General features: G+C 63.3%; 48 protein-coding genes, 2 pseudogenes, 2 riboswitches and 1 other annotated feature (1 of these 53 cut by a window edge). Of the genes and pseudogenes, 18 read left to right on the top strand and 32 right to left on the bottom strand.

Annotation, left to right across the window (positions count from 1 at the left end; translation table 11 throughout):
* The 3 genes and pseudogenes from HNQ66_RS21670 to HNQ66_RS21660 all read left to right on the top strand — a co-directional run.
* On the top strand, positions 1-945 hold the 3' portion of the coding sequence (locus tag HNQ66_RS21670) for a helix-turn-helix domain-containing protein (RefSeq protein ID WP_184146705.1). Its footprint begins 15 nt before the window's first position; only the last 945 of its 960 coding nucleotides appear in the window; its start codon lies off the left edge, out of view; it ends in the stop codon at positions 943-945.
* 150 nt (positions 946-1,095) lie between these two features.
* Complete coding sequence (gene adh, locus HNQ66_RS21665; protein WP_184146673.1) at positions 1,096-2,604, top strand: aldehyde dehydrogenase; 1,509 nt, start codon at positions 1,096-1,098, stop codon at positions 2,602-2,604.
* 109 nt (positions 2,605-2,713) lie between these two features.
* Positions 2,714-3,087: pseudogene (locus tag HNQ66_RS21660) on the top strand (DUF779 domain-containing protein).
* Between the two features lie 981 nt (positions 3,088-4,068).
* Here HNQ66_RS21660 and HNQ66_RS21655 read toward each other — a convergent pair.
* A complete protein-coding gene (locus HNQ66_RS21655; RefSeq protein ID WP_184146671.1) occupies positions 4,069-5,556 on the bottom strand; it encodes a SulP family inorganic anion transporter in 1,488 nt (495 codons plus the stop codon).
* A gap of 69 nt (positions 5,557-5,625) precedes the next feature.
* Positions 5,626-5,681: a sequence feature (sul1 is cis-regulatory element that is thought to sense ions involved in sulfur or methionine metabolism; They are found in Alphaproteobacteria), on the bottom strand.
* A gap of 584 nt (positions 5,682-6,265) precedes the next feature.
* Here HNQ66_RS21655 and nhaA point away from each other — a divergent pair.
* Positions 6,266-7,471: a Na+/H+ antiporter NhaA gene (gene nhaA / locus HNQ66_RS21650; RefSeq protein ID WP_184146669.1), complete on the top strand. Its 1,206-nt coding sequence runs from the start codon at positions 6,266-6,268 to the stop codon at positions 7,469-7,471.
* 500 nt (positions 7,472-7,971) lie between these two features.
* Here the strand turns inward: nhaA and HNQ66_RS21645 are convergent, their stop codons facing one another.
* Positions 7,972-8,859 carry a PfkB family carbohydrate kinase gene (locus HNQ66_RS21645; RefSeq protein WP_184146667.1) on the bottom strand — a complete coding sequence of 296 codons (888 nt, stop codon included), beginning with the start codon at positions 8,857-8,859 and terminating at the stop codon, positions 7,972-7,974.
* A gap of 202 nt (positions 8,860-9,061) precedes the next feature.
* On the bottom strand, positions 9,062-10,150 hold the full coding sequence (locus HNQ66_RS21640) for a LacI family DNA-binding transcriptional regulator (RefSeq protein ID WP_184146665.1): 1,089 nt from the start codon (positions 10,148-10,150) through the stop codon (positions 9,062-9,064).
* A 260-nt stretch (positions 10,151-10,410) separates the two neighbouring features.
* Here HNQ66_RS21640 and HNQ66_RS21635 point away from each other — a divergent pair, with 260 nt between their 5' ends.
* The 3 genes from HNQ66_RS21635 to HNQ66_RS21625 all read left to right on the top strand — a co-directional run bounded on the left by HNQ66_RS21635 (position 10,411) and on the right by HNQ66_RS21625 (position 13,034).
* Complete coding sequence (locus HNQ66_RS21635) at positions 10,411-11,256, top strand: ABC transporter substrate-binding protein (protein ID WP_184146663.1); 846 nt, start codon at positions 10,411-10,413, stop codon at positions 11,254-11,256.
* A 66-nt stretch (positions 11,257-11,322) separates the two neighbouring features.
* Positions 11,323-12,246, top strand: coding sequence for an amino acid ABC transporter permease (locus HNQ66_RS21630; RefSeq protein ID WP_184146661.1), 924 nt, complete (start codon positions 11,323-11,325; stop codon positions 12,244-12,246).
* Positions 12,246-13,034: an amino acid ABC transporter ATP-binding protein gene (locus HNQ66_RS21625; protein ID WP_281396995.1), complete on the top strand. Its 789-nt coding sequence runs from the start codon at positions 12,246-12,248 to the stop codon at positions 13,032-13,034. The genes HNQ66_RS21630 and HNQ66_RS21625 overlap by 1 nt, the downstream gene beginning before the upstream one ends.
* Before the next feature lie 4 nt (positions 13,035-13,038).
* Here the strand turns inward: HNQ66_RS21625 and HNQ66_RS21620 are convergent, their stop codons facing one another.
* Genes HNQ66_RS21620 through HNQ66_RS21610 form a run of 3 tightly spaced genes read right to left on the bottom strand, consistent with a single transcriptional unit; the run spans position 13,039 to position 15,718 of the window.
* Positions 13,039-13,977, bottom strand: coding sequence for an ornithine cyclodeaminase (locus tag HNQ66_RS21620; RefSeq protein ID WP_184146659.1), 939 nt, complete (start codon positions 13,975-13,977; stop codon positions 13,039-13,041).
* Positions 13,978-13,987: 10 nt separating this feature from the next.
* Entirely contained in the window at positions 13,988-14,698 is a 711-nt protein-coding gene (locus HNQ66_RS21615) for a GntR family transcriptional regulator (RefSeq protein ID WP_184146657.1), read from the bottom strand.
* An 18-nt stretch (positions 14,699-14,716) separates the two neighbouring features.
* Positions 14,717-15,718: an SIS domain-containing protein gene (locus tag HNQ66_RS21610; RefSeq protein ID WP_184146655.1), complete on the bottom strand. Its 1,002-nt coding sequence runs from the start codon at positions 15,716-15,718 to the stop codon at positions 14,717-14,719.
* 139 nt (positions 15,719-15,857) lie between these two features.
* On the opposite strand from HNQ66_RS21610, the gene HNQ66_RS21605 reads away from it, so the two are divergent.
* The 3 genes from HNQ66_RS21605 (at position 15,858) to HNQ66_RS21595 (ending at position 20,369) form a co-directional block, all read left to right on the top strand.
* Positions 15,858-17,339 carry an FAD-dependent oxidoreductase gene (locus HNQ66_RS21605; protein WP_184146653.1) on the top strand — a complete coding sequence of 494 codons (1,482 nt, stop codon included), beginning with the start codon at positions 15,858-15,860 and terminating at the stop codon, positions 17,337-17,339.
* Positions 17,340-17,456: 117 nt separating this feature from the next.
* Positions 17,457-18,296, top strand: coding sequence for a sugar phosphate isomerase/epimerase family protein (locus HNQ66_RS21600; RefSeq protein ID WP_184146651.1), 840 nt, complete (start codon positions 17,457-17,459; stop codon positions 18,294-18,296).
* 9 nt (positions 18,297-18,305) lie between these two features.
* Positions 18,306-20,369 carry an oxidoreductase gene (locus HNQ66_RS21595; RefSeq protein WP_184146649.1) on the top strand — a complete coding sequence of 688 codons (2,064 nt, stop codon included), beginning with the start codon at positions 18,306-18,308 and terminating at the stop codon, positions 20,367-20,369.
* A gap of 26 nt (positions 20,370-20,395) precedes the next feature.
* Here the strand turns inward: HNQ66_RS21595 and HNQ66_RS21590 are convergent, their stop codons facing one another.
* The 11 genes from HNQ66_RS21590 to HNQ66_RS21540 form a co-directional block, all read right to left on the bottom strand.
* Complete coding sequence (locus tag HNQ66_RS21590; RefSeq protein WP_184146647.1) at positions 20,396-21,460, bottom strand: c-type cytochrome; 1,065 nt, start codon at positions 21,458-21,460, stop codon at positions 20,396-20,398.
* The gene (locus tag HNQ66_RS21585; RefSeq protein ID WP_184146645.1) at positions 21,424-22,065 is read right to left on the bottom strand and encodes a cytochrome c oxidase assembly protein; all 642 of its coding nucleotides are present in this window, start codon (positions 22,063-22,065) and stop codon (positions 21,424-21,426) included. The genes HNQ66_RS21590 and HNQ66_RS21585 overlap by 37 nt, the downstream gene beginning before the upstream one ends.
* Positions 22,062-22,442, bottom strand: a complete 381-nt coding sequence (locus HNQ66_RS21580) for a hypothetical protein (protein WP_184146643.1) — start codon at positions 22,440-22,442, stop codon at positions 22,062-22,064. The genes HNQ66_RS21585 and HNQ66_RS21580 overlap by 4 nt, the downstream gene beginning before the upstream one ends.
* A gap of 3 nt (positions 22,443-22,445) precedes the next feature.
* Positions 22,446-24,965 (bottom strand): cytochrome c oxidase subunit I, encoded by a 2,520-nt coding sequence (gene ctaD, locus HNQ66_RS21575; protein WP_184146641.1) that lies wholly within the window; start codon positions 24,963-24,965, stop codon positions 22,446-22,448.
* On the bottom strand, positions 24,962-25,996 hold the full coding sequence (coxB, locus tag HNQ66_RS21570; RefSeq protein ID WP_246434373.1) for a cytochrome c oxidase subunit II: 1,035 nt from the start codon (positions 25,994-25,996) through the stop codon (positions 24,962-24,964). Before coxB ends, ctaD begins: the two co-directional genes overlap by 4 nt.
* A gap of 82 nt (positions 25,997-26,078) precedes the next feature.
* Positions 26,079-27,302 (bottom strand): four-carbon acid sugar kinase family protein, encoded by a 1,224-nt coding sequence (locus tag HNQ66_RS21565; RefSeq protein WP_184146639.1) that lies wholly within the window; start codon positions 27,300-27,302, stop codon positions 26,079-26,081.
* Between the two features lies 1 nt (position 27,303).
* Positions 27,304-28,578, bottom strand: a complete 1,275-nt coding sequence (locus HNQ66_RS21560) for a ribulose-bisphosphate carboxylase large subunit family protein (RefSeq protein WP_184146637.1) — start codon at positions 28,576-28,578, stop codon at positions 27,304-27,306.
* A gap of 2 nt (positions 28,579-28,580) precedes the next feature.
* The gene (locus HNQ66_RS21555) at positions 28,581-29,120 is read right to left on the bottom strand and encodes a VOC family protein (RefSeq protein ID WP_184146635.1); all 540 of its coding nucleotides are present in this window, start codon (positions 29,118-29,120) and stop codon (positions 28,581-28,583) included.
* 9 nt (positions 29,121-29,129) lie between these two features.
* Positions 29,130-30,407 (bottom strand): TRAP transporter large permease, encoded by a 1,278-nt coding sequence (locus tag HNQ66_RS21550; protein WP_184146632.1) that lies wholly within the window; start codon positions 30,405-30,407, stop codon positions 29,130-29,132.
* The gene (locus tag HNQ66_RS21545; protein ID WP_184146630.1) at positions 30,404-30,931 is read right to left on the bottom strand and encodes a TRAP transporter small permease; all 528 of its coding nucleotides are present in this window, start codon (positions 30,929-30,931) and stop codon (positions 30,404-30,406) included. The genes HNQ66_RS21550 and HNQ66_RS21545 overlap by 4 nt, the downstream gene beginning before the upstream one ends.
* Positions 30,932-30,959: 28 nt before the next feature.
* On the bottom strand, positions 30,960-31,979 hold the full coding sequence (locus tag HNQ66_RS21540; RefSeq protein ID WP_210308854.1) for a TRAP transporter substrate-binding protein: 1,020 nt from the start codon (positions 31,977-31,979) through the stop codon (positions 30,960-30,962).
* A 136-nt stretch (positions 31,980-32,115) separates the two neighbouring features.
* Here HNQ66_RS21540 and HNQ66_RS21535 point away from each other — a divergent pair, with 136 nt between their 5' ends.
* Positions 32,116-33,168, top strand: coding sequence for a LacI family DNA-binding transcriptional regulator (locus HNQ66_RS21535; RefSeq protein ID WP_343059599.1), 1,053 nt, complete (start codon positions 32,116-32,118; stop codon positions 33,166-33,168).
* Between the two features lie 23 nt (positions 33,169-33,191).
* On the opposite strand, the gene HNQ66_RS21530 is transcribed toward HNQ66_RS21535, so the two are convergent.
* From HNQ66_RS21530 to HNQ66_RS21480, 11 genes and pseudogenes are all read right to left on the bottom strand, one after another.
* Positions 33,192-34,556, bottom strand: coding sequence for a sigma-54-dependent transcriptional regulator (locus HNQ66_RS21530; protein WP_184146628.1), 1,365 nt, complete (start codon positions 34,554-34,556; stop codon positions 33,192-33,194).
* A complete protein-coding gene (locus HNQ66_RS21525) occupies positions 34,553-36,367 on the bottom strand; it encodes a sensor histidine kinase (RefSeq protein ID WP_184146626.1) in 1,815 nt (604 codons plus the stop codon). The genes HNQ66_RS21530 and HNQ66_RS21525 overlap by 4 nt, the downstream gene beginning before the upstream one ends.
* Positions 36,368-36,472: 105 nt before the next feature.
* Entirely contained in the window at positions 36,473-36,865 is a 393-nt protein-coding gene (locus tag HNQ66_RS21520) for a DUF1850 domain-containing protein (protein ID WP_184146624.1), read from the bottom strand.
* Positions 36,862-38,979, bottom strand: a complete 2,118-nt coding sequence (locus tag HNQ66_RS21515) for a TRAP transporter permease (protein WP_184146622.1) — start codon at positions 38,977-38,979, stop codon at positions 36,862-36,864. The genes HNQ66_RS21520 and HNQ66_RS21515 overlap by 4 nt, the downstream gene beginning before the upstream one ends.
* Before the next feature lie 77 nt (positions 38,980-39,056).
* Positions 39,057-40,001, bottom strand: a complete 945-nt coding sequence (locus HNQ66_RS21510; RefSeq protein WP_184146695.1) for a TAXI family TRAP transporter solute-binding subunit — start codon at positions 39,999-40,001, stop codon at positions 39,057-39,059.
* A 258-nt stretch (positions 40,002-40,259) separates the two neighbouring features.
* On the bottom strand, positions 40,260-42,323 hold the full coding sequence (locus HNQ66_RS21505; RefSeq protein ID WP_184146621.1) for a TRAP transporter permease: 2,064 nt from the start codon (positions 42,321-42,323) through the stop codon (positions 40,260-40,262).
* Positions 42,324-42,405: 82 nt separating this feature from the next.
* A complete protein-coding gene (locus tag HNQ66_RS21500; protein WP_184146619.1) occupies positions 42,406-43,395 on the bottom strand; it encodes a TAXI family TRAP transporter solute-binding subunit in 990 nt (329 codons plus the stop codon).
* 88 nt (positions 43,396-43,483) lie between these two features.
* Entirely contained in the window at positions 43,484-44,503 is a 1,020-nt protein-coding gene (locus tag HNQ66_RS21495; protein WP_184146617.1) for a zinc-dependent alcohol dehydrogenase family protein, read from the bottom strand.
* Positions 44,504-44,525: 22 nt separating this feature from the next.
* Positions 44,526-44,921, bottom strand: coding sequence for a (R)-mandelonitrile lyase (locus tag HNQ66_RS21490; protein WP_184146615.1), 396 nt, complete (start codon positions 44,919-44,921; stop codon positions 44,526-44,528).
* A gap of 32 nt (positions 44,922-44,953) precedes the next feature.
* Positions 44,954-45,352: pseudogene (locus HNQ66_RS21485) on the bottom strand (cyclophilin-like fold protein); the annotation flags it as partial.
* A gap of 47 nt (positions 45,353-45,399) precedes the next feature.
* Positions 45,400-46,590 (bottom strand): MFS transporter, encoded by a 1,191-nt coding sequence (locus HNQ66_RS21480; protein ID WP_184146613.1) that lies wholly within the window; start codon positions 46,588-46,590, stop codon positions 45,400-45,402.
* 164 nt (positions 46,591-46,754) lie between these two features.
* Between HNQ66_RS21480 and HNQ66_RS21475 the strand changes: the two genes are divergently transcribed.
* Complete coding sequence (locus HNQ66_RS21475) at positions 46,755-47,663, top strand: LysR family transcriptional regulator (protein WP_184146611.1); 909 nt, start codon at positions 46,755-46,757, stop codon at positions 47,661-47,663.
* A gap of 696 nt (positions 47,664-48,359) precedes the next feature.
* On the opposite strand, the gene HNQ66_RS21470 is transcribed toward HNQ66_RS21475, so the two are convergent.
* Positions 48,360-49,247 (bottom strand): LysR family transcriptional regulator, encoded by an 888-nt coding sequence (locus HNQ66_RS21470; protein ID WP_184146609.1) that lies wholly within the window; start codon positions 49,245-49,247, stop codon positions 48,360-48,362.
* Positions 49,248-49,249: 2 nt separating this feature from the next.
* Entirely contained in the window at positions 49,250-50,086 is an 837-nt protein-coding gene (locus tag HNQ66_RS21465; RefSeq protein ID WP_184146607.1) for an acyl-CoA thioesterase, read from the bottom strand.
* 98 nt (positions 50,087-50,184) lie between these two features.
* Positions 50,185-50,394: riboswitch (cobalamin riboswitch) on the bottom strand.
* 380 nt (positions 50,395-50,774) lie between these two features.
* Here HNQ66_RS21465 and HNQ66_RS21460 point away from each other — a divergent pair.
* From HNQ66_RS21460 to HNQ66_RS23730, 6 genes are all read left to right on the top strand, one after another.
* Complete coding sequence (locus tag HNQ66_RS21460) at positions 50,775-51,758, top strand: DUF1852 domain-containing protein (protein ID WP_184146605.1); 984 nt, start codon at positions 50,775-50,777, stop codon at positions 51,756-51,758.
* A 27-nt stretch (positions 51,759-51,785) separates the two neighbouring features.
* Positions 51,786-52,814: a methionine synthase gene (locus HNQ66_RS21455; protein WP_184146603.1), complete on the top strand. Its 1,029-nt coding sequence runs from the start codon at positions 51,786-51,788 to the stop codon at positions 52,812-52,814.
* 26 nt (positions 52,815-52,840) lie between these two features.
* A complete protein-coding gene (locus HNQ66_RS21450; protein WP_184146601.1) occupies positions 52,841-53,341 on the top strand; it encodes a flavin reductase in 501 nt (166 codons plus the stop codon).
* Positions 53,342-53,869: 528 nt separating this feature from the next.
* Positions 53,870-54,087: riboswitch (cobalamin riboswitch) on the top strand.
* 243 nt (positions 54,088-54,330) lie between these two features.
* On the top strand, positions 54,331-54,552 hold the full coding sequence (nrdH, locus tag HNQ66_RS21445) for a glutaredoxin-like protein NrdH (protein WP_184146693.1): 222 nt from the start codon (positions 54,331-54,333) through the stop codon (positions 54,550-54,552).
* Between the two features lie 9 nt (positions 54,553-54,561).
* Positions 54,562-54,960 (top strand): class Ib ribonucleoside-diphosphate reductase assembly flavoprotein NrdI, encoded by a 399-nt coding sequence (nrdI, locus tag HNQ66_RS21440; protein WP_184146599.1) that lies wholly within the window; start codon positions 54,562-54,564, stop codon positions 54,958-54,960.
* Entirely contained in the window at positions 54,957-56,057 is a 1,101-nt protein-coding gene (locus HNQ66_RS23730) for a ribonucleotide reductase N-terminal alpha domain-containing protein (protein ID WP_281396994.1), read from the top strand. The genes nrdI and HNQ66_RS23730 overlap by 4 nt, the downstream gene beginning before the upstream one ends.
* Before the next feature lie 3 nt (positions 56,058-56,060).
* On the opposite strand, the gene HNQ66_RS21430 is transcribed toward HNQ66_RS23730, so the two are convergent.
* Together HNQ66_RS21430 and HNQ66_RS21425 are read right to left on the bottom strand one after the other, a co-directional pair.
* Positions 56,061-56,258, bottom strand: coding sequence for a hypothetical protein (locus tag HNQ66_RS21430; RefSeq protein ID WP_184146597.1), 198 nt, complete (start codon positions 56,256-56,258; stop codon positions 56,061-56,063).
* A 97-nt stretch (positions 56,259-56,355) separates the two neighbouring features.
* Entirely contained in the window at positions 56,356-56,565 is a 210-nt protein-coding gene (locus tag HNQ66_RS21425) for a sunset domain-containing protein (RefSeq protein WP_246434374.1), read from the bottom strand.
* Positions 56,566-56,884: the final 319 nt, after the last annotated feature.

Below are 56,884 nucleotides of genomic sequence, written 5' to 3'. Positions count from 1 at the left end.
GATCACGCAGATCATGTGCATACCGTTGCGGCCCATTCCTCGGCTGCGGCAAGTTCCTTAGTCGCAGCCTCCTGGCGCCGCTGCCTCACCCTTCACGGTCTCTCCCCTGAGGAAGACCGCACGCCCTGGCGGCTCAGCGACGCCGAGTTCCGGCAGGCCCGATACCGTTCCAACGCGCTGATCGAAGAGGCGCGTGGCGAGATCGACCGGCTGTTCGCGACCGTCGGGAAGGCCGGCTGCTGCCTGCTTTTGACGGATGAGAACGGCATTGCGCTTGAACGCCGCGGCGCGGCGGGCGACGACCGTGACTTCCGCGGCGTCGGCCTCTGGTCCGGCACGGTCTGGAGCGAAGCCAGCGTCGGTACCAACGGAATCGGCACGGCGCTTGCCGATGAGCGAGCCGTGCTGATCCTGCGCGACCAGCATTTCCTGTCGTGCAACACTGGTCTTTCCTGCACGACGGCGCCGATCCGTGACCATGCCGGCCGCGTTGCGGCGGCCATCGACATCTCCAGCTGCCGCAACGACGCCAACGAGATGATCATGTCGATCCTCTCCCAGGCCGTGCGCGATGCCGCCGCACGGATCGAGGCAGGTCTCTTCCGCCGTGCCTTTTCGGCGGCTCGCATCCTTCTCGTGCCCATTGACGGCAAAGCGGCACCGGCCTTGCTCGCGATTGACCGCGACGATCTCGTCCTTGGCGCCACCCGAGCGGCAAGGCAGGCCCTCGGCCTTGATGACCGGCGCATCGCGACAGGAATCGCGGCCTCCGATCTCCTGCGCGAGGATCGGGTAGAGGAAGGGCGTGAGCTCGACCACGCCGAACGTGCTGCCCTTCGCCGCGTGCTCACCCGTGCCGGCGGCAATGTCAGCCAGGCGGCGGACATGCTCGGCATCAGCCGCGCGACGCTGTACCGGAAGATGAAGAAGCTCTCGGTCAATTGATGTTGCGCCGCAGCGCAGGCCGTTGCTCTGTCCTGTCTCAAATCTGAAACAGTTGTGCCGGCCATCGCCGGTCTGCGTCTACCGCATGCCGGCAAAGCGCTGCACCATCCTGTCGACGGCCCAATCCGGGTCTTTGATGGGAGGAATGACATGCTGCACCAGAAGATCGTCGAAAACCCGTATAAGGCAAAATACGGTAATTTCATCGGTGGCCAATGGCGGGAGCCGGTCGCGGGCCGCTATTTCGACAACATCACGCCGATCACCGGCGGTAAGCTCTGCGAAATCGCCCGTTCCGACGCCGCCGACATCGAGCGTGCCCTGGATGCGGCGCATGCCGCCAAGGACAGGTGGAGCCGCACCGCCGCGACCGAGCGCTCCAACATCCTCATGAAGGTCGCCCAACGCATGGAGGACAATCTCGAACTGCTCGCCAGGGCCGAGACTTGGGACAACGGCAAGCCGCTACGGGAGACCATGGCTGCCGACATTCCGCTCGCCATCGACCATTTCCGCTACTTCGCCTCCTGCGTGCGCGCACAGGAGGGCACGATCGGCGAGGTCGATCACGAGACGATCGCCTATCATTTCCACGAGCCGCTCGGCGTGGTCGGCCAGATCATCCCCTGGAACTTCCCGATCCTGATGGCCGCCTGGAAGCTGGCGCCCGCGCTTGCCGCCGGCAATTGCGTGGTGCTGAAGCCCGCCGAGCAGACGCCGTCCTCGATCCTCGTCTGGGCCGAACTCGTCGGCGACCTCCTGCCGCCCGGCGTGCTCAACATCGTCAACGGCTTCGGGCTCGAAGCCGGCAAGCCGCTCGCCTCGAACCCGCGCATCGCCAAGATCGCCTTCACCGGCGAGACGACGACCGGCCGCCTCATCATGCAATATGCCAGCCAGAACCTCATTCCGGTGACGCTGGAACTGGGCGGCAAGTCACCGAACATCTTCTTCGCCGACGTCATGAACGAGGACGACGACTACCTCGACAAGGCGCTGGAAGGCTTTGCGATGTTCGCGCTGAACCAGGGCGAGGTCTGCACCTGCCCGAGCCGCGCGCTGGTGCATGAGAAAATCTACGAACGCTTCATGGAAAAGGCGATCAAGCGCGTCGAGAAGATCGTGCAGGGCAATCCGCTCGACACGGCGACGATGATCGGCGCGCAGGCCTCGTCCGAGCAACTGGAGAAGATCCTCTCCTATATCGACATCGGAAAGCAGGAAGGCGCCGAAGTGCTGACCGGCGGCGGCCGCAACAATCTCGGCGGCGAGCTTGCGGAGGGCTACTACGTCAAGCCGACCGTCTTCCGAGGCCACAACAAGATGCGCATCTTCCAGGAGGAAATCTTCGGGCCGGTCGTCTCGGTCACCACCTTCAAGGACGATGCCGATGCGCTTGCCATCGCCAACGACACGCTCTATGGCCTCGGGGCGGGCGTCTGGAGCCGCGACGCCAACCGCTGCTACCATTTCGGCCGGGACATCCAGGCCGGCCGCGTGTGGACCAACTGCTACCATGCCTATCCGGCACATGCTGCTTTCGGCGGCTACAAGCAGTCGGGCATCGGTCGCGAAAACCATAAGATGATGCTCGACCACTACCAGCAGACCAAGAACATGCTGGTCAGCTACTCTCCCAAGGCGCTCGGTTTCTTCTGAGCGCCCTCCCGCCTTCTCCGCCTCGCTGATGGAGGAGGTTTCCCGGGCGCGGTGCGGCACGCTCCCTTCCCTCGCTTGCGGGGAGGGATTTTGCTCAAGGAGGACCATCATGTCCGAAGTCGTGACCGAGCCGCGCGTGGTAGCGACCGAAGCGGCTCTAGACCTTATTCGAGAAATCCAGGTTGATCATCCGGAAATCCTGTTTCACCAGTCGGGGGCTGTTGCGACGGTTCCGCGCCCATGTGCTACCCGGCCGACGACTATATCGTCGGCGACCGGGATGTGAAGCTTGGCGAGATCGGCGGCGTGCCGGTTTATATCAGTGAAAGCCAGTTCAATGTCTGGCGGCACACGCAATTGATCATCGACGTCGTGCCGGGCCGGAGCGGCATGTTCTCGCTCGACAACGGACGGGAAAAACGCTCCCTCACCCGCTCGCGCCTCTTCGGCGGCGGCGAAGCCTGCCCGCTGCCGGGGTGCTGACCGGCAGGTGTACCGGTGGTATCAAGCGACCTTCCGGATTGTGATAGCCGTTGCGATATCCACTTACAAGAAGTCGAACGCCCGCTCGACATGTCAGGAGGGCAACAAGGACAATAAATATCACCAAAGAAACGTGGTCGCTCCGTTCTGAATTAATTCCAAGCCCGAGACGATGACGAAGGAACCTTCTTCGATACAGATATCGCAATCTTCGCGGCGGTGGCGGAGAGCGACAGCTTCACGCGTGGCGCCTTGCAATTTGCGACCAGCAAGTCGACGTGGGTAAGGCCGTTCAACGAATTGAAGCACAGCTTGGCGTGAAAATCTTCCAGTGCACGACCCATCCCGTCCGTCGTGCCGATCGGCTTATGTGCTGAATAGCCTGTCGGGGGGAGGACAGACCGGCGGTTTTGAGCGGACATGCCGGAAACTTGCCGCTTGCCTGACGATAGAGGAGGCTTCTATGCACCGTTGAGCGGAGCGATACGGAATCCACGAACGGATTGCGCCGGCACCCGCCACCTTCCGCTCGGCTTCGATGAAAAGCGTAGTCATCGTTCCCGAGGTTGCCTGCCAGTCCACCTATCTCACCCGCGCGGAATTTTCGTGGCCTGAACCTTCCCCGATGCGACACGGCGAGACCTGGGATGGCGGCGGCCAATCAGGCAGAAGCATCTCTACCGAGAGACCGTCGAGGCTATCTCGAGGATGAAATAGTCTGCGCGCGGCAGTATTTGCAAATACGACTACGCGGGCAGCATCGAGAACAAACGCTGCCGTCGGACAAGCCTCAAGAGATATGACCATCTCAGTGCTAAGCATCATCGCTCCAAAGATCGCGGCCTTAACTAAAAGGCTGCGATCTCGAAACAATATCCTTTGGTAGTAAAGAAGATGTTCGAATCCTCTGCCACTACATGGCTCCGGTTGCGCGGAACACTCCCACCATGGATGCCCGCAGTGTTTTCGGATGTAAGTCTATCAATGTCCGCCGACCCCTGAAAATGCCGCATGCTCCTTGTCGTGCAGGGCGAAGCGGTCGAGCATATGCGCACTTGCCTCGTTGACGCCTATGACGGCGACATCCACGCCTTGGCGGCGGTATTTAAGGACGATCTTGTCGAGCGCGCCAATCGCGGTGATGTCCCAGAGGTGCGCTTCCGTGACATCGATCGTCACCTTGTGCAGCGTCTCCGTGAAATCGAAGGCCGCGATGAAACTCTCCGCTGAGGCAAAGAAAATCTGGCCGTCGACATGATAGGTGCGCTCGTTGCCTGCGTTATCTAGCGTGGAACAGACGCGGAAGAGCCTTGCCACCTTGCCGGCGAAAAACACGCCAGAAAGGAGAACACCGACGAGAACACCCTTGGCAAGGTCATGCGTGCCGACCACGGTCACGACCGTCGCCAGCATGACAATGGAAGAAGACGGCGGGTTGCGGCGCAGATCGAGGATCGAACGCCAGGAAAAGGTCCCGATCGACACCATGATCATAACGGCAACCAGCGCGGCCATCGGGACGATGCGCACAAGATCGTCCAGAACAAGAATGAGGAACAGCAGGACGCTGCCTGCCACGAAAGTGGAGAGGCGGCCGCGACCGCCAGAGGTGACGTTGATTACCGATTGTCCGATCATGGCGCAACCGCCCATGCCGCCGATCAGGCTCGAGGCGATGTTGCTCGCGCCCTGGCCGATGCATTCCTGGCTTTTCGAACTTGGCGTGTCCGTCATGTCGTCGACGATCTGTGCCGTCAGCAGCGATTCCAGCAGGCCGACTGCGGCAAGCGCGATCGAGTAAGGGAAAATGATCTGGAGCGTCTCGAAAGTCAGCGGCACCTGTGGCAGCGCGAAGATCGGCAGCGACGAGGGCAATTCACCGAGATCGCCGACGGTGCGCAGGTCCAGGCCGCCCCACCACGCAACGGCGGTCAGGACGAGGATGGCGACCAGCGGCGACGGAATCGCCTTGGTAACATAGGGGAAGAGGTAAATGATCGCGAGGCCGGCTGCGATCATGGCGTAAGTCAGCCCCGGCACGCCGATGAGTTCCGAAAGTTGCGCCATGAAGATCAGGATCGCCAGCGCGTTGACAAAGCCGGTGATGACCGAGCGCGAGACGAAGCGCATCACACGGCCGAGCTTCAGGAGGCCGGCGCATAACTGGATAAGGCCCATCAGTAACGTCGCGGCGAAGAGATATTCGAGGCCTTGTTCCTTTACGAGCGTGATCATGAGCACGGCCGTCGCAGCAGTCGCGGCGGAGATCATGCCCGGCCGGCCGCCGACGAAGGCGGACACGCAGGCGATGGCGAAGGAGGCAAAGAGCCCGACCTTCGGGTCGACGCCGGCAATGACGGAGAAGCCGATGGCTTCGGGGATGAGGGCAAGCGCGACGACGATGCCGGAGAGAATGTCGGCGCGAATGTTCGAGAACCACTCGCGCTTGTAGGCTGTCAGATTGAACATGGAAAAGTCCGCAAGAGTAGTGCATCCAGGCCGGGCATGTCCGACATGTAAACTGGTTTGATGCTTTTGCGTTGTCTGGCGGATCGGCGGCCAGAAGAGCCACCCGGAGTTTCACCGGGTCCAGGGTGAATGGCCCCGTTATAGAAAATGTTACGCAGCGGTCAACGGCGATTTCTTCCAAGGTGTATCTCAATGGGTGGAGGAGAGGCGAACTAGGGGCGCCTGTTCTGTCGCGCGCTCTTGGTCACCGCTTCGGGATGAACCGGCAAAGGTTTCCGTGGCGAAATTCGGGAGGAAAAATGGTCTTACTTCAGCGTGATTGGTGAGTTGCTGCTTCAGGCTCCTTTCTTGCCCTTTCTGCTACCTACTCGCCCATGCTGACCTGGACGATGTTCGAGATGGGACCTTCCAGTTGATGAGAAGAGCCTAAGTTGCAGCAAGGAGAAGCCCATGAAACCATAGGAAGGAAAAGCAGACCGTGCCGCGGTCTGGACAGCAAACATGACTTATAGGATTCCGTCATCCGTCCGGACGTCGACTTCGTTTGACTGTTTGCCCGGTGGACTTTAAAGGTGCCTTCGGTTCGATCATGACTGGATTCAGACAGATATAGCCACTAAGTGTGAACGCGGCGTGTGCTGCGTGCGCTGCGGGTTCCCCGAAATCGACGGAGACTTCGATCAACCTTCCAGCGGAGGAGCGCGAACCCATGTCTTCACCGGTTCTCAAAGGCCGCATCCAGTCGACTCTTCGTCAGTTTCTCGATGCCGAGGCCTCAGGCGGCATCGTCTTGATGGCAGTTGCAGTTCTTGCCATTGTCACCGCGAACTCAGCCTTCGCGGAGGAATATTTCCATCTGCTCCACGCCTATATCGGGCCACTTAGCCTGCGGCACTGGATCAACGACGCCTTGATGGCCGTCTTCTTTCTGCTAGTGGGTCTTGAGATCAAACGCGAGATGCTTGACGGTCAACTGTCAACTTGGAGCCGACGTGTTCTTCCGGGCGCGGCGGCGGCGGGTGGTATGGCCGTGCCAGCGCTGTTCTTCCTCTATTTCAACTGGAGCGATCCGGCGGCGGTGCGAGGATGGGCTATTCCGACGGCGACGGACATCGCCTTTGCTCTCGGCGTGATCTCCCTGTTCGGCTCGCGCGTCCCGGCATCGCTGAAAATCTTCCTAACGGCGCTCGCCATTCTCGATGATCTCGGGGCGGTGGTTGTCATTGCTATTTTCTATACCGCAGATGTGAATATCATGGCGCTTTGTGCAGCCGCAGCGATTCTGGCCGCGCTTTATGGTCTCAACCGCATGAGAGTCACTACGCTCTGGCCCTATCTGGCGCTTGGTGTGTTGCTCTGGTTCCTTGTATTCGCTTCGGGTATTCATGCGACGCTCGCGGGCGTGATGTTGGCTTTGACGATCCCTCTGAAGGCGACGCCGGGCATGCCCGAGGCAACGCCTGCGCAATCGCCGTTACATAAGCTCGAACATACGCTTCATAAGCCGGTCGCATTCCTCATCGTGCCGATCTTCGGCTTCGCGAATGCCGGTGTCTCCTTTACCGGCGTGACCATGGACGTGCTGGGCGAACCGATCACGTTGGGCATTGCCGCCGGGTTGCTGTTCGGCAAGCTTATCGGTGTCCTCGGCACGGTCGCCCTTCTGGTCAAGCTCGATCTCGCGGACCTGCCGGCACAGGCGAGTTGGGGCCAGTTAATCGGGGTTGCCCTTCTTTGCGGGATCGGCTTCACGATGAGCCTGTTCATCGGCCTCCTCGCCTTCAGTGATCCAATCGTCCAGGACCATGTAAAGATCGGAATCCTGACGGGATCCGTGGCTGCTGGTGCACTGGGAGCTATTTTCCTCGGTCTGTTCGGCAGGCGAACGAAACGTGTTGATCTTCACGTACAGTAGATCTGTGCCCTATAGCCCAACTGCGGCGGTGCGCTTGAAAAGCGCACCTGCGCGCTGGACAACGTTAAGATTTCTTTCCAATGTACCTTCGTTGGGGAAGGATCACGCGATGGACGTCAGTAAGAACCTTGATGTTGCCACACGTTTCGGCACGGCGATCGGGATCGCGCTAAGCGCGGTTATCTATGGACTGGCGATCGGGCCACTGATCTATCACTACATGCGTTGAGACGATCGAACTGACGTGCCGTGCTGCGGCTTGATGCCGGTCCCAAGCCTGCTGGACAGCGGGAATCCATGGTGAAATGCTCCGTCGTGTGCACCGCACTGAATGCAGTGGCACATGGCGGAGCAGCTTCCCCAAAAGCGTGGTGCCAGGGCCAGGACGTCTGCGCGGTTTCCGAGGAAAACGCCTACGCGGCAGCATTGCATCCACAAGGTTGGCCCAAACAGAACGTTGCCCCACGAGGCCCGGTTCCAAGCCACTTGCGCTGCCGTTTTCAAACCGCCTCGGGCGCTTCCGCAGGGCGGGTAAAGCGGTAGACCTCCTCCAGGCTCATCATGTTCGACAGATCGATGGTCATGGTTGCCTGATGCCCAAAGGCGCCACGCATCAGACAGGTTTGCGCGGCAGCTTCCGTGGCCCTCTTCAAGACGGTCTCGGGCTGCAGATCGTTCAGCAGGCCGACGAGGACGTTGGCGATGTAGGTATCACCGGCGCCCAACGTGTCGACGGCGTCGACCGGTCGGGCCGGCATTTCAAAGACGCCGGTTTCGCCGACCAGAAGAGCGCCTTCGATGCCGCGGGTGACGAGGCTCCAACGGGCGCCGGCCGACCGGGCAAGCTGGGCGAGCGAGAGCGCTTCCGCGCGCGAGACGCCGCCCGCGGAGAAGGCAAGAAGGAAACAGTGCGGCGCCACAAGGGCGATGCGTCGGGGATCGTGCACAGTCGCGAGATCGTAGGAGACTTTCGTCACCTCAGCAAAGCGCGGCAGCCATGCATCGACATGGCTCGATCTGCCAGTGTGGACCGCATCGACTTCCTGAAGCCGCGCCAAATCCTTGTTTGTGGGCGCGATGATTGACACGCCGAGATTGGCCCCGACGAACACCCGATCACCGCCCTGCGTCTCGATCACGCAATAGGCGGTCTGTCCCGGTTCCATCCGCAATAGCGAGACGTCGACGCCTTCCTTGATCAGCGCCCGGCGGATAAGGCGGCCCGCCTCGTCTTCGCAGACTGCGCCGGCATAGGCCGCCTCGGCGCCCGCCCGGCGGGCGAAGACCGCATGATTCACGCAGTTCCCACCAGGAAACATCAGGTTCTGGTCGCGGTAGCAATCGACCACGTTGTCACCGAAGGCGAGGATTCTGACGGGGCGGGGCATCTGGCAGGCTCTCCTGAGACGAGGCTGAGAACGTTCTCTCACCTACAAGGCCGCGTCGCGAAAGGCAAATGATTTCGGCGGAAAAGGGCATTCGATTTGCTCGCGGGGCCAATCGAAGGGGCGGTTCCGGTGCCGCAGGTGATCGTTCGCGCATGAATATGCGCGGGAAAAGCGGAAAAGAATGGGCCGCGGCTTCGAGTAGTCAGAGCCGTGCGACGGAACCCCGTTCGATGAGTTCTGCAGGCATCAGCACGGTGCGCGGCGGATAGTCTTCGCCGCGAATGCGCTCCAGCAGCATCCGCGCGGCGGCCTCGCCCATAGCAAGGCGCGGCTGGGCGACGGTGGTGATGCCGGGCCGGTGGAAGCTCATCCAGTCGAGGTCGTCGAAGCAGATGATCGAGAGATCCTGCGGAATGGAACGCTTCAGTTCCACAAGCGCCCGCATGGTGCCTTCGGACATGGTGCCGTCGGTGGTGAAGAGTGCCGTCGGCGCATCGGGCGCCGTTATCAGCTGCGGGACGACCGCCTGCGCGGCGAGGGCCGAATAGCTGCCGGCCCTGAGCGTGAGCCGCGGATCGACGGGCAGGCCCTCGATCCTGTGCGCCCGGATATAGCCAAGAAGGCGCTGCCAGCTCGGATAGAGTGTTTCGCTTTCGATCGGATCGCCGGCAACGGCGCGCGCCAGGAACGCATCCAACCCGCCGCGCTCCTCGTCGACGAGTTCCGCCACGATGCCGATCCGGCGGTGCCCTGCCGCGATAAGATGGCGCACGGCCTGTTCGGCGGCGGCGATGTTGTCGGTCGCCACACGGTCCACCATCAGGCCGGCGACCGCGCGGTCGATCAGCACGAGCGGCACGCCCATCGCCCTGAGGCTGTGCAAGTGCCGCGCCCTGCGCGTGTCGCTGGGCGTGACGATCAGTCCGTCCACCTGCTTTTGCGCCAGAAGCTCGACCGAATGGACCTCCTTCGGCTGCGCTTCGTCGCTATTGGTGATCAGAAGGCCGAAGCCGTTGGCCTCGGCGACATTGGAAACGCCGCGCAGGACCGAGGCATAGAAGGGATTCTGGATATCGCCGGCCACGACGCCGAGCGTGCGCGTTTTGCCGGTGATGAGACTGCGGGCAAGCGCGTTAGGCCGATAGCCGAGATTCTGGGCGGCCTTGAGGACCTGCTCCTTCTTCTCCTCACTGGTATAGCCGTAGCCGCCGAGCACGCGCCCCGCCGTCGCCGTGGAAACGCCTGCTGCGCGTGCAACATCTGCGATCGTCGCCTTGCTTTTTGGAGCCATCAGCATTTCCCTCTCACATTCCGGGCCTGCCGAATGAGAATTTCATCATGCGGATCTCGCAAAAAATCGACAGTCTTTTTACAGGCATTACCAGATCGATGGCCGTTTTCAACGCCCTTTCCGAATCATTCCGCGCAAAACGGCGCTTGACGAGCGGGCGATGACTGTGTCTCATATGTGAGAACGTTCTCGCCATCATTAGCAAGGGAACCAGAGAACGAATCGCGGTCCCGCCGGGTCCGCACGACAAGGAGGATGTCATGTTCAAGTCTATTCTGGCCGGTTGTGTTCTAAGCGCGGTGCTGGCGATGCCGGCGCTTGCCGATGTCATCCCGGCCCTGCACGATGCCTTGCCGCAGGAATACAAGGACAACGGCATCAAGGCCGCGGTCTTCAACGACTGGGCGCCCGACGAATTCCTTGATTCCGACGGTCAGCTCAAGGGCTGGAGCGTGGATATCGCGAAAGAGATGGAGGATCGCCTGGGCGTGCCCTTCACCTTCGAGGGGACGAGCTTCGACGCCATCATTCCGGGTCTTCAGTCCAAGCGCTTCGACGCGGGCTTCTCGTCCTTCGGCACGACCGCGGAGCGCCTGAAGACGCTCGATTTCGTCTCCCAGCGCAAGATCGGGACCTCGTTTGCCTACCCCGCGGACAGCAAGCTCGACATCAAGGCCGCGACGGACACCTGCGGCCTGACGGTCGCGGTCTTGAACGGCTCGTGGGATCTCGGGCTCGTCGAAAGGCTGAATGCCAACGAATGCAAGGACCACCCGTTGACCGTGCAGACGCACGGCACGCAGGCCCAGGCCGAACTCGCCGTCCGCTCGAAGCGCGCCGAGGCGACCGTCGCCGGCTCCGTCAAGCTCGCCTACATGGCTAAGCAGACCGGAGACCTGAAGGTGTCCGAACTGGTCCTCTCGCCGGTGAATAGCTGCATTGGCGTGCGCAAGGGCGATCCGCTCGGTAAGGTCATGACGGATGCGATTCAGTCGATGATCGACGACGGCACCTATGAGAAGATCATGGCCAAGTGGGGTCTGGACGATTCCGGGATGCTGAGCAAGGCGCTCCTGATCACGGAAGAAAATCCGGCGGACCTCTAGAACCGTTCCCCGGCCCGGGATGACCCGGGCCGGGGCGGAGGCTTGCGACCGGCACAGGAAACGATGATGTCTGAAGAACCGCCCCACCGCCCCTCGATCCACGACGTCAAGCCCATCGCGGTGCCAAAGATCGGCCACTGGGTGGGCGGAGCGGTTATCACCGTCCTGGCGGTCGTCTTTGTGCAGGTGCTCGTCACCAACAAAAACATGCAGTGGGGCGTGGTTGCCGAATACATGCTGAGCCCCGCCATCCTGTCGGGCCTCGGCATGACGTTGCTCCTGACGTTCCTCGCCATGGTGCTCGGCCTTGCGATCGGCGTCCTGCTCGCCATCATGCGCCTGTCGGCGAGCCGCGTCTTCCAGGCCGTAAGCTGGGGCTGGATTTGGTTCTTCCGCGGCGTGCCGCCGCTTGTCCAGATGATCTTCTGGTACAACCTGGCGCTCCTTCTGCCCGAGATATCGATCGGCATTCCGTTCGGTGGGCCGAAGCTCATTTCCTGGAACACCAACCAGCTCATCACCCCGTTCAGCGCCGCCATCATGGGGCTCGCCTTCACCGAGAGCGCCTATGCCGCCGAGATGATCCGCGCCGGCATCCAGGCCGTCAGTGCCGGCCAGACGGAAGCGGCCGCGACGCTCGGCATGACGCGCGGCCAGACGCTGCGCCGCATCGTTCTGCCGCAGGCGCTGCGCATCGTCATCCCGCCCATCGGCAACGACACGATCTCGATGCTGAAGTTCACCTCGCTCGTTTCCGTGCTGGCGCTGCCCGATCTGCTCTATTCCGCCCAGATGGTCTATGCCCGCACCTACCAGACCGTGCCGCTGCTGATCGTCGCGACCATCTGGTATCTCGTGCTCACCACGGTCCTGACGGTGAGCGAGCACGCCGTCGAGCACCGACTGAAATCCGAACATCGCACCGGCGCGAAGAAGGCGGGCGGGCTCTTCTCCTTCCGGCTCTTCGCGCGCCAGCAGGAGGCCCTTTGATGAACGACCAGACGACTGCCGAGCCGCTGCTGAAGGTGGAGCGCCTACGCAAGAGTTTCGGCGCGCATGAGGTGCTGAGCGGTATCGATGTCGCGGTGATGCGCGGCGACGTGACCTGCATTGTGGGACCCTCCGGCTCGGGCAAGAGTACGCTCCTGCGCTGCCTCAACTATCTCGAAAAGCCGACCGGCGGTGCGATCTTCCTGCGCGGCGAGCCTGTCGGCGTGCGCTGGAAGGGCGACAAGCTCTACGAGATGAGCTTCAATGAGCTTGCCCGGCAGCGCCAGCGCATGGGCATGGTTTTCCAAGGTTTCCACCTCTTCCCGCACAAGACCGTGCTTGAGAACGTCATCGAGGCGCCGGTGCAGGTCAAGCGCGTGCCGCGCGGCACGGCGATCGAGGAGGCGATGGTGCTTCTGGAACGCGTCGGCATGGAGGAGCGCGCGGGCTACTATCCGGCGCAGCTTTCCGGCGGCCAGCAGCAGCGGGCGGCCATCGCCCGTTCGCTGGCGATGAAGCCGGATGTCATGCTGTTCGACGAGCCGACCTCGGCGCTTGATCCGGAACTCGTCGGCGAAGTGCTGGCCGTGATGCGCCAGCTTGCCGACGACGGCATGACCATGGTCGTCGTCACGCATGAAATGGGCTTTGCACGCGACGTCGCCGACCACCTGATCTTCATGGATGGTGGTGTGATCGTCGAAGAGGGCCGGCCGGTCGATGTGCTGACGCGTCCGCAGCAAGATCGCACACGGGCCTTCCTGGCGCGGGTGCTCGCCGACGCGTGAGGCGTCAGCCGAGCGTCTGCGAAAGCGCAGCGGCGGTGAAGAGGTCGAGATGCGCGCCGCCGTTGTTCTTGAACACGGTGATCTGATCGGCGCCGGTGCGGCCTTCGCTCCGGCCCTGGACAAGCTCGAAGAGATCGGCCTTCACGGCCTCCCAGGTGATCGCGCCCGATGCGACGGCCTGCGAGAGGTCGCCGCCGCCTTCCATGTTGTTGCGGCTGTCGACGAAGATCGTGCCGCGCGAAAGCGCCGCGTCGTCCGCTTCCCGCAGCGTCGGCAGATAGGCGCCGACGAGGTCGAGATGCGTGGCCGGCCGCAGGAGCGCGCCCTTGACCAGCGCCGTGTCCGACATGGTCACGCAGGACACGATGTCGGCGCGCGCGACCGCGCCGTCGAGATCTGTGCCGGCCGAGGCGTCGATGCCCTTCTCGCGCAACTGCGCCGCGACCGCCTCCGCCCGGGCCGCAGTGCGGTTCCAGATCGTAACCCGACGGAGCGAGGGCCTGGCCGCAAGATGCGCCTCGGCGAAATGCGGCGCGAGCGCACCGGCTCCGACGATCAGCAAATCCTCGACATCCTCCCTGGCCAGGATTGATGCGCCGAGCGCTGAATCGGCGGCGGTCTTGCGCGCGGTCATGGCCGCGCCGTCCGCGGCAAGCAGCGGTGCGCCGGTCGCCCCGTCGAAGAGCGCCACCAGTCCCTGGACGGCGGGTTGCGGCGGCTCGAGGGATGCGTTCTGCGGAAAGACGCCCACCATCTTCACGACGACCGGCCCGCCAGGCGCCCAGCCGGGCAGGGTGACGAACTGGGCCTTGCCGCCTGCCGGATCGGATTGCACGAGGACGTCCGAAGCCGGCATGGGCCCGAGATGGGCTTTGCGCAACGCCTCGATGAGGAAGGGCCAGTCAAGCGCCGCGTGGACGGCGGCGGCGTCGAAAACGTGCATGTCGAACCTTTCAGGTCTTGATCGTGTACGTGACCAGATGGCTTGGGGTGACGAGTTGCGACAGGGCGAGCGGGCGCCCCTCGCGGTCGGTGACGATCTTCTCTATCCGGTAGACCGGCTGAGCGGCCGTCACCGCGAGAATGCCGCGCTCGCCGGCGGAGGCGAGACCGACATCGATCTGCCGCTCCGCATGCGCCGGTACGATGCCGGCCTTGTCGCGGAGCGCCGTGAAGAAGGAACCGCCCGCCGCAACCGGCTCGACGATTTCGGGGAAACGCGCCGCGTCGAACCAGAGCGTCTCCAGCGTCATCGGCCTGCCGCCGTCCTCCAGCAGACGGTCGAAACGGATCAGGGCTGCGGCGCGCAGGCGCTCGCGGATGGCCGGCGCGTCGGGATTGTCGTCTCGGGCAAGGATGCGGTGGCCGGCCTTTCGCCCGAGACCGTCCATGGTCTCCGAAAAGCCGGAGAGCGAAACGAGCGTCTGCCGCACCTTGTCGGGCATCACCACGGTGCCGCGGCCCTGCTGGCGCTGCAGGCGGCCGTCGGCGCAAAGATCGCCGATGGCGCGCCGCAGCGTGATCCGGCTGACGCCGTAGAACGCCATCAGTTCGGGTTCGGCCGGCAGGAAGCTGCCTTCGGCGAACTGGCCGGCCTCGATGCCCGCCAGGATCGAACGCCGGACCTGTTCATAGAGCGGTAAAAGCTGTGCTTGGTCGTCCATCCGCCCTTCCAGGCCCGGTCAGTAGGCGATCTTCTTCATGTAGCGCCGCGCCTGAAGCATCTCGTGCTTGCGCAGGTCGGCGATCTTATAGGCGAAACGCCAGAGCGTGTCGAAGAAGATCAGCGGCACGACATTGCCCCGCAAGCGCGGATCGATGCCGGTGAGGTCGAGCTTCTTGGCGTCGAGGACCAGGATGTTCTCCGCCGAGCCGAAGCGGTGGAGGAATTCGTCGGCGCGCTCTTCCAGCGGCCGCGTGCTGTCGAGGCCCTTCATGAGGATGAAGGCGCGATCCTTGTCCAACACCTCGAAGGGGCCGTGGAAGAACTCGTTCGCGTGGATCGCCTGGCTATTGATCCACTGCATCTCCATGAGCACGCAGATGGCGAAGGAATAGGCCGCGCCGTAGCTCGCGCCGCTGGCGACCGTGTAGATCACGTCTTCCCCGGCGAAGCGCGGGGCGTAGTCCTCGAACATCGGCGCGAAGGCCGCCTGGGCGCGGTCGATGGCCGGCTGGAGTGCTTGGAGGCTTTCGATCAGCGTTTCCGTCAGGTCCTCGCCGCCGGTGAGCGCAACGAGGCCCATGACGATCTGGTAGATCCGCGAATAGTTGCTGTCCTTGGCGTCGATCGGCACGCCGGTCGTATAGGGCGCCTCGAAGCCGACGACATGGTCGACCGCCTTGGCGAGCGGGGAGGCGGGCTCGACCGTGAGGCCGATGGTCGCCGCGCCCTTCGCGCGGGCGAATTCGGCGGCGGCGGTGGTTTCCCTTGTGGTGCCCGTCATGGAGCAGAGGATGACCAGCGAGTTGCCGTCGAGCGCGCGCGGGGCGCGCGCCACGAACTCGGCGGCGTTGTAGACGTCCGACGGCAGCGCAGAATGCTGGTCGAGCAGGAACTTGGCCGGATGCATGATCGACAGCGAGCCGCCGCAGGCGACGAAGAAGACGTGCTTCACCGATTTCGCGTCGAGAGCGGAGAGCGCCGCGGCGACGCCGGCGTCGAAGGCGGAGGGCAGGGGCATGGTCGTACCTTTCTATATGACGTCATAATACGTATTATAATCCCGGTCGTCGCGTCAAGTGGGGTTGACACCGGCGACGAAATTTTGCGAACGTTCTCACATCAGGCATCGAAATCTACTGCCGAAGGCGGATCTGAACGTGACCCAGACTTACGACACCGTGGTCGTCGGCGGCGGCATCATCGCCGCGGCGGCCGGGCAGCATCTGGCGGCGGCGGGCTATCGCACGCTGCTCGTCGAACGCGACGATTACGGTGCGGGCACGACCAGCAAGACATCGCGGCTGCAGCATTGCGGGCTCGGCTATCTTTCGGCCGCCAGCGGATCAATCGCCGCCTTTCTCGCCCGGCCGAGAAGCGCGATCGAATGCTTCAGCCTCATGCGCCGCGCCATGCAGGGCCGGGCGGAGTTCGTCCGCACCGCGCCCGAGCGGGTGAGGCCCGTCACGTTCATCATCCCCCTGACGCAGGCGAACGGTGTTCCTCGCTGGAAGGCGCGGCTGGCCTTTTGGCTAATGGCGGCGAGCGACGGCGGCCGCGTGCCGCTCGACCTGCGCATCCTGTCCGCGTCGGAGGCACGGACGCATCAGGCGTTGAAAGGCATGGCGGGGCTCGAAGGCATCCGCGGCGCGATGACCTTCACGGAATACCAGTATCATTGGCCCGAGCGCATCGTCGTCGATACCGTGATGAAGGCGCGCGCGATCGGCATGGAGGCGCTGAACCACACGGCGGTGACGGCGCTCGCGCGCGAGGGCGACCTGTGGCGCGTGACGCTGACGGCGGCCGAGGGATCGCGCGACGTGCTGGCGCGCGCGGTGGTCAATTGCGCGGGCGTCTGGGTCGATGAGATCACCGCGCTCGCGGGCGCGCCGCATATTCGCAAGAACACCGGCGAGAAGGGCACGAACATCGTCCTGCGTCTGCCGGAGAGCCTGCGCGGCATCGGCTTCGAGACCGTCACCGCCGCGGGCGCGCCCTTCTACCTGATCCCCTGGGGCGAACTGCACTATGTCGGCCCGTGGGATTCCGCCTCGGACGGGAGGCCCGAAGGTTTTCGGGCCAGCGAGGCGGAGATCGCCGCGATCCTCGACCAGCTCGGACGGCTGTTTCCCGGTCTCTCTCCACGTCGCGAGGACGTGCTCTATTCCTGGGCCGGCGTGCGGCCGCGCAGCCTTGCAGGCGACGGCGAGGGCTCGGCGCCGGCGGTGCGGGAGCACGACCTCACCGACGAGGGACTGCCGAACGTCTTCACCTTTACGGGTGGCCTGCTGATGACTCACCGCGACGCCGGGCGGCGGCTCACGCGGGCGGTCTCCCGCCGGCTGAAGCCCTCCGGGCCGCCGCGCCCGCTCGATCCCGCCGCGCCATCTCTCGATGGTCTCGACGGCGTCACGGAAGCCTCCGTCAACCATGCGGTGCTGCACGAGCAGGCCCGTACGCTCTCGGACATCCTGCGCCGCCGCCTGTCCGTCGGATGGGAGCCGGATCTCGGTCTTCCTCACGCGGAAACCGCCGCGCGCCTGGCCGCCCGGCACCTCGGCTGGACGGAGGAGGAGAGGGCGGCCGAGGTCGCAGCCTTCGTCGCCGAAACCGCCCGCGAATTCGGTCTTCGCTCATAAGCGGAATAGGACGGCGAGGGGGATATCAACGTGCAATGCGAAGTGAGAACGTTATCATACAAGGCAGTGGAATTATCCTGAAATGGCCGCGGGGCGGCGACGAGCGGAGGAAATGCAATGGCACTCGACGAGCGCAATATCAGCGTGATGAACTTCCACTATGTCCGGCACACGATGGACCGCTTTCTGGCCGATGTGTGCGATGCCGGCGTCTCCCGCATCGAGCTCTGGGCCGCCGCTCCGCATTTCTATATCGGTGACAAGACGCTGGCCGAGGCGCGGGCGCTCGGACGGAAGGTGCGCGGCATGGGCCTCGACATCGTCGCCTTCACGCCGGAACAGTGCATCTACCCCGTCAACATCTCGGCGAAGGAGCGGGAATTGCGCGATCGATCGGTGCGCTATTTCCTGGAATCGATGGAATTCGCCGTCGAATGCGGCGCGCCGGCCCTGCTGGTGACGGCCGGCGGCGGCTACCGCGACGAGCCGGCCGCCGAAGCGCTGGAGCGTTGCGTCGATTCCATGGGCATCCTGTGCGACCGCGCGGCAAGGCTCGGCGTCGATCTCTGGATGGAGTCGCTGCCCGATTCCTTCGCCAACATCGTCCGCTCGGCCAAGGAGATCCGCGCCCTCATGGACACGCTCGCAAGCCCGGCGCTCCACGCCGTCTATGACGTAGCGGGCGCCGTAATGACGAAAGAACAGCCGGAAGACTATTTTACCCATCTCGCCGGCCGCATCGCCCATGTGCATTTCACTGACTCGGATGCCGACGGTAGCCATCTTGCCTGGGGCGAGGGCATCATCGATCTCGACGGGCTGGTCGCCTATCTGCGGAGCCAGAACTACGAGGGGGCGCTGACGATCGAGCTGACCAACTGGAAATACAATGTCGATCCCACCCCGCCCTTGAAGCGATGCGTCGAGGCGATGCGCAAGGCCCTCGGGCCGGCATAGGAGGGGAAGATGGACGACAGGACGCCATCCGGGAAACAGGTGCCGCCCGTGCGGGAAAAGGGTGACCCGCTATTGCGGCCGCTGCAGGTTGGCCGGCTTACGCTCCGCAACCGGATCATGAGCACCAGCCACGAGACCGCCCTCGACGAGGGCGGCCATCCGCTCGAGGCCTATCAGCGCTATCACGAGGAGAAGGCGAAGGGCGGCCTCGCGCTGACGATGTTCGGCGGCTCGGCCCGCATCTCCGCCGATACGAGTTGGGGCGGCACGCAGCTCGACGTATCGAGCGATGCGGTTGTTCCGGCGTTCCGGGCCTTCTCCGATCGCATCCACCGCCATGGTGCGGCGGTGATGTGCCAGATATCCCATGTCGGCCGCCGGGCGAATGCCACGGTCGGCGCCTGGTTGCCGGCGCTCGGCCCCTCCCATTCCCGCGAGGACTACAACCGCGCCTTCGCCCATGAGATGGATCGCCATGACATCGCGCGCATCGTGCGTGAATTCGGTGCGGCGGCCCGGAGGGCGAAGGAGGGTGGGCTCGACGGCATCGAGACCATGACGGGCGGTCATCTGATCGGGCAGTTCCTGTCGCCGCTCGTCAACCGGCGCACCGACGCCTTCGGCGGCTCGCTGGAAAACCGGATGCGGTTCCTGCGCATGGTCTACGAGGAGATCCGCACGGCCGTCGGGACGGAATACCCGCTCGGCATCCGCTACACGATCGACGAGGACCACGCGGACGGCCTGGGTTTCGCCGAGGCAGTCGCGATTGCCAACGTGCTGGAGCGTGAGGGCCTCGTCGATTTCTTCAACTGCATCTTCGGCCGCTTCGATACCCGCCTCAACCTCCTCGTTTACAACATCCCCGACATGACGGCCGCCTCCGCACCCTGGCTGCGCAGGGTCGGCGCGTTCAAGGCGGAAACGGGCCTGCCGGTGTTCCACGCGGCCAAGATCGCGGATGTCGCCACGGCGCGCTATGCCGTTGGCGCGGGGATCGTCGACATGGTCGGCATGACGCGGGCGCACATGGCCGATCCGCAGATCGTCAACAAGCTGCGCGCGGGCCGCGAAGCGGAGATCCGCCCCTGCGTCGGCGCCTCGCACTGTCTCTACCGCCCGGTGCACTGTATCCACAATCCGGCGACGGGACGCGAGACCTGGCTGCCGCAGGTGATCGAGCGCTCGGCGCACGCGGAACGCAGGGCGGTCGTCGTGGGCGGCGGGCCGGCAGGGCTGGAGGCTGCGCGGGTGCTGGCCGAACGGGGGCATCGTGTCGTGCTGCTGGAAGCAGCCGACCGGCTGGGCGGCCAACTCGTCCTTGCCGCCAAGGCCCGTCTCAGGCGCGATCTCGCCGGGATTGTCGACTGGCGTATCGCCGAACTGGAGCGGCTCGGCGTGGACGTCCGGCTCAACACCTTTGCCGAGGCGGCGGACGTTCTGGCCGAGGTGCCCGATCTCGTCCTCCTCGCCACTGGCGGCATTCCGGATTTCGGCCCCGTCGCGGGAAGCGAGCTGTGTCTCAGCGTCTTTGACGCGCTCGCCAACCCGGTGCAGGTCAACGGCGACGTGTTGGTCTACGACGCGACCGGCCGTCATCCTGCGCCCTCCGTAGCTGCCGAGATCGCCGCGGCCGGCAAGGCCGTGACCTTCGTCGCCCGCGATCCCTCCGTCGCGCCGGAAATGGAGCATCACTCCGGCATCACCTATCGCAAGGCGTTCGCGGAACACGATGTAAAGGTTCTGCTGGAATACGAGCTGGTTTCGGTCGCCATGCGCAACGGGCGGCGCGAAGCGGTGCTGCGCCACCTGCTGACCGGGCGGGAACGGCGCTCGATCCACGCGCAGGTCATCGTCGAGCACGGGACGATCCCGATGAACGAGCTCTTCGATGGCCTGCGGCCTCTCTCGTCGAACGACGGGGTCACGGACATCGTGACGCTTGTCGATCCCGCGCCCCTGCGCGCGCGGCCGGCGGCCGGTTTCGAGTTGCACCGGATCGGCGATGCGGTCAGCAGCCGCTCCGTCCACGCCGCCATGCTGGATGCGCTGCGGCTGGGCGTGCAGTTCTGAGGAGCATTCGTGCTCGGTCCTGAGCTTTATCGCAGGGCCGGCGCACGCATCCCGCTCGCGGAGAAATAAGCGGCCAGCGCCGCGATGTCCTCCTCTTCGAGATTGGCGGCCGCCCGCGTCATCAGTTCCCTGAACGGGCCCCCGCCGCGTGCCTTCCTGACGAAGAGCCGCATTTGATTGGCGAGATAGGCTTCAGCTTGACCGGAAAGGCGCGGGTAAGCCGGATTTGCGTCCCTCCTGTCGTGACAGGAGAGGCAGGCCGGGATGCGCCGCTCGGCGTCTCCCTTCAGGGCGAGCGCCTCGCCGCGCCGTATCAAGCTGTCCCGCGCCGCCGGTTGCAGGACGGTCGGCGGCAGGCTCGCGAAATGCCGTGCGAGGATATTGCGCTCCGCCTCGCTCAATCCTTCAATCGCCACGGCCATGATGCCGCTCGGTCGGGTTCCTTTCGCGTAGGCCGCGAGCGCCTGCTCGAGATAGGTCGATGACTGTCCCGCCAGATTTGGGATGAGGCTTCCGGCGCGAAGACGATCCGGCCTATGGCAGCCGTTGCAGGTCTCAAGCACTCGGTCTGTTTCCGCCGATTGCGTGGCCGCGTAACCCGCCAGCGCACGATAGCTCCCGGCATCCAGGTCGGGGTATCGGCGCAGGAACGCGACCATGGCCCAGACCTCGTCCTCGCGGTTTGCGACCGGCCAGGCAGGCATGCCGGTAAAGCGCACGCCATGCTGCACGATCTGGAAGAGTTCGGTATCTGCCCAGGACGCCACCTTGTCCTTCAGATCGGGTGGTGGAGGCAGCATCCTGCCGACACTCTCCGGTCGTTCCAGGGCGGGCGAGCCATGGCAAGGCACGCAGCCGGCCTCGAAATGGCCGGCGGCCATCGCCAGCATATCCTGTGTGAACTCCGGCACCTTCCTGCCAAGCGCGGCGGTGCGTACCGAGGAGCGCATGACCCAGTGCAGAAACCAGTCCGTCACTTTCCAGTGGCCCGTGCTCGCGCCGATGCCGATGACGCCGGACCAGGCGATCAGGAAGGCCGCCAGCGCGACGGCGACTACGAGGCCGGCAATATGCTTCCAGCCGATCGGCATCGCGCTTCGTCCTCCCTAAGCAAGCCGGCCAACAGAACGATGCCCCCAAGAAGATAGGCTAGCGCGCCGACCATCAGCATCACCACGCCGCCGATCTGCTGATCCGCGGCCGCGGGAAGGAGAATGCCAAAACAGGTAACATCGCCTACGCGATAGAGCGGACGCGGGGCGAGGGCGAGCAGCACGCCGAGAAGCGTCACGTGCATGGATGTGAACAGAAGGCCGATCGTGCCGGCCAGGCGCCCATCGCCCGGCCGGAAGCAGGCATGCCAGAGAATGACGCCTGCGACCAGGAAGCTCGCCTGTTCGAGGAGGGAAACGGCAAGGCTGGCATCGGCGATCTTTCTAAATGCGGGGAAATGCCAGAACCAGACGATAACGAGCTCGACGAGCGAGGCGAGCATCGGGCTTATCCGGGCCGCGCCCGCAGGCAGATCGAACCGCGTGCCGCGCACGCCATAAGCGAGTAGCGGAGCGACGACCGCGACGATCCCCATATGGACGATCATATGGAGGCCGAACGAGCCACCGCCGAAACCGCCAAGTAGCGTCGCGCCGAGCACCGCGAGAAGGATGAAACCGAGGATGCGTGCGATCCTCTTCATGGCTGGCACGTCCCGATGAACACGAGCGGCACGGAGACGAAGAGCACCGCTACGAAGCTGAGGCCGGAGAGGAGCAGCGTTGCAAATCCCTGGAAGAGCATGCGGTCTTTCCGGGTCGGCTCGTCGTGCGGCGGATCGCCGGACCCGAAGCCCCACTGCCGCCAGGCGAGAAAGGCGGAGAGCGCGATGCCGGCAAGGGCGGCCACGGTGACCGTCCCCAGCGCAAGGCGCATCGCCTCGAAGGAGAAGGGGGCTGCGCCCGCCTTCGCGCAGTAGATGGCGGCGGTGATGTAGCAGACGAGGAAATGCAATGCCCAGATGGTCGGTGCCGTGAAGAGGGTCCAGAGGCTCTCGATCTCCTTGGGAATCAGGCGCACGGATCACCTCAACACCGGAAAGAGGCCGAGGACGCTGAAGGACGTGACCGCCGTGACGACTAGGAAATGCCAGTAGAGTACGACATTGCGGAGGTCGATGTCATGGCGGGCGTCCATCCGTCCGGCAAGGCTACCCGCCAGGCAATAGAGCTGCATGACGATGCCGACGCCGCCATGCACCACCGTCCAGAGCGCAACGACCCAGACGATAGCCGGATAGACGTGCGCTGTCGGTTCCATGCCGGTGAGATAGGGGCCGGCAAGGCCAGAGCAACCCGCCGCAAGCGTCAGGAACAGGGAAACGAGGAGCGAAAGACGCGTGAGGCCCGGCCGGTCTTTGCCGTTGACCCAGCGCGCCAGCAGCATGGCCAGCCAGGCCAGCGTGAAGAGGCCGGCGGCAACGAGCGGCCAGAGCATGCCGGGCCCGGCATGGCCGGCCGTGAAATCGTCGTGGATGGTCCAGTAGAAGAAGTAGCCGAACATCAGGCTGGCATAGGCGGTGCCGTCGCCGGCCATGGTGATGAACATGGCCCACCAGCCGACCGATTGCGGGCCGGACATGTAAAGCGGCAAGGTCTTTCCCAGCCCGACATCGCGCATCTCTTCCCTGGGAATGGCGGCGGTGCCCGTCCAGAGCCAGGCAACGATGGCGGCAAGGGTGACCACCGCGCAGATCGCCGTCGTGATCCACCAGTGGAAGGTGAGCGCGATGAAGACGCCGCCGAGCGAAAAGGCGGCGACGATGGTGAGGACGGAGGTGCCGCCGACGCGCAGGCACTGGACAGGCTCTGCATCGAGCACCGAGGTGACGAGCGTTTCGCGCGCGCCGTCCTTCGCATCGGGCAGATAGTAGCGGCCCGCCTTGATATCGTCGTTGATGCCGGGCTGGTCCCAGATCGGATAGCGGCTCGTGATGATGGGGATGGAGCGAACACCCCACTTTTCCTCCGGCTCGCTGATCCATTCCAGAGTGCCGGCATTCCACGGGTTCTGCTCGCCCTTGGGTTGCCGGAGCTTCGGCCTCAGCACGTCGATCACCACCACGGCGACACCGCTGGCGAAGACGAAGGCGCCGATCGTCGAGATCAGATTGAACCAGTCCCAGCCGACCCCGGCGGGATAGGTGAAGACCCGCCGCGGCATGCCGCGCAGCCCGGCGAGATGCATCGGAAAGAAGGCGACGTTGAAGCCGACGAACATCAGCCAGAAGGCGGCCTTGCCGAGCCGGTCGGAGAGCTTTCGCGCGTTGAGCAGCGGATAGTAATAATAGATGCCGGCGACGACCGGGAAGAGCATGCCGCCGATCAGCACGTAATGGAGGTGGGCGACGATGAAATAGGTATCGTGCGCCTGCCAGTCGAAAGGGACCAGCGCGACCATGACGCCCGTCAGCCCGCCGATGATGAAGATCGCAAGGCCGCCCGCGCCGAACAGCATCGGCACGGAAAAGATCACGCGGCCGGCGAGCATGGTGGCGATGAAGACGAAGATCTGCACGCCGGTCGGGATTGCCACCGCCTCCGACGCGGCGGAGAAGAAGGCGAGCGATATCTGCGGCAGGCCCGTCGTGAACATGTGGTGCACCCACAGGCCGAAACTCAGGAAGCCGGTGCCGACGGCGGCGAGCACGATCCAGGAATAGCCGACGATGGGACGTTGCGCGAAGGTCGGCACGATCATCGCCATGAGCGCAATGGCCGGCAGGAAGATGATATAGACCTCAGGATGGCCGAAGATCCAGAACAGGTGCTGCCAGAGCAGCGGATCGCCACCGCGCGCCGCGTCGAAGAACGGCCAGTCGAACATCCGCTCCATCTCGAAGAGAATGTCGCCGGCAATCAGCGGCGGGAACGCGAAGAGGATCATGCCGGCGACGATGAGGAGATACCAGGCGAAGAGCGGCATCATGTTGACGCGCATGCCGGGTGCGCGGCACTTCATGATGCCGACGATCAGCTCGACGGCCGCAGCGATGGAGGCAACCTCGATGAAGGAAAGCCCGAGAAGCCAGATGTCGGCGCCGATGCCGGAATATTCCTTGTCGGTGGCGAGTGGCGGATACATGAACCAGCCGGTATTGGGTGCCGCGCCGAAGAAAATGGAGCCGCAGACGAAGACGCCTCCGAGGGTGAAGCTCCAGAAGCCGAAGGCGGAAAGGCGAGGGAAGGGCAGTTCCCGCGCGCCGAGCATGGAAGGCAGGAGGAAGATCGCCACCGCCTCGAAGATCGGCACGGCGAAGAGGAACATCATGACGGTGCCGTGCAGGGTGAAGGCCTGGTTGAATGTTTCCGCGGAGAGAAAGTCGTTATCGGGCACGGCAAGCTGCACGCGCACCAGAAGGGCGAGCACGCCGGCAAACAGCCTGAAGAAGAAGGCGGCCCCGCCATACCACAGGCCGATCTCGGTGTTGTTGACGGAGGTCCAGTAGCGCCAGCCGGACGGCGTTCGCCAGACCGCACGAAGCTCGGCTTCCTGAGACTTGCGTTCTTCCGTCGAAGGTTCGGGTCGGGCCGCGTCGGTCATTCGAGCGCCACGAGATATTCGGCGATGTCGGCAATGTCCTCGTCCGGCAGCATGTCGAAGGCCGGCATCTTCGCACCGGGCTTCACGGCAGCGGGATTGCGGATGAAGCGGGTTACGTTTTCGCGCGTATTGGCAAGGGTGCCGGCCCCGACCGTCTGGCGTTGGCCGAAAAATGTGAGGTCCGGTCCCAGGCTCGCGGGCGGCGTCAAGCCTCTTATGCCGTGACAGCCCGCACAGCCGTGATGTGCGAAGAGCCGTTCCCCTTCGCTCCCGCCCGACCTGTTGCCGGCGGTCTGTGCGCGCCGCCAAGCCGAGTAATCGGCGGGCTCCATGACGATCACGGAAAAGGCCATCAGCGCATGGGCGGTGCCGCAGAATTCCGCGCAGGGCGCGCGGAAGACGCCCGTTTTCGTCGGCAGAAGCGACAGCGTATTCGTGCGCCCGGGAATCATATCCATCTTTCCGCCGAGCGCAGGGATCCAGAAGGAGTGGATGACATCGGCAGCCTCGAGCGAGAAGGTGACACGCTCCCCCACGGGAAGGCGCATCTCGTTTGCCGTCTCGAAGGCAGGCATGCCACCGCCCGCCGGATAGCGGATGCGCCACCAGAATTGTTCGCCCGTCACCTCAATCATTTCCGGTTTCGTTGCCTGTCGCGCGAACCAGGGCCGGATCGCCGGCATCAGCCAGACGGCGTAGGCAAGCAGGGCGAGCAGTACGACGACAGGAAAGGCGACGCCGCCGAAGAGGATCAACCGGCCGGCCTCTTGCGCGGTCCATCGGGCGCTCCGCCGCCTTGCGGCGTGAAGAAGCAATCCCATGACCGCAAGCCAGATCAGCGTGCCGCCGACGACCATGAGGAGAAGGAGCCGGTAGATCGCGACCGCCTCTTCACCCGCGGGGGCGAGCGCCGACTGAACGCCGGAACAGCCGCTCAACGGGATCAGCAGGATGGGTAGCGCGCGACGGAAAATTGCTTTCGCTCCGGTGAACCTCCTGAAGCGATATGGCCCGATTTTGCGGATCGGCAAGGGTGGGTCGGAATGGCAATGGCGATCCTGCCGCGAGGCAGCCGTGCCTCAGCCAAGGTTGTCGGTCTGTCCGTCCGCGGAGCTACCGGGGAAATCGCGCCGCAAAGCGCTCGAACAGGTCGGTCGCACCGACCTGTCCGCCTTTCAGCAGGAGGACGGTTTCGTCGAGTGGGCTCCCGGTTGCATGTCCCCGGCAGACGGCGACGCCCGGGCCTGCGCGCTCGATGAATGAAAGACTTCTGAACCCGAGTTGTTTCACGAGCACGCTGGACGTGTCGCCGCCGGCGACCGCGATGCCGGCGACGCTGCACCGGCACAGGATCGACCCGGTCAGCCGGGCCAGCCAATCGGACAGTACGGCCGGAGTCCGGCCATAGTCGAGATTCGGCCTCAGGTGGATCATCACGTTCGCACCGGCTTCGATCCGGCCGGCGCATCGGCTTGCGAGCTCTTCCTGACGGCTGAGGTCCTCCCGCCGGAGCGCGAGACGTTCATAGCTATCGGCGGCCGCTACCTGAACCGCCGTCGCCGACGAGCGGCTGCCGGCTACGGCGAGGATCGGGCCGCGTTCCCACACAGCCGAGGCCGTGTTCGGTTCCGTCAAGGGATCCCCGGGAAAAAGCGCTTCGGCCGCGCTGCTGGCGCCGACAAGGAGTAGTGGTCCTTCTTGATCGTCGATTTCCGCCAGCCGTTTCCCGAGGCGGTCGATATCCGGCTGTTCGATTGCGTCGATCAGGGTTCGGCCCGTTTTCAGGGCGGTGTCCAACGTCTTGCGGCCCGTCAGGGAAAGACCTTCCACGCCTTGTTTGGCCAGGTGAACCCGCAAGTCCGCCTCGTCCATCGGCGTGACCGGGTGACGGCTCATGATGGGGTGCCGGTCGATCCGATACACCTCACCGTCCGGCGCGCGCGCGAAGAGCGTCCCGAAGAGGCAGTAGCGTCCGAGACTCGGCTGACCGCCGACCACGATCGTGCGTGACGGGGCAAGCGTCGCTTCAAGCGTCTTCACGGCAGCGCCGATGCTACCGGTCTGCGGCGCCGAATCGAACGTCGAGCAGATCTTGTAGTGCACGAACCGTGGTGAAAGCGCGCGCAGGGCAGGCGCCATCGCACCCAGCCGCGTGGCAATGTCCTCGGGCGACCGGGCTCTGAGATCGGTCGCTATTCCAACGGCGTCGAGGCCTGCGGTCTCCTCGGCCTTCGGCATGTCCAGGAACAGGCGCGCCTTCGCGCCGCGCTCCGAAAGCGTCGCCAGCGTGTCCGACGCGCCCGTGAAGTCGTCGCCGATGAACACGATCCGCGCCATTCTAGGAACCGAAGAATCGCAGGGCGGCCGCAAGTTCGCTCTGCGAAGATGAGGCGCTTTCAAGGGTTTGGCCGAGGCAGATGGCGTCCCAGGCCTGGCGCAGGCTACGGACGCCGGCAGCCGGGCCGTCGGGATGGGCGAGAATGCCGCCGCCCGCCATGAACATGAAGTCGGCGGAGCCCGCCGCATCGAGCGTCACCGGCAAGGTGCCGGCCCACTGGCCGGACGAAAACGCCGGCATGACGATATCGCCGTCGCCGGAAGCGTCGGCCGCCAGCGGCTGAAGGCAGCGGCGCGCCGCGGCTTTCACCTCTTCCGCCGCGTCGGAGAATTTTCCGCCGATGCCGTGGACGTGCATATGGTCGACGCCGGCAAGCCGGTAGAGCGCCTGATAGGCGTCGAAGCCGATGCCAAGCGCCGGGTGGCGGGCGAGGGCGCCGTAGCCGTTGCGGTGGCCGTGGACGGCCAGCCCTGTCGCGCGGCGCAATGTCTGCATCCCGGATAGGCCGCACCAGTTGAGGCTTGCCATGACGCAGGAACCGCCTTCCTGCTCGACCAGATCGGCATGGCGGCGCATCGCGTCGGTCTCGTCGGTGATGTTGAAGGCAACCATCACATGCTTGCCGGTTCTGTCCCGGTGCGCCCGGATCTTGGCCATCACGGCTGGCACGCGCTCGGCAATCGGGGCATGGTCCGGATTGGCGCAGACCTCGTCGTCCTTGATGAAGTCGATGCCGGCCTCACACAGAAGCTCCGCGACATCGGCGATCTCGTGCGAGCGCATGCCGACATTGGGCTTGATGATCGTGCCGAATAGCGGCCGGTCATGGACATCGGTTGCGCGGCGCGTTCCGGAAACTCCCATGGCCGGCTGCTCGAAGCGGTTGCGATAGGCCTGTGGCAGCGCGACGTCGATGAGCTTCAGGCCGGTCACCTCGCCGAGATCGTAGAGATTTCCGGAAACGGTCGCTGCAAGCGTCGGCAGGCTGGCGCCAATATTCGCCATGGGAAAGGCGACACGCACATGGGCGCGCCGCCAGGGCCCGCCGATGGCCTTGCGCTCGAGATAGGCGCTTGCAAGGCTGGGCACTTGGGCAGGCTCCAGCTCCTTGATGGAAAGGACCTCGGCGGCGGCGCGCTCGCGCAATTCGTCGGTCTCGTTGGCGACGCGCACGAAGGTGCCGCTCGACTGCTCGCCGGCCATGATGTCGGCGATCCTGCGAGGATCGAGCGGCGTCTCTATCAGGTAGGACGCCTCTATGCGTTCGGCGCTCATGCTCAGATCGCCGACAGGTCGGGGAAGGGCCTGACGGCGTCGCTGCCGTCCCAACCTTCCGATGCCGCGCGAATGAGGTCGAACATGCGGCCCTTCGGCCCCATGACCTCCGAGAGCTCGATCACCGTGCCCGGGTGGGCCTCGCGGTCGAAATAGCAGAAGCGCCCGTTCTCCCCGACCTTGCCGCTCATCCTGACCTTGAAGCCTTCGGCTTCCATCGCCGCGAGGTCGGTATCGTATTGCTGCGTCCAGTAGGCGACATGCTGAAGCCCGCGATGGCCCGCCTGCCGAAAGTCGCGATACATCGACGGCGCGTCGTTGCGGCACTGGATCAGCTCGACCTGGACATAACCACTGTTGGCGAGCGCCACCGAATTATGCACGTCGTAGGATTTGCCGTCGTAGCGGTAATCCTCGATCGGCACGCGCGGATTGTAGTACCAGGGACCGACGCCCATCACGTCGTACCAGTGCTTCATTGCCGCTTCGATGTCGTCGACGACGTAGCCGAGCTGGCGGATTGGCCCGAGAAATTTGCTCATGGAAGTGTCCTATTGAGAAATGAGATGCGGTAGCCAGGTGGACACCGCGGGTACGACCGTGACCACAAGCAGCGATAGGATCAGCGGGATGAAGAATGGCAGGACGCCGCGCACCACCGAATGAACCGGCATCCTGGCAATGATCGACACCATGTAGAGGCTCATGCCCACCGGCGGCGTCAGCAGGCCAACCATCAGGTTGAGCACGAAGACAATGCCGAGCTGGAGTGGATCGACGCCTGCCGCATGCAGGGTGGGTGCGACGATCGGCGCGATGATGAGGATGGCGGCAATCGATTCCAGGAACATCCCGACGATCAGCAGCAGCAGGTTGACCATCAGCAGCAGCACGAAAGGGCTGTCGGAAAGGCCGAGCAGCAGGGCGCCGGCCTTGGCGGGCACCTGGTCGAGCGTCAGCACCCAGGCGAACACGGCGGCCGTCGAGACGATGAAGAGGATGCTGGCGGTCGCCTCGACCGTCTCCCTCAAACCGTCCAGGATCGCCTTCAGCGTGAGCGAACGGTAGATGAAGGCGCCGATGAGGAGCGCATAGGCGACGGTCACGCCGGCGACTTCCGTCGGGCCGAAATAGCCGCTGAGCAGGCCGCCGATCAGAATAAGCGGCGCAAGCAGCGCGGGGAAGGAGATCACGGCTTTTGCGGCGACCTCACGCACCGTCGGCTTCACGGTATCGCGGGGCAGGTCGTAAAGGCGCGCCATCACGGCGACCTGAAGCATGAGGAACAGGGTGATCAGGATCGCGGGAACGACGCCGGCGATGAGCAGTTGAACCGCCGAAACGTTGGTGACGCTGGCATAGATGATGATCGGAATGGATGGCGGGAAGATCGGGCCGATCGTCGCCGCGGCGATGGTCAGGCCTGCCGCGAAGTTCTTCTTGTAGCCCTGCCGGACCATCTCGTCGATCTGAATCCTGCCGAGCGCGCCGATGTCGGCCAGCGCCGCTCCGGAAACGCCGGAGAAGATGAGGCTCACGAGGATGGCCACTTGGGCGAAGGAGCCGCGGATGCGCCCGACCAGCATGCGGATCAGGTCGAAGATGTGTTGTGTCACGCCGATCGCGCTCAGCAGACTCGCGGCCAGGATGAACAGCGGCACCGCCAGCAGCGGCGTTGAGTCGAGCGCGTTGACGCCACGCTGTGCGAGCACATGGATCGGCAGTCCGTAGGCGAGGATCGTGATCGCCGACGACAGGCCAAGCGCGACCGCGATCGGCGCGCCCACGATGAGCGCGGCGGCGAAGAGGGCGATGAGGAGCAGGCTCATGACGGCGAAACCCCGGGCTCATCGTGTGACAGGTGGGCGCCGCGCAGCAGGGCTGCTATCCGGGAGACGGTGATGATCGTGAGTAGCGCCAGTGCGATCGCCGCCGGCGTGTAGTAGACCCAGTTCGGAATGCCGAGGGTGGGCGTGGCGAACTTCCAGGCGCGCGACAGGAAGGCGTAGATCGACCACACGGAGATTGCGCCGAAGGCAAGGACCATGATCTCGACAATCAGGGCGCAGGCCCGCCGGCCGGCGGGCGGCAGCATGGTCGGCACCATGTCGACGGCGACATGGCTGCCGCGCAGTGCCAACAGCGGCACGCCGAGGAAGACGAGCGCCACGCCGCAGAAGCGCGAAAGCTCGTCTGCCCAGGGCATGCCGAGGTCGAAGAGGTTCCGGCCCAGGACCTGAGCGACGATGAGTATGCTCATCATGGCAAGCAGGAGGATACCGAGATTGAGGCAAGCCCTGGATATGGTCGCCAATAACCTGCCGCCCGGCATGCCTGCCGTTTCGTTCATCATCTGATTGTCCTTTCGGGCCGGATGAGGATCAGGCGATCGCCTTGATCTTCTCATAGAGCGCGCCGAACTTCTCGCCGAAACGTTCCTCGACGACCTTGCCGACCGAGGCGCGGAAGGCATCGACATCGAGGCCTTCTGCAGGGCCGATCACCTTCATGCCCTTGTCGCGCAGCGCCTGGGTGTCCTTTTCCTCGTTGTCCTCGATCGCCTTGGTGGCGCGGTCGCGGATTTCCAGCGAGGCCTTCCCGACGGCGTCCTTCTGGGTGTCCGACAGGCCCTGCCAGGCGTCTTCGTTCATCACGACGACTTCGGCGTTCGACATGTGGCCCGTCAGCATGAGGTGCGACTGCACTTCGTAGAGCTTGACGTTGAGGATGACGTTGACCGGGTTTTCCTGGCCGTTGACGACGCCGGTCGCAAGGGCGGTCGGCACTTCGGACCAGTCGACCGGGACGGGCGCCGCGCCCATGCCCTCGACGGCGGCCTGGTAGATCGGGAACGGAACGGCGCGGATCTTCATGCCGGCGAGGTCGGCGGGCGTCTTGACCTCCTTGTTGCAGGTCAGGTTCCGGCGGCCGAAATAGTGGGCGTAGATGACGCGGCAGTTCGCCGTCTGGATCAGGCCCTCGTTGAGTTCCTGCATGACCGGAGAATTGATGTCCATCACCTTCATCAGGTGATCGATGTCGCGGTAGAGATAGGGCGTATCCAGCGCGGCGAAGGGTTCGTAGAGAGAGCCGATGCCGCCGGCAGTGTTGTGCGAGAAGGCGATGGTGCCGAGCGAGACGGCCTCGGCCAGTTCCTGGAGCTTGCCGAGCTGCGAGGAGGGAAAGACCTCGACCTTGACGTCGCCGTTCGAATGCTTGCCGACCGCCTCGGCGAACCAGTCCGCCTGGGCGCCGGCGACGCTTGCCGGCTCGTTGTTGTGGCCATAGCGCAGCGAAACTGGTTCCGCGCGCACGATGGCCGGTGCGAACAGGGCCACGCCGGCGCCAAGGCCGAGGCCCATCACGCCGCGGCGTGTAATGTCGAATGACTTGCGGTTCATGAGATCCTCCCTGAGTGAAATTGATGTGATCATCCCGCGACCGCTCCACACGGATGCCGGATAATCTCCTCCTCTTGACAACACGGTAGGAAACAGAAAGCCTCAGGTCAAACAGCAAAAATTGAGGTGATTTGAGGTGAATGTGGTCAGGTCGGGAAATCCATCCCTGAACGATGTCGCCGCCGCCGCGCGCGTTTCGCTGGCAACGGTCGACCGCGTGATGAACCGCCGCAAGGGGGTGAAGGCGCGCACGGTGGAGCGGGTTCTGGCTGCTGCGGTGGATCTTGGCTATCTCAGCGAGGAGGAGCGTGACCTCTTGTCCGCCCCGCGCCCCGCCCATATCGCGTTCCTGCTGCCGATGGGCGGCAATCCCTACCTCAAGCTGCTGGGCGAAAAGGTCCGGGACGTGGCGGAGACCGGCCGCCGCGATGCAAGCCCCGTACGATGCTTCTTCATCGAGAGCTTCAACGCCGCGGCCATAGCGGCGGCGCTACGGCTCCATTCCAAATGGGCCGATGGCATCGCCTTCATGGCGATCGATCATCCGCTGGTGCGCGAGGCGGCCGAAGAGGTCAGCGCAGCGGGAACCCGTCTGGTCACCATTGTCTCCGACATGATCCATCCGGCCCGCGAGGCCTATGTCGGCCTGGACAATCACGCGGCCGGCCGCACGGCGGCCTATCTGCTCGGCCGGTTCTGCGGCTCGCGCGAGGGCAGCGTGGCGCTCGTCGCCGGCAGCCGCACATATCGCACCCATTCGGAACGCGAACTCGGCTTCCTCGGTCTTCTCGAAGAGACCTATCCCCGCTTGCGCGTGGTAGGAATGCGCGAGGGCCACGACGACCGCAACGAGAACTATCGGCACACATTGTCGCTGATCGACCAGAACCCAGATCTTGTCGGCATCTACAATGTCGGCGGTTCGTCGGATGGGATCGCGCGGGCTCTGCGCGAACGCGGCAAGGGCGACAGCGTGGTCTTCATCGGACACGGACTGACCGCCGACACGCGCCGCTTCCTGATCGAGGGCACGATGGACGCCGTCATCAATTCCGATCCGGATCAGGTGATCGCCCGGGCGCTCGAGCAGTTCTCGACGTCCGCGCCGATGAACGCGGCGGGACTTGCATGCCCTCCGTTGAGCATGGAGATCATCTTCCGCGAAAACATACCGTTGCTGGCAAAATAGAGGTAGCGGCAACCTTCGCCCGGCTATCGGTCGTCATCGATCTGTGACCGTCTTTTGCGGAGGTCCGTCAGGCCACGGCGGGCCAGTTTCTCGTTGAATGTGCGCAGCGGAATGCCGAGGCTTGCGGCCGCGCGGACGGCATTGCCTTCGCTAAGATTGTAGGCCTCGGAAATGAGATGCGCCTCATAGGACGCCATCCGTTCCGGCAAGGTGAGTGCATCGGCCCCGAACGCCTCATCGTCTGCCGCCGCGACGGGCTCGTCGAGGCCGAGAGCGAAGCGCTCGGCCTGTGCCTTGAGTTCGCGGACATTTCCCCGCCATTGCTGCTGTTGCAGTTGCGCGATCCGTTCGGCGGGGACCGGGCGGATGGGGCGACCGTAGCGGCACGCCGCAAGGGATGCGAAATGCCCGAACAGGAGACCGATGTCGCCCTGCCGCTGACGGAGCGGCGGAATGCGGATATCCACGGTTGCCAGCCTGTAGAAGAGGTCTTCGCGAAAGCGTCCGGCGGCGATATCGGCCGAAAGGTCGCTCTTGGCTGCCGCCACGATGCGCACGTCGACTTGTCTCGGACGGTTCTCGCCGAGTCGTTCCACGACCCGCTCCTGCAATACACGCAGGATCTTTGCCTGCAAGCCGAGGGGCATCGACTCGATTTCGTCGAGGAACACAGTTCCGCCCGCGGCGTGCTCGAACTTGCCCTCGCGGTCGGCGATGGCGCCGGTGAAGGCCCCTTTCACATGTCCGAAGACCTCGCTCTCGAAAATGGTTTCCGGCAGTGCGCCGCAATTGATCGCGACGAATGGGCCTTTCGCACGCCGGCTGAGCCGGTGTAGTGCCTGGGCGACCAGTTCCTTGCCTGTGCCCGTCTCGCCGATGATCAGGACATCGATATCCACGTCCGCGAGCGTTGCCACACGTTCGCGCAGGGTCCGGATCGCCGGGCTGTCGCCGACGATGGAGTCTGGCTCTTCCCGCGCGCCGACAAGGGTTTGTAGGCGCGCGATCTCCTGCTTCATCCGCCGCTTCTCGACAGCCTTGTCCAGCACGGAGAGAAGCCGGTCGGCGTCATAGGGCTTTTCCAGGAAATCCTCGGCGCCCTGCTTCATTGCCTGCACCGCAAGACCCACATCGCCATGGGCGGTGATGAGGACCACCGGGAGATCACCCCTGCGGCGGGTAAGCGAGTTGAGAAGCGTCATCCCGTCGATGCCGGGCATGCGCACGTCGGTGACCACGACGTCCGGTTCCTCGCGCAGCGCCGCCGTGAAGGCCTCTTCCGGTCGGTGGAACGCGTCGACCGAAAAGCCGCTGACGGCAAGCCAGTCCGCCGCGGCCTTCAGGAGGTCGCGGTCGTCGTCGACGAGCAGGATGCGCCCGCGGCTCATTGTGCCGCCTCTAGGCGGCCGGTGTCGCGCTTGCCGAGCGGCACGCGGATGGTTGCGGAGGTTCCCCCGCCTGGCGCCTCGGCAAAGCGGATCTCGCCGCCGCATTCGCGCACGATCGTCGTGGCGATCGACAGGCCGAGGCCGAGGCCTTCCCCTGTCAGCTTCGTCGTGAAGAAGGGCTCGGCGATGCGGCCGCGATGCTCCGGCGCGATGCCGGACCCGTTGTCGACGATCGCCACGGCGACGCAGGTTTCGTCCTGCGTGCGCCGGATGGTGATGGACGGATCGGGCCGCCCCTCTACCGCATCCAGTGCGTTCAGGAGGAGATTGAGCATCGCCTGCTCCAGCTTCAGTGCGACAGCCCTTACCACGGGCGAGGGGGCTTCGGCATCGATGGCCGGCGTAACGCAGAGCGTTTTAGCACGCGGGGCGGCAAGCTCCACCACGTTACGGATAACCGTATCGATGGAGACGTCCTCCAGTTCCGAAGCATCCTTGCGCGCGAACGTCTTGAGGTGCTTGACGGTGCGCTGCATGCGCTTGACGAGGGATCGCGCGTCGACGATGCGCTCGCCCGTGGCCTCTGCCGCCTGCTTGCCGGCCAGCACGCCGGCCGTTGCAAGCGTCGCGTCGAGCGCGGCAAGCGGCTGGCTCACTTCATGCACGATCGCCGTCGACATGCGCCCGAGGGCTGCCATCTTCGCCGAATGGATGAGGCCCTCCTGCGTGCGGCGCAGTTCCTCTTCGGTTTTCCGGTGCATATCGATTTCCAGGGCGAGGTCTTGCGTGCGCTCGGCCACCATGCGCTCGAGCAACTGGCCCTGCCGCAGCCGCATGCGGATGAACTGGGCGCGCTGGTGGAGGAAGTAGAGGGCGCCGGTTGCCAGAAGACCGGCTATCAGCGCGGCGAGCGCCCAGAAGCCGGCGAGCTTCGCGGTATCGGCTGTGCTCGTCGCCGCCAGCACGCGCCAACCATCCGGCTCGACCGTCGAGAAGCGAGCAAGCAGTCGGTCCTTGCCCTCGCGGAGCATGAGGGTGGGGCCTTCCGCTGCGGCCGAAGGCAAGCTTGCGTCGTCCGGCAGGATCGGCGGGCGCGCCGCAAGATCCGCGCCTTCATAGGTGCGCTCCGCGACAAGCCGTCCGGAGGCCTCCGCCCCGAGCGGGACGAGCGGCCGGTACTTCCAGTCCGGGTTGCCCGACAGGAAGACGATGCCCCATTGGTCGGCGATGGCGGTCTGCACGCCGGCCGCCTCCCAGGTCAGTTCCAGCGGTGACAGGTCCGCCTTGACCACGACCACGAGAGGCGGCTTTCCTGCGCTGTCGATTCTGGAGGCGAGGAAATATCCCGGTTTCCCGGTGGTTACGCCGATCGCATAGTAGCGTCCTTCGCCCTTGAGGATCGCATTGTGGAAATAGGGACGGAAACTGTAGTCATGCCCGACGAAGCTCTCCGGCGTCGCATGGTTGCTTGCCGCAAGCGTGATGCCTTGCGCATCCAGGACGTAGAGATCGGCGGGGCCAGCCTCCCGGACGATGGTTTCCAGATAGCGGTTGGCGGCGGCAAGCGAGGCATCGCTGCGGTCGGGGCCGGCCACCGCGCGGATGCGTGCATCCTCGCCGACCACCTTCGGCAGATACCGAAAGCGCTCGATCTCCGTCTCGATCGCCCGGTTGGTCAAGACGAGGCTGCGCTGGAGCTGGCTTTCGAGCGAGCCGACCGCAACGCCGTTCGCAAGATCGTAGGCGACGAACGGCGCGATGCACGTTGCGATGAGCATGCCGATCGTCATGCGACCGATGGTGCGCGTCATTCTCGGGCCGATCCGTCCTTGTGTCCTCTTGTCCATGACCTTAACGCCAGTTCTGGACGGAAAGAACAGGAGAATGGCAAGGCCGGCCCGATTCACGCGCGGGTTTCACTCTCCGGTTTCCTTTCCGGCCTCTACGGCCGTGCAGGGGCGCAGCACGAGGGATGCCTGGCGCTTCCGGCCGAATTCCCGGCAACCGCCCGCATCGCAAAGCGTCCAGCCGGAAACGGTCGCGCCGGATGCGGCGAGCACGAGTTCCGGCAGCGGCGGGACATGCGGCTCCCACACCCACCAGCCGTCCTGTCGCCGCGCGCCATCGCCCGGTTCCATCCCGGCGCCCGATCCCTTGACACGCGCCTCCTTCAGCACCAGCCCTTCCTTCGTCGCCGTCCAGCTTTCCTGCCAGGCGATCTTTTCCACCGAATGGGTCCAGCTGAGGGTGAAGAGGCCGGCGGCAACGGCGATAGCCTTGCCGCCGGCGATGCAGACCGACATGCTCATGCCGGACGCGGCGTGGTTGCCGGCGGCTCCGCCGCCTTTGCCCTGCGCCAGATGAGGAAGGCGAAGAGCGCGCCGAGGGCAAAGCCGACTTCATCCGTCAGGGGCAGCACCGCGAGCATGCTGAACGAGGCGATGGTGGCGAGCGCCCGTTCGGCGATCGTGAGCCGGACAGCGGCGAAGCCGACCACCGCGGCCCCCCACAGGGCGATGGCAAAGCCCGTCTTGACGACGATATAGGCGACCGCGGCCGGATAGCCGAAGGAGGCGGCGAGTGCCCCGCCGTCCTGGAGCATAAGCGCGGGCGAATAGACCGCCATGAAGGGGATGACGAAGCCGGCCGCCGCGACCTTGATGGCCTCGATGGATATCTTCAGGCCGCTTTCGCGGGCGATCGGCGCGGCGGCGAAGCAGGCGAGCGCCACCGGCGGCGTCAGGTCGGCGAGAATGCCGAAATAGAACACGAACATGTGGCTGACGATGAGGGGCACGCCGAGCTCGAGAAGCGCCGGCCCCGCAATCGATGACGTGATAATGTAGTTCGGGATCGTCGGGATGCCCATGCCGAGCACGAGGCAGGTCACCATTGTCAGGAGCAGCGACAGGAAGAGGCTCGTGCCGCCGACCGAGACGATGAACTGGCCGAACGTGTTGGCTGCGCCGGTTAGCGTCATGGTGCCGATGATGATGCCGACAAGCGCGCAGGCGATCGCCACGGGCAGGGCGGTCTTGGCGCCTTCGGCAAGCGCGTCGCGGCAGACGGCAAGCGTTTCCCGCCCACCCTTCCAGAGTGCATTGGCAATAATCAGTACAGCCAACGCGAGGATCACGACCTTGATACCGAACTCGAAGAAGCTTGCGGCCACAAGACCGAGGCCGATCCAGAAGATGACCCGCACGGCCATCGAGGGAAGGCCGATGGCTATGGAACTACCGAGAATGAGCAGCATCGTGAAACCGAGACCGACGGTGCCGGCGAAGAGCGGTGTGTAGCCGGAAAACAGCAGCCAGATGAGTGCGGCGAGCGGAAGGAGCAAATACCAGCCCTCCATGATCGCGGCCCGGGCCGACGGCAGCTCGTTGCGCGGCAGGCCGAGCAGTCCGCGCTTGCCGGCCTCCAGATGCACCATCCAGAAGGCGGAGGCGAAGTAGAGCACGGCCGGAATAATCGCGGCCTTGACGATCTCGTGATATTCCACGCCCAGCGTCTCGGCCATGATGAAGGCGACGGCGCCCATGACGGGCGGCATGATCTGTCCGCCCATGGAGGCCGTGGCCTCCACGCCGCCGGCAAAGGCCGAGCGGTAGCCGAAACGCTTCATTAGCGGAATGGTGAACTGACCGGTGGTGACCACATTGGCGACGCCCGAGCCGGAAATCGTGCCCATCAGCGCGGACGAGATGATCGAGACCTTCGCCGCACCGCCGCGCCGTGCACCGACAAGGCTGAGTGAGACGTCGTTGAAGAGCTGGATCATACCCGCCTTCTCGAGGAAGGCGCCGAACAGGATGAAGAGGAAGATGTAGCTGGAGGAGACCAGCGTGGGGATGCCGTAGATGCCTTCCGTGCCGTAGGCCATGTGGTCGATGACCTGGGAAAAGTCATAGCCGCGATGATTGAGCGGCGAGGGCAGGTATTCGCCGAAAAGGCAATAGGCGAGGAAGATGCCGGAGATGATCGGCAGCGCCGGCCCCATCAGCACCCAGGCGGCGGCGAAGACGATGCCGATGGCAATGACCCCGAAGACCATGTCCTGCGGTAGCGGATCGCCCGCGCGCACCAGGAGATCTGCATATTCATAGCATTGATAGAAGGCGACCGCCGCGCCGAGAACCGAAAGGCCCCAGGCGAAGGTGCGCACGACCGTGCCTTTGCCGGATATGGCGGCGAGCAGCGGAAAGATCAGCACCGTGACGAAACCGACATGGATCGCCCGGACGAGCTGGCTCGGCGGATCGAGCAGATGCGCGGCGGTCGCGATCTGGAAAATGGAGAACAGAAAGGCGATGGCAAAAAGCAGCCGCCCTTCCGTTGTCGCGGGAAAAGCGCCTGCGAGCGCATCATGCTTGCTGAGCTCGGCAGCGGCGTCGCCGGCCGGTTCGTTGGGGTCGTGCATTGGTTCCTCCCGGGAGACTGTTGGATATCGGTCTCCATGCGGCGATCCTCCATCGCCGCATGGACAGCCCCTGACCGTCAGAGCAGCCCCTTTTCCTTGTAGAAGCGCTCAGCGCCCGGATGCAGCGGGATCGGCATGCCCTTCAGGGCCTGCTTGAGATCGATCTGTTCGGCTGCCTTGTGGGCCGCGACCATGGACGGCAGGTTCTCGAAGAGCTGCTTGGTCATCTGGTAGGCGGTCTCGTCGGAAACGTCGGAATGGGTCACGAGGAAGTTGACGACAGCGACGGTTGGAACGTCCTTGTCCTGGCCCTCGTAGGTGCCGGCCGGAACGGTCGCGGCAATGTAGGGCGCGCCAAGCTTGGTGGCGATGTCTTCCGGCACGGCCACCATCTGCACGTCGAGCGAGGTCGCGAGGTCCTTGAATGAGGAAACGCCGAGGCCGGCCGATTGCAGCGTGGCGTCGAGTTGACGGTTCTTCATCAGCTCGACGGATTCGGCGAAGGGCAGATATTCCGTCTTGCCAAGGTCGTCATAGCTCATGCCGGCCGCCGCCAGGATGGCGCGGGCATTGAGTTCCGTTCCCGACTTCGGCGCACCGACCGAAAGGCTCTTGCCCTTGAAGTCGGCAAGTGTGGCGATGCCGGATTCCTTGGATGCCATGATCTGGATGTAGTTCGGGTAGATGGCCGCGATGCCGCGCAGCTTGTCGAGCGGGGCCTTGAAGCCGGCTTCCGCATTGCCTTCCCAGGCGAGCTTGACGGAATCGCCCAATGCGAAGGCGATCTCGCCGCGGCCCTGCTGCAGAAGGTTGAGGTTCTCGACAGACGCCTTGGTCGCCTGAACCTGGGTGCGCACGCCCTCGATCTTGTCGCCGTAGATCTTCGACAGCGCGACACCGAGCGGATAATAGACGCCGGACGTGCCCCCCGTCAGGATGTTGATGAATTCGTCCGCTCTCGCGGAAGTGCCCGGCAGGGCGATGGACAGGCTGGCGATCGCGGTAATGGCGATACGTTGCATGATTTGCTTCATGGAAAATCCTCCCGTGGTGTGAACCGGCGCGGCTCTCTCCCTCCGCGCCGTTCAGATACTCTGCAAGAGCCGGGCCAAACGTAAGTCATTGTATTTTCGTGCAGGGGCTGGCAACCGGCGGGGTATTTAGGCGGAATGTTGCCGAAATCTCGAGCTTCTTGGCAGGAATATGCCTGGTTTGCGCGTGCCAATCCTCTTACTCGTTCGTTCGCCAGCCGCCGTTGACCTTGCCGACGACGCTGAGGCTCAGGCGCGTTGCGCTTCGCCGGAATGGCGCGCCTGCCAATGGCGCAGCAGGACCGGTATGAAAAGGGCGACGCCGAGCAGCGACGAATAGAATTCCGGCGCAACGAGGAGCAGTGCCGCCAGCACCAGCATCGCGTTCTCCCAAGGGCGCGTGCGAACCAGCAGGTAACGCGACAGCGCAGCGCCGAGGCAGGTGATGCCGAGGATGCAGCCGAGGAAGGCCAGGAAGAAGTCCGGCCAGTTGAAGTCCTTCGTCACCAGAAGCAGGGACGGGGAGAAGACAAACACGAAGGGAACCAGCGCCTTGCCGAGGCCAAGCCGGAAGGCCGTGTTCCCGGTCTTGAACGGGTCCGAGCCCGCCATGCCCGCCGCCGCATAGGCCGCGAGCGCCACCGGCGGGGTGATATCCGCCAGCAGCCCATAATAAAAGACGAAGAAGTGGGCGACGATCGGCTCGACCCCGAGCATGACGAGCGCCGGCGCCGCGATGGTTACCATGATGATGTAGTTGGCTGTCGTCGGAATGCCGCAGCCCATGAGGATGCACACCACGCCGGTCATCAGCAGGGTGAACAGCAGTGTTAGGCCTTGCGTCGAGAAGATCATCTCGGGAATGAAGGTGCTGAATAGCAGCGAAAGATGCCCCGCCGTCGAGGTAACAATATAGGACAGCTTGAAGCCGACGCCCGTCAGGGTGACGATGCCCACGACGATACCGACGGTGGCGGCTGCCGCGCCGACGGCGAGCGCATATTTGGCCCCGTCGCGCAGGCAGACCACGATCTCGGCCACCGACATGCGCCGCCGCGGATTGAGAAGGCCGACGACGATGCACATGGTGATGCCCCAGAAGGCGGCGAGATAGGGGGTGAAGCCCGAGAGCAGGACGCCGATGAGGACGACGAGCGGGATGACAGTCGGCCAGTCCCGCTTCAGCGCCTCGACCACGTCGGGCATCTCGTCCGGCCTGAGGCCCCTGAGGCCGGTACGCTTGGCTTCGAAATGCACCTGCATGAAGACGCCGAAGAAATGCATGAAGGCCGGCACGATGGCCGCCAGGATGATGGTCGTATAGGGCAGCTCCAGGAACTCGATCATCAGGAAGGCGGCCGCGCCCATGATCGGCGGCGTCACCTGTCCGCCCGTCGAGGAGGCGGCCTCCACTGCCGCAGCGAAATGCTTCTTATAGCCGAGGCGGATCATCGCCGGGATGGTCAGCGAGCCTACGGTGACGGTGTTGGCGACCGACGAGCCGGAGATCATGCCGAACAGCGCCGAGCCGAAGATCGACACCTTGGCGGGGCCGCCCGCATAGCGGCCGGCGACCCACGCCGCGCAGTCGAGGAAGAGCTGGCCAAGGCCGATGCGGGTGGCGAAGACGCCGAAGAGGACGAAGTGGAAGACGTAGGTGGCGACGACACCGAGGGCGATGCCGTAGATGCCCTGTGTCGTCAGGTAGAGGTGATCGACGAGTTGGGAAACGGATGCGCCGGGATGAATGAGGATGCTCGGCATATAGGGCCCGAGCAGCGCATAGGCCATGAAGACCACGGCGATGATGGGAAGGGGAATGCCGACGGAGCGGCGCGTCGCCTCGAGCAACAGCACGATGAGGATGAGGCCGAGAACCACGTCCAGCCGCGTCGGGTTGCCGACGCGGAAGGCGAGATCGTCGAGCGGGATCATCGGCACATGCATGACGGCAACCACGGCGGCGATCGCCAGAAGCCAGTCGAAGACGGATATGCCGAGCGGGTGCAGCAAGCTGGATTGCGCGGGGGTGTCATAGCCCGTCTTCACCATGGGAAAGACCAGGAAAACCAGCGCCAGCACCATCGACAGATGGATGCCCCGGTGAAGCATCTCCTGCAGGAGGCCGAAGCCGGCGGTGTCGTAGTGGAACAGCGACAGGGCGACCAGCAGGAAGCCGACGAGCCAGCCGGCAGCCGGCGTCAGGGGCCGGAAGCGGATTTCGGAGTCGAATTTCTCCTCCAGCTCCCGCGCCTTCTCCTCGTCGAATTCCATGCCGGAAAGCTTGATCTTGTCGCTGCCGCCATCGCTCATGCCGGTTCCCTTTTTGACTTTTCAGACAGAAGAGGCGGAAAGCTCGCCTTCCGCCCCGCCGTTGCCAGTCTTTTGGAGAGTGCTATTTTAGGACGCCGACTTCCTTGTAGAACTTCTCCGCGCCGGGATGGAACGGGATGCCGGCGCTGGTGACCGCATTCTCGAGCGTGATGAGCTTGCCCTTGGCATGGCCGGCCTGAAGCGCCTTCTGGGTCTCGTCGCTGTAAAGCGACTTGACGATGTTGTAGACGAGGTCGTCGGCCTGCTTGGCGCTGGTCACCCACTGGGCGGCGACGGATATGGTCTTGGTCTCGCCGACATTCTTGTAGGTGCCGTCCGGAACGGTGTCGGTGGAGAAAAACTTCTGTTCTGACAGAAGCTTGTCGGCTTCCGGACCGGAGATCGGCACCAGCGTGATGTTGTTGGTGCTGGCAAGCTCGACGATGGCACCGGTCGGATAGCCGCCGACGAAGAAATAGGCATCCAGCGCGCCGTCCCGCAGACGCTCGCCGGCCGGGCCGGGCTTGAGATATTCCGGCTCGACGTCTTTTTCCGTCAGCCCATAAGCCCCGAGCACGAGCCGAGCATCGACGATGGTGCCGGAGCCGGGTTCGTCGAGGGAGACGCGCTTGCCCTTCAAGTCCGCCACCGACGTGATGCCGGCATCGGCACGGGCAACGAGATGGATGGTTTCGGGATAGAGCGTCGCGATCAGCCGCAGTTCGTCGACCTTGCCCTTACCTTCATAGAGGCCCGTTCCCGAGTGAGCCCAGTAGGCGACATCGGACTGCGTGAAGCCGGACTCGGACGCGCCCGACTGGATGGCGCTGATATTGGCCACCGAGCCGTTCGAGGATACCGCGGTGGACACGAGCCCCTCGACGCCCGCCGGTCCCGTTGCCGAGATCGCATTGGCGATCAAACCGCCGACGGGGTAATAGGTCCCCGACGTGCCGCCCGTTCCGATGCGAAAGAATGCCTGTTGCGCACGCGCGGATGAAAAACCGGCTGCCGCAAATCCTGCGACGGTTGCACCGATGGTAAAGGCGCGACGAGTAATCGAAATGCTCATAAGTACCTCCCGGCTAAAGATTACTAGCATGTTCAGTGGGTTGATGATTGTCAACCTGACGGCGCGATCTACCGGAAACCAGTCTGCCTCATGAAAGGCGCAGCAGCGTCTTGATCGCGCGCCGTTCGTCCATGGCGCGGTAGCCTTCGGCGACATCCGGCAAGGGAACTTCGAGATCGAAGACCTTGCCGGGGTCGATCCTGCGGCTCATCACCAGGTCGATCAGGTCCGGCAGGAAGCGGCGAACGGGAGCGGGGCCGCCGAGCAAGGACTTCTGGGCGAAGAACAACTGCTGGCCATCGAGTTCCACGCCGTGCGGCACGCCGACGAAGCCGATCGAGCCGCCGGGGCGGGCGGAGGCGATCGCCTGTGCCATCGATTCCTGCGTGCCGACGCATTCGAGGACGGAATCCGCGCCGATGCCGCCCGTCAGGTCCTTGACGCGGGCGACACCGTCGTCGCCCCGTTCGGAGACGATGTGCGTGGCGCCGAATTCGAGGGCGAGGTCCTGCCGGCTCTTGTGGCGGCTCATGGCGACGATCCTCTCCGCCCCCATCTGCTTTGCGGCAAGCACGCCCATGAGGCCGACCGCGCCGTCGCCGACGATGACGGCTGTGCCGCCGGGCCGGACGCGGGCGGCATCGGCGGCATACCAGCCCGTGCCGAGCACGTCTGAAACTGCGAGCAGGCTCGGGATCAGGTCGTCGTCGGGCATATGGGGCGTGGCGACCAGCGTCCCGTCGGCAAGCGGCACGCGCAGCAGCGGCGCCTGCGCCCGGCTCATGAACTCGCGGTTCTCGCAGGAGGAGGGAAAGCCGAAGCGGCAATGCGGGCAGGTATTGTCCGAGCAGCAGAAGGAGCCGACGACGAACTGGCCGGGCTTGACGGTCGTGACCGCGCTGCCGACCTCGACCACCATGCCGCAATATTCATGGCCCATATGCGTGGGGCCGTTCAGCGGCTGGAGCCCGCGATAGGGCCAGAGATCGGAGCCGCAGATGCAGGTGGCCGCCAGTTTCACGATAGCGTCGGTCGGATGGAGGATTTCCGGTTCGGCGACCTCCTCGCAGCGGATGTCGCCGGGGCTGTAGAGCACTGTTCCAAGCATGGGATAGTCCTTGTGGATTGTTTCAGGCGCGGTAGTCGACGTCGCTGACATGCTCCAACCAGTCGACGACCTTGCCGTCCTTGACCTCCTGGAGCGCGATATGGGTCATGGCGACATCGGGCGCGGCGCCATGCCAGTGCTTTTCGCCCGGCGCGAACCACACGACGTCGCCGGGGCGGATCTCCTCGACGGCGCCGCCCTCGCGCTGCACGCGGCCGAGGCCGGAGACGACGATGAGCGTCTGGCCGAGCGGATGGGTATGCCAGGCGGTGCGCGCGCCCGGCTCGAAGGTCACCTGCGCGCCCTGCACCCGCTCGGCGTCGAACGGGTTGAAGAGCGGATCGATGCGCACCGTCCCGGTGAACCAGACCTCCGGCCCCTTTGCCGAGGATCGTGTACCTGCCCGTAGAATGTCCATGGTCGTTCTCCTGTCTGTTCGCCGACAAGGGTTATTTGAAGCGGGAAAGCTCCCCGCGTCAGCAGGGGCTCGAAGCTGCCATCGATGCGGCCGAGCCGGATCAGTCCGCGGGACCAGCGATATCCCGCGTAGAAGAAGGCGAGATTGCCCCATGGAGCATAATAGCAAAGGTCTCCCGGCAACTCGTTGCCGAATGGACCGCTGCCGTCTTCGGTAAGCTTGCGAGGCAGGTCGCCGATCTTTTCATTGTTCGAATAGTTGTCGATGGTCAAATCGTGGAGCGGCAGCATGGATGCGAAGTCGCAGGCGGACGGATTGTCCTCCAGCGTTGCCGTCATCACCTGATCGTCGACCGCGATGCGAACCTTCATCGGCGCTTTCCCTTCCGCTTTCGTCTCTGTCGTTATGCCGAGCGGGGTGGATACCGCCATCGCGAACACCGCCTGCATGGCTGTCCGGCGGGTGACGAGGTGCGGCGTCATGCCGGGTTCCTTTCGTTGTCATGGGCCGCGGCGGCAGCGGCAAGTGCCGACCCGGCCAGCAGGAACGCAGCGAGAGCGAAGGCGCTCCACCAGCCGAACGCATCGAACAACAAGCCGCCGAGCGCCGCACCGAGGGTAATGGCGAGCTGGATGACGGCGACCTGCGAGCCGCCGCCGGCTTCCGCGTCGTCGCGCAGGGCGCGGCTCAGCCACGTACCCCAACCGACCGGCGCAGCCGTGCCAAGGAAGCCCCAGCCGACGAGGAGTGCTGCGACGGCGATGGCGGAAGTGCCGAGTGCGATCATCGCGGCCGCCAGCAGCGCCATGACGAGCGGGATGGCGATGACGAGGCTGTAGAGCCGCGTTGCCAGCAGGTACCCGATAGCCCAGGTGCCGGCGACGCCCGCAAGGCCCATAAGAAGCAAAAGTGCCGAGAGCGTCGAAACGCTGACACCGGTGACGGCTTCGAGAAACGGCCGCAGATAGGTGAAGAGGGCGAACTGGCCCATGAAGAGCAGGAAGACCGACGCCATGCCGAGCGCCACCTGTCGGCGCCCGAGCAGCCGGAAGACGCTGCCCGGCCTCTTGTGTCCCCGCGGCGGCAGCGACGGCATACCGGTCCATTGCCCGGCCAGTGCCAGCAAGGCAAGCGGCACGACGAGGAAGAATGCGCCGCGCCAGCCGGCATAGTCGCCGAGAAGGCTGCCGAGCGGCGCGGAAACGGTCGCTGCAATGGCATTTCCGGCGTTGATCATCGCCAACGCCTTCGGCACGGCCTCTTCCGGCACCAGCCGCATGACGATGGCCGTCGACATCGACCAGATACCGCCGATTGCCACACCAAGCAAAGCACGGCCGAGCATCAGCACCGCGTAGGTCGGCGCGGCCGTCACGATCAGGCCGGAAGCGACAAGCAGCAGCGAGAAAGCGAGCAGAACGCGCTTGCGGTCGATGTTCCGTACGAGGCCGGCGATGAACAGGCTAGTGACGACGGCAAAGAGGCCGGACACCGATATTGCCTGACCGGCGCGGCCCTCCGTGATACCGAGGTCGCCGGCGATCGGCGTCAGGAGGCTGACGGGCATGAATTCCGAAGCGATGAGGACGGCGACGCACAGCGCCATCGAGAAGATTGCGCCCCAAGCCGCCTGCGGCCTCGCCAGTCCATCGTCATGGGTTGCTTCCATAGAACGTGCTTTCCACGGGATATCGGGCCGGTGCGAGAACCGCGCAGCCCTGTTGGCGGAGAGATAGCATCATGAGATTGCCAGGATTAGCACCTTCAATTCGCTTGAACTTATCGACTGACGCCATAAATCGGGCTAGGTTATTCCTGATCGAAAGAGCGGCGATGCGCGAGAACTTCAATGACCTTCTATGGTTCCTTGTCGTGGCGGAGGAGCGGAGCTTCACGAAGGCCGCCGCCAAGATCGGCATTACCCAGTCGACCCTGAGCCACACGATCAAGCGACTGGAAACGCGCATGGGCCTGCGGCTCCTGGCCCGCACCACGCGTAGCGTTTCGACGACGCAAGCCGGTGAGCGGCTGCGCCAGTCGCTGGCCCCGCGCGTAGCCGAGATCGAGACCGATATCGCGGCGCTGACGGCCTATCGCGATACACCGTCGGGGACGGTGCGCCTGACCCTCTCCGACCATGCGCTCGACTGGCTCGTCTGGCCGAAATTGCAGCGGGTCCTTGTCGGCTATCCAGATCTCAAGGTCGAGTTCAGCCGCGACAACGGTTTCCGCAATATTGTCGAGGACGGGTTTGATGCCGGCGTCCGGCTCGGGGAAACGGTCGAGAAGGACATGGTGGCGGTGCGCATCGGCCCGGACTGGCGATGGGTCGCCGTCGGCGCGCCGGCATATTTTGCGGCGCGCGGCGTCCCGCAGGCGCCGCAGGACCTGGTGCATCACAACTGCATCTGCCTGCGCCTGACCACGGCGGGCGGCCTCTATGCCTGGGAGTTCCAGAGGGATGGCCGGGACATACGTATGCGCGTCGACGGCCAACTCACCTTCAATTCGACCCTGCCGATGGTCCAAGCCGCCATAGCCGGCTACGGCATCGCGTATGTGCCGGAAGATATCGTGGCCGTGCATGTTGCCGCCGGCCGGCTGCGGATCGTCCTTGCGGAATGGTCGCCGCCTTTCACCGGCTATTATCTCTACTATCCGAGCCGCCGGCAGAATGCGCCGGCCTTCAAGGTCCTTGTGGACGCCCTCCGGCACGGCGCGGCTCATGCCGACGCAGGTTAGCGCTCCTCCACGAAGTCCTCGTTCCGCTTTCGCCGGATATGCGGCAGTGTGGCATGTGCGCTTTCCTGAATGATTATCTCACCATACAATACAGGGGGGCGTTTCAACCCTTGCCTCAAGGAACTGCTTTCATGCAACGCATTCGGTTTGGGAGCCCGGTTCGAAGCTCTGGTGCAAACACCGGATGGCGTTACGTTAGATGGTGATTTCGCTCGGCAAGCTAGCAATGACGCGGCATGTGCGATGCGTGTTCGGATGCGCGCATGCTTTCTTTCAGCAATGCGCGTCTTCTGGATCTATGAACTTAGCTCGAATGGTATCTGGAGAGCGGCCGGCTGGTGCGCGTGCTCGGCGCATGGACGCTGCCGCTGCCGCTGCCCGCCTATCATCTCTACTATCCAGCCGTCCCATTCTTCGGCGGCCTTCAGGCTCTTCGTCGAGGCGCTGCGGTACAGACACCGCCGAGCGTCCAAGACAACGCGCACCGCAAGGCAGGAAAGCGAATGACGGGCGATTGATATTCCCTTCTCTCTACCGGTAGCAAAGCCGATCAGAAGCCCGTTGCCTGTGGTCGTCGATTCAGATTCCTTCAAGCGCTTTTGGGATGTGCCGGCTGGTTTTCGTTTCGCCCGTAATCGAATTTGCCAATCGAAATAGGCACTCCCCAACAGCATTGCCAACAAAGACACCGCCGCGTCAGGCCGATATATGGCGGGACGTCGCAAGAAACGCGGCGATGAAATCGACGGTGTCGTCGCCGTCTCTTAATCCAAGGTGAATGCTTTTCTGAATACCGCTCCGACCAATCCGAACGGGGCAGACACCGAGCGCCGCTGCTTCTCGGCGCACCAGCCAGTTCGGAATGGCGCTAACCCCACGCCCTGCCGCCACGAGCTGAAGCATCATTTCCGTCGTCTCGACATTGCGGTGATGGCGTGCGCGGCAATTAGCGGGCACGAGGAATTGCGTGAACACATCCAGTCGCTCCTGCGGCACCGGATAGGTGAACAGCGTCTCGTCCAGTAGGTCCGCCGGTTCGGCATGGTGTTTCAGCGTCAGGCGATGATCGGCCGGAACGGCAAGCACCAGTTCATAGTCGAACACCGGAACATACTGAATGCCGGGCGTCTCGATCGGATCCGGCGTAATCAGGATATCGATTTCGTACCCCGTCAGCGCTGCCACACCGCCGAAAGCAAATGATGTCTTCAGTTCCAGGCCTACATCCGGCCAGTCCATGAGATAAGGCTTCGTGACACTCATCAGCCACTGGTGGCACGGATGGCATTCCATGCCGATCCTGAGCGAGCCTCGCTGGCCATGGCGATAATCTGACAAGACATCTTCCGCCCTTTCAATCTGGGGCAGAACGCGCTGCGCCAGCGTCACGAGGTAGCGGCCGGCTTCGGTAAGGCGAAGGTTGCGGCCATCCTTTTCCCACATGGCCACGCCGTAGCGCTCCTCCAGCTTGCGGATCGTATGGCTGAGAGCCGACTGGGAGACATTCAGCCGCTCCGCCGCAGCCGTGAGGCTCCCCAAACGATTGACTTCACGCAGGATCGATAGATGTTGCCTGTCCAGCATGGTTAGGCCCACCCTTGGTCAAAGGGACGTGCGTCCGCCGTGGCGCTATCTTGGACTGCAACCGGCCGGTGATCTTTGTCGACGGCGACCATGGTGAAACACCCGATTGCTGTAACGTGTCTTTCGCCCGTCAGAAGGTCCTCGGACCAAAGCTTCGTCTCTATGGACATTGAACTGCGCCCCACGCGCTTGACGCGTGCCTCCGCCTCGACAATTTCACCGATCTTGATTGCTCGTGCGAAGTCGATACGCTCTGATGAAGCGAGGACGACCAGCTTGCCGGAGTGGCGCGACGCTGCGACGAATGCAGCTTTGGTCATGTAGGCGATTGCCTCGCCCCCGAACATCCGGCCCACGCTGTTTGCCTGATCCGGAAAGACGATGTCGACCATGGCAACGGTGTCGGCGTTGCCCAGGGGTGTCGCTGGGACCAATTCGGGCAAGGCATGGCTTGCGGCGTGGCCGTCTTCCGGTTTCGCCACCATATGGAAGATGCCGCGCGTACAGGTGTGTCGCTGACGGCCGACGATGGTCTCTGCCGCCATCTCGACCTCGACCGTGAGGGAACGGCGTCCAGCCTTGACCGGTCTGGCGGTGAATTCAACGATATGCCCGATGCGTGCGGGTTGCCTGAAATCGATGCGCTCGCAAGAGGCGGTCACGAAGGGCGCCCGCCTGAACCGGGTTGCCGCGATGAACGCTACGCGATCCATCAGCGCAAGCCCGGCTCCGCCGAATAGAGTGCCGTGGTGGTTGGTATCTCCGGGAAAGACAATATCGATGAGACTGGTTGTCGAGCTGTGCTCGGCAGGCCGGTCTATGGTCGTGATGTCTGTCATCTGCGCTGCCTTCAGGTGCGGCCGGGCAGTGGCATGACGCAAAGACGACGGCACGGGAGGGCTCATCGCGAAAGCGGCACTCCGGGACACCCCGCCCGTGGACGTTATCTATCGCGGCAGGTCTCCTGGCTTGCGGGTCATCGCTTTCGTCCGTCTTCCCGAGGCAGGCCTCAGTGACATGGATGGACGTTCGCTCGCCGCTTACAGTTGCGGGGGCAGCCTCGGCTTCAGACTTTGATCAAAGCCCTCACCGAATTCCCTCTTAGCTCCGGACTTTCATCCGTAGAACCACGATGACGAACCAATGTCGCATGTTGCCGGAGCGGTCAAGGCGCCTGCCGGGGAGGCGTGGCGGCTGTGTGGGACGTTCGCTGCCCCGCGGCCATGTCCCGCCGGACTGGGCGCTGACGGGCTTTCGCGCCATTCGATACGGACGGCGGCACGCAAGATGCCGTTTCCCGCAATTCTTGTCTCTGGCTTCGACCTCAAATCATGAACACAGCTCATGCTTCCGTGAGTTAATACCATTTTTTCTCGATCGATCTCTGAGGCATAAAACGCGCACCACTCCTATGTATGGACGGCGTGACCGCTGTCGACTGGGAACAAGAAGATAAAGTCCGATCTATCCTGAGATAATCGTCAAAAGTTTCAGGTTTTATCTTATAAATTAGGGTGCGTTGTCACGATGAGCAGTGATATAGACTTCCATATTAAGGCGGTTCAATTTGATGAGGAATATTGTCCTTCGGAAAATACGCGCATCACGACCAATTTTGCCAATTTGGCCAGAGGCGATAGCCGCCGCGAGAATCTGCGAAACGCCTTGAGGATGATTGATAACCGTTTCAACGCCCTGGCGCATTGGGACAACCCCAAAGGCGATCGTTATTCCGTCGCGCTCGAAATCATTTCCGTCGAGATGAATATTGGTGCCGGAGGCAATAGCGATGCCTTTCCGCTCATTGAAATCTTGAAAACAACCGTCGTCGATCACAAAACGAACGAACGTATCGACGGCATCGTGGGGAACAATTTCTCCTCTTATGTGCGTGACTACGACTTCAGCGTGTTGTTGCCGGAGCATAACAAAAATCGACCGGAGTTCAGCACGCCACTTAATTTTGGCGATCTGCATGGAAACCTGTTCAAATGTTTCCTGAACTCAAATGCTTACAAAGAAAATTTCAGCAAGCCGCCAGTCATATGCCTAAGCGCATCAAGCAGCAAAACCTATCATCGGACGGACAATCATCATCCCGTACTGGGCGTCGAATACAAACAGAGCGAATTCTCCTCGACCGACGCATATTTCGGGAAGATGGGATTGCAGGTTCGCTTTTTCATGCCGCCCAACAGCGTTGCGCCTTTGGCTTTTTATTTCCTCGGCGATCTGCTCGATGACTATACCAATCTTGAGCTCATCAGCACCATCAGCACGATGGAGACTTTTCAGAAGATCTATCGGCCCGAGATTTACAACGCCAATTCCGCGGCGGGCGCCTGCTATCAGCCTAACCTGAAGCACCAGGACTACTCGTTGACCCGCATTGTCTACGATCGAGAAGAACGTAGCCGGCTGGCCATTGAGCAGGGGAAGTTCGCCGAGGAGCACTTCATCAAGCCGTACAGGACTATTCTTGAGCGATGGTCTGCCAATCACGCTCGCTGACGAGCCAAAAACAAAAGGTTGCCTGTCATGAAAACACTGTTGCCCACGTCAACCGCCGGCAGCCTGCCCAAACCCTCGTGGCTTGCAGAACCTGAAAAGCTTTGGTCGCCCTGGAAGCTGCAGGACGAGGCACTGATTGAGGGAAAGCAGGATGCTTTGCGTTTGTCGTTGGATGATCAGCGGCAGGCAGGCATCGATATCGTCAGCGATGGCGAGCAAACGCGCCAGCATTTCGTCACGACATTCATCGAACACCTCGACGGGGTCGATTTTGAAAAACGCGAGACCGTCCGAATCCGGGATCGTTATGATGCGAGTGTCCCCACGGTCGTCGGCGCCGTGTCTCGCCAGAAATCGGTTTTCGTCGAAGACGCCAAATTTCTTCGTCAGCAGACCAAGCAGCCCATCAAGTGGGCTCTGCCGGGTCCCATGACGATGATCGATACGCTTTTTGACAGCCATTATAAGAGCCGTGAAAAGCTGGCCTGGGAATTCGCCAAGATCCTCAATGAGGAGGCGAGGGAGCTGGAAGCAGCCGGCGTCGATATCATCCAGTTCGACGAGCCCGCTTTCAACGTCTTTTTTGATGACGTGAATGACTGGGGCGTCGGCACGCTGGAAAAAGCAATCGAAGGTCTCAAATGCGAGACCGCGGTCCATATCTGCTACGGCTACGGTATCAAGGCCAATACGGATTGGAAAAAGACCCTGGGGTCCGAGTGGCGGCAATACGAGGAATCCTTCCCCAAGTTGCAGAAATCCAGTATCGGCATGATTTCCTTGGAATGCCACAACTCTCACGTTCCGATGGATCTCATCGAGCTTGTTCGAGGCAAGAAAGTGATGGTCGGGGCCATCGACGTGGCAAGCAATACCATTGAAACTCCAGAGGAAGTGGCCGCGACCCTGCGAAAGGCGCTTCAGTTTGTCGACGCGGACAAACTTTGCCCTTGCACGAACTGCGGGATGGCGCCCCTGTCCCGCGGTGTCGCAAGAGGCAAGCTGAATGCCTTGGCTGCGGGTGCGGAAATCGTCCGAAAAGAGCTTTCGGCCTAAGTACCGGCTGAGCAGAGGAGGCCGACATGAACATGGTGAAGCACGGCTTCGATATCGTGGACAAGGCCACGTTTCGCAGCGGCATGTCTCGTTTCGGCTCCACGGTCAATGTCGTCACCACCCGATACGGCGGGAAGCGTTACGGCTTTACGGCCTCGGCCGTCTGTAGCGTCAGCGACACGCCGGCAACACTTCTCGTCTGCATCAATCGTGCGAACTCGTGCTTTCATGCCTTTGAGAACGCGCGCCATTTCTGCGTCAACACGCTGATGCCGGGTCATGAGGATATATCGAATGTCTTTGCAGGAAAGCCGCCGACGGCGGATCGATTTATGCTTGGCGACTGGAGAGAGGGCCTTACGGGGACCCCAGTCCTTGTCAACGCCTCGGTCAGCTTTGAATGCGAACTCGACAAGGCCGTCGATGAGGCAACTCACCGCATTCTCTTCGGGCGTGTGATCGATGTCCGTGAGAATGAAGATCGGGCAACGTTGCTCTATTGCATGCGTCGCTATCTCAAGGGGTAAGCCATCAAGTCGGTGCGAAACGACCAAACCAATACAAAATGATGCAAGTAACCTTCCCGCCTCCATCGGAATCCTTCCGAAGCAGATACCGACGGTCGGCGAACCGGGCGCTTTTCTGCCGCACCGCATTCACGCTTATCTCACCGACATCGGCTCGGTCGGAACCGATGGAGAAATGCTGACGGCGGCGCAGAGGCTTCAGGGGGTGGGATGCAGATGCATACCGGTCCCGCATCTTGCCGTGCGCCGGATTTCCTCGAAGCCTGCGTCGGCCGGCCGTCTTCCGGCGAACTGCGCAGGGCGGCAAACGAACGAAGAGGTTTGCCCGATGCTTCGACACAGGCCATCTTGCCATGGGGCAAACACACTGCCGTATCTTTATGGCCAACGGCAGAGGACGTGCGCGCTCCCTGCATTGCTTGTCGTGGATGACATCAGGCGCCCCCGGTTATCCACAGTCGATAGCGACAATTTACATTTCATTTCACGGCAATCGCCCCACCAGTTGACCTAAAATTTATATGGACTACCATATCTTGTGTACGAGGTTCCTTCGATTCGAAAGGATTGAAGGCTAAGACGGGAATCCGGGGCGGCCATGACGGCCGCGACGATCCGGAGCTGCCCCCGCAACTGTAAGCGGCGAGCATTCGTTCGAGTAAGCCACTGAGGCGCAAATGCCTTGGGAAGGTGAATGGATGCCGCGACCCGCAAGCCAGGAGACCTGCCTCGTCCATGAACGTCCACGGGCGGGGTGTCCGGCGGCGAGCGTTGGTTGCGCAATGATGCCGCCACGTCTCCCGAATGCCTCGCATGAATTGCTTCGGGGTGAAGTCATGTCGATCCTGTTTCCAGCCTATCCGCGCGAGTAAGCGGCACTTCGCGTTCGGCCGCCCAGCGGTGGTCGCCCATCCATTTCCACTGCAACGAGCGGCCATCGGCGGATGGCCGAACGATTTCTCATGCCCATAGCCAATCACGAGGAAACCATGTCCATCACCGTCTATTCCAAGCCGGCCTGCGTTCAGTGCACCGCGACCACCCGCGCGCTCGATCGCCAGGGCATCGACTACAGCGTCGTCGATATTTCCGAGGATACCGAGGCTTATGCGCTCGTCCAGCAGCTCGGCCATCGCCAGGTTCCGGTCGTCATCGCCGGGGAGCGACATTGGGCTGGCTTCCGCCCGGACATGATCAGCGCGCTCGCCTGAGTCCGGTCGATGGCCGCGCTATTCTATTTCTCCAGCCGGTCGGAAAACACCCGCCGCTTTGTGGATAAGCTCGGCGTTGCGGCCCTGCGCCTGCCGGTCGATGCGGCCGGGGCGCCGCCGGAGGCCAAGGAGCCTTTCGTGCTGATTTCGCCGACCTATGGCGGAGGCGGCGAGAAGGGGGCGGTGCCAAAACCGGTGATCCGCTTCCTCAACAATCCGGTGAACCGTAGCCTGATCCGCGGCGTCATCGCGGCGGGCAATACCAATTTCGGCGCCGGATATGCCGTCGCCGGAAACATCATCTCCGCGAAATGCGCGGTGCCGTTCCTCTACCGTTTCGAGCTGCTCGGCACGAAAGAGGACGTCGACAATGTCAGACAGGGGCTGGAACGATTTTGGACACGATGACGATAGAGAAACCGGCGAAAACGCCGGAAATCACGGCGCTGGACTACCATGCGCTGAACGCGATGCTGAACCTCTATGACGAGAACGGAAAGATTCAGCTCGACAAGGACCGGCAGGCTGCCAAGCAGTATTTCCTCCAGCACGTCAACCAGAATACCGTCTTCTTCCATAACCTTCGGGAGAAGCTCGATTACCTGGTGACGGAGGGCTACTACGAGCAGGAGGTGCTGGACCAGTATTCCTTCAACTTCGTGCGCGATCTCTTCGACCACGCCTATGAGAGGAAGTTCCGCTTCCCGACCTTCCTCGGCGCCTTCAAGTACTACACGTCCTATACGTTGAAGACCTTCGACGGGAAGCGCTACCTTGAGCGCTATGAGGACCGCGTCTGCATGGTGGCGCTGACGCTTGCTCGCGGCGATGAGGCGCTTGCCCGGAATCTTGTCGACGAGATCATCTCCGGCCGCTTCCAGCCGGCGACGCCCACCTTCCTCAATGCCGGCAAGAAGCAGCGCGGCGAGCTCGTCTCGTGCTTCCTGCTGCGCGTCGAGGACAACATGGAGAGCATAGGCCGGTCGATCAATTCGGCCCTCCAGCTTTCCAAGCGCGGCGGCGGCGTGGCGCTGTCGCTCACCAACCTTCGCGAAATGGGCGCAATGGATTCCTCCCAAAAAAGGACAACCAATGGGCGTCCCACCCTGCCGCTGAATTTCAATGAAATCGCTGATAGATATCAATCTCCAAGCCCATCATTGGTAGAATTCTATGTCAAATTGCACACCATGCGTGCAATTAATTACCATTCATTAATCGCTCTTGCGCAAAGTGACGGTTGTAACTATCGTTCAGGTTGTGTAAATTCCATCTACCGAGGGAATGACATGAGCACGAAACTGGAACTGAAATCACACCCTGTCATCGACCACAGAACGCCGGATGACAGCTACATCACGCAGATGCTCCGTGAGCTTGCGATCCAGGCCAAGTTGAGAAACACGGAGCTTGCCTATTTTATCGAGATGGCGGCTGCCTGTTCGCAGGCGGTCGACGAAAAAGAAGGCCGCGCTCGGCGCCAGGGCCTGGTTGTTTCGGCGTAACGACTATTCAGCCACGCAGCGTTTTTGAGTTGTGGTTGCCACGTCTTCATCATGAGCCTGCGGGCGATCCAGGGACTGCACGACCTTCCGGTGTTTCTTGATCGCCTGCACCGCTTCTTCCGGCGTCAATCCATCGCGCATGGCATAGCGCGCGACCCCCATGGCCAACCTCATCTCAGCTTCGTACTTGGAGCGTGTCATGAGTTCTCTCTAATCGGAATACGCGAAATCTCTATCGATTTCGCGGATAAGTCAACTGTCTGAACTTATCGATTAGATCCGGGTTCTGCCGGGCACATCAGTATCCGGCCCGTCTCCAGCCTGCGGCCTGTGCATCGGCTTCGGAGCAAAACCACCGTTCACCCCTTGTGTAGGTGATACGGGTGTCTTCGTAATAGTGTTGGCCTGGAACGTGATAAATTCGCTGACCGCCGTTGTACGATACGTTGCCCTTGATATTGCAGCTCGGGTCGTAGATCTCGCGCGGGATGAGGGAATACCCGCCCATAGCCAGGAAGCTGGTGACCGACGCGCCAATGACGAGGTAGATGAAGTTGCTCATGCTGGCAGGATAACCGAGGGGCGTTTCCCATCTGTTTCGGCGTTACGTAAAGTTGTAGAGGCTGAAACGAGAAAGCCTGCCGGTGACGGCGAGCCGATAGTGCTTACAAAAATTCCAAGCCGCCTAGCAGGCTGTCACGCGTTGAGCATTCGCAATATCGACTCTGGCAGATCGCTTGTCTTATGACTTTCTGCGCCGGACGGGCGAATATGAACCGCTGCGAGAGGGTTGCCTCCCTCTCTCAGCGGCGAGGGTCGGATCGTTG

The sequence above is a fragment of the Shinella fusca genome (assembly GCF_014203155.1).
GTDB classification, from domain to species: Bacteria; Pseudomonadota; Alphaproteobacteria; order Rhizobiales; family Rhizobiaceae; genus Shinella; species Shinella fusca.
Note: the sequence above shows the minus strand (reverse complement) of the source record. Positions and strands in the feature narration are given on the sequence as shown.

What these genes read in the sequence shown, in the direction of transcription:
- HNQ66_RS21505 (WP_184146621.1), bottom strand. Translation starts at nt 42,323, where the DNA reads ATGAGCGATGGCGGCAGCGACAAGATCAAGCTTTCCGGCATGGAATTC.
- HNQ66_RS21635 (WP_184146663.1), top strand. Translation starts at nt 10,411, where the DNA reads ATGTTCAAGTCTATTCTGGCCGGTTGTGTTCTAAGCGCGGTGCTGGCG.
- HNQ66_RS21565 (WP_184146639.1), bottom strand. Translation starts at nt 27,302, where the DNA reads ATGGCGCGGATCGTGTTCATCGGCGACGACTTCACGGGCGCGTCGGAC.
- nrdH (WP_184146693.1), top strand. Translation starts at nt 54,331, where the DNA reads ATGTCCATCACCGTCTATTCCAAGCCGGCCTGCGTTCAGTGCACCGCG.
- HNQ66_RS23730 (WP_281396994.1), top strand. Translation starts at nt 54,957, where the DNA reads ATGACGATAGAGAAACCGGCGAAAACGCCGGAAATCACGGCGCTGGAC.
- HNQ66_RS21470 (WP_184146609.1), bottom strand. Translation starts at nt 49,247, where the DNA reads ATGCTGGACAGGCAACATCTATCGATCCTGCGTGAAGTCAATCGTTTG.
- HNQ66_RS21450 (WP_184146601.1), top strand. Translation starts at nt 52,841, where the DNA reads ATGAACATGGTGAAGCACGGCTTCGATATCGTGGACAAGGCCACGTTT.
- HNQ66_RS21425 (WP_246434374.1), bottom strand. Translation starts at nt 56,565, where the DNA reads ATGGGCGGGTATTCCCTCATCCCGCGCGAGATCTACGACCCGAGCTGC.
- HNQ66_RS21620 (WP_184146659.1), bottom strand. Translation starts at nt 13,977, where the DNA reads ATGCACGTTTTCGACGCCGCCGCCGTCCACGCGGCGCTTGACTGGCCC.
- HNQ66_RS21545 (WP_184146630.1), bottom strand. Translation starts at nt 30,931, where the DNA reads ATGATGAACGAAACGGCAGGCATGCCGGGCGGCAGGTTATTGGCGACC.
- HNQ66_RS21510 (WP_184146695.1), bottom strand. Translation starts at nt 40,001, where the DNA reads ATGCAACGTATCGCCATTACCGCGATCGCCAGCCTGTCCATCGCCCTG.
- HNQ66_RS21495 (WP_184146617.1), bottom strand. Translation starts at nt 44,503, where the DNA reads ATGCTTGGAACAGTGCTCTACAGCCCCGGCGACATCCGCTGCGAGGAG.
- HNQ66_RS21615 (WP_184146657.1), bottom strand. Translation starts at nt 14,698, where the DNA reads ATGGACGACCAAGCACAGCTTTTACCGCTCTATGAACAGGTCCGGCGT.
- HNQ66_RS21465 (WP_184146607.1), bottom strand. Translation starts at nt 50,086, where the DNA reads ATGACAGACATCACGACCATAGACCGGCCTGCCGAGCACAGCTCGACA.
- HNQ66_RS21515 (WP_184146622.1), bottom strand. Translation starts at nt 38,979, where the DNA reads ATGCACGACCCCAACGAACCGGCCGGCGACGCCGCTGCCGAGCTCAGC.
- ctaD (WP_184146641.1), bottom strand. Translation starts at nt 24,965, where the DNA reads ATGACCGACGCGGCCCGACCCGAACCTTCGACGGAAGAACGCAAGTCT.
- HNQ66_RS21455 (WP_184146603.1), top strand. Translation starts at nt 51,786, where the DNA reads ATGAAAACACTGTTGCCCACGTCAACCGCCGGCAGCCTGCCCAAACCC.
- HNQ66_RS21540 (WP_210308854.1), bottom strand. Translation starts at nt 31,979, where the DNA reads ATGAACCGCAAGTCATTCGACATTACACGCCGCGGCGTGATGGGCCTC.
- nhaA (WP_184146669.1), top strand. Translation starts at nt 6,266, where the DNA reads ATGTCTTCACCGGTTCTCAAAGGCCGCATCCAGTCGACTCTTCGTCAG.
- HNQ66_RS21560 (WP_184146637.1), bottom strand. Translation starts at nt 28,578, where the DNA reads ATGAGCGCCGAACGCATAGAGGCGTCCTACCTGATAGAGACGCCGCTC.
- HNQ66_RS21550 (WP_184146632.1), bottom strand. Translation starts at nt 30,407, where the DNA reads ATGAGCCTGCTCCTCATCGCCCTCTTCGCCGCCGCGCTCATCGTGGGC.
- HNQ66_RS21555 (WP_184146635.1), bottom strand. Translation starts at nt 29,120, where the DNA reads ATGAGCAAATTTCTCGGGCCAATCCGCCAGCTCGGCTACGTCGTCGAC.
- HNQ66_RS21490 (WP_184146615.1), bottom strand. Translation starts at nt 44,921, where the DNA reads ATGGACATTCTACGGGCAGGTACACGATCCTCGGCAAAGGGGCCGGAG.
- HNQ66_RS21590 (WP_184146647.1), bottom strand. Translation starts at nt 21,460, where the DNA reads ATGCCGATCGGCTGGAAGCATATTGCCGGCCTCGTAGTCGCCGTCGCG.
- HNQ66_RS21645 (WP_184146667.1), bottom strand. Translation starts at nt 8,859, where the DNA reads ATGCCCCGCCCCGTCAGAATCCTCGCCTTCGGTGACAACGTGGTCGAT.
- HNQ66_RS21600 (WP_184146651.1), top strand. Translation starts at nt 17,457, where the DNA reads ATGGCACTCGACGAGCGCAATATCAGCGTGATGAACTTCCACTATGTC.
- nrdI (WP_184146599.1), top strand. Translation starts at nt 54,562, where the DNA reads ATGGCCGCGCTATTCTATTTCTCCAGCCGGTCGGAAAACACCCGCCGC.
- HNQ66_RS21610 (WP_184146655.1), bottom strand. Translation starts at nt 15,718, where the DNA reads ATGCCCCTGCCCTCCGCCTTCGACGCCGGCGTCGCCGCGGCGCTCTCC.
- adh (WP_184146673.1), top strand. Translation starts at nt 1,096, where the DNA reads ATGCTGCACCAGAAGATCGTCGAAAACCCGTATAAGGCAAAATACGGT.
- HNQ66_RS21655 (WP_184146671.1), bottom strand. Translation starts at nt 5,556, where the DNA reads ATGTTCAATCTGACAGCCTACAAGCGCGAGTGGTTCTCGAACATTCGC.
- HNQ66_RS21480 (WP_184146613.1), bottom strand. Translation starts at nt 46,590, where the DNA reads ATGGAAGCAACCCATGACGATGGACTGGCGAGGCCGCAGGCGGCTTGG.
- HNQ66_RS21640 (WP_184146665.1), bottom strand. Translation starts at nt 10,150, where the DNA reads ATGGCTCCAAAAAGCAAGGCGACGATCGCAGATGTTGCACGCGCAGCA.
- HNQ66_RS21475 (WP_184146611.1), top strand. Translation starts at nt 46,755, where the DNA reads ATGCGCGAGAACTTCAATGACCTTCTATGGTTCCTTGTCGTGGCGGAG.
- HNQ66_RS21430 (WP_184146597.1), bottom strand. Translation starts at nt 56,258, where the DNA reads ATGACACGCTCCAAGTACGAAGCTGAGATGAGGTTGGCCATGGGGGTC.
- HNQ66_RS21525 (WP_184146626.1), bottom strand. Translation starts at nt 36,367, where the DNA reads ATGACGCGCACCATCGGTCGCATGACGATCGGCATGCTCATCGCAACG.
- HNQ66_RS21625 (WP_281396995.1), top strand. Translation starts at nt 12,246, where the DNA reads ATGAACGACCAGACGACTGCCGAGCCGCTGCTGAAGGTGGAGCGCCTA.
- HNQ66_RS21585 (WP_184146645.1), bottom strand. Translation starts at nt 22,065, where the DNA reads ATGAAGAGGATCGCACGCATCCTCGGTTTCATCCTTCTCGCGGTGCTC.
- HNQ66_RS21520 (WP_184146624.1), bottom strand. Translation starts at nt 36,865, where the DNA reads ATGAGCATGTCGGTCTGCATCGCCGGCGGCAAGGCTATCGCCGTTGCC.
- HNQ66_RS21500 (WP_184146619.1), bottom strand. Translation starts at nt 43,395, where the DNA reads ATGAGCATTTCGATTACTCGTCGCGCCTTTACCATCGGTGCAACCGTC.
- HNQ66_RS21595 (WP_184146649.1), top strand. Translation starts at nt 18,306, where the DNA reads ATGGACGACAGGACGCCATCCGGGAAACAGGTGCCGCCCGTGCGGGAA.
- HNQ66_RS21530 (WP_184146628.1), bottom strand. Translation starts at nt 34,556, where the DNA reads ATGAGCCGCGGGCGCATCCTGCTCGTCGACGACGACCGCGACCTCCTG.
- HNQ66_RS21630 (WP_184146661.1), top strand. Translation starts at nt 11,323, where the DNA reads ATGTCTGAAGAACCGCCCCACCGCCCCTCGATCCACGACGTCAAGCCC.
- HNQ66_RS21460 (WP_184146605.1), top strand. Translation starts at nt 50,775, where the DNA reads ATGAGCAGTGATATAGACTTCCATATTAAGGCGGTTCAATTTGATGAG.